Raw genomic sequence first — 57,671 nt, forward strand, 5'->3', positions numbered from 1 at the left:
AACCAACCAATTCCTTGCCCCGCACCCTATCGGTTGCGGGGTTTTTTTTGCCTGCGGCTGAACAACCGCTTGCCTGGGATTCGGCTGGCGCCGCCCGTGGCGGCAAGGGGCGGGGCGCACTTGGGCGGGAGCGCGCGAACCGGCTTGTCGCCAGGTCGCGCTGTATCGCAGCGTGTTATTGGATTGGGTATTTCTTGAAGGCCGGGTGTTTCTCGGCAAGCGCGGCATGGCGTTGCAGATGGGGAAAGGCCTCGGCCTTGACCACCGAAGCGAGGGTGAATTGAGTGAAGGACCAGGCGACTGCCACGCTGAGCGAGGCTTGCGTCAATGACTCGCCAGGGCGGTTGGCCAATAGTTTTTCCAGGATCGAATAGGCGGCCAGCAGTTGCCCGGTGACCCGGTCGAGCCACGGCTCGTGAAGTTTCTCCGGTGGCCGCAGATTGTGCTCGTAGACGATTTGTACGGTTTTTTCACAGGCCGCCAACGCCAACCCGATCAGTTGCAAATCAGCCGCGCGCGCTGCGGTTTGCTGCGGCAACAGCTTATGCTCGACAGGCGCCAGTGCTTCGAAATAGTCAAGGATCAGGCTGGAGTCCATCAGTTGCGTCGAGTCGTCCAGCACCAGCGTCGGCGCTTTGACGACCGGGTTTATTTTGGCGAACTCATCGAAGGTGCTGAAGACCGAGAGCGACTGATGCTCAAAATTGACCCCGTACAGTTCCAGGGAAATAGCCACGCGGCGCACGTAGGGCGAATCCAGCATGCCGAGCAATTTCATGAAGCCTCCATTTACGTCAGTGTGATGTTCAAGGTGCGGTGTGGGTGCGCAATGGCTTTCAGTGATATGAATGTTAATTTGTGGTTACTTTATATTGGGAAAGCACCTTAAAATATCGACAATTTTTACCACAGATGGTTAGTTATTCTTACATGAGTCCCTTGCCTCCCTTGACCTGTCTGCGCAGCTTCGAGGCCACCGCCAGGCTGGGTAGTGTCACCCTGGCGGCCCAGGAGCTGCATGTTACTCACTCGGCCATCAGCCAGCAGATCAAAGTACTGGAAGAGATTGTCGGTCTGACTCTTTTCGTCAGGGAGGGGCGTGGGCTGCGGGTGAACGAGGACGGTCGGCTGTATGCCCTGCAGATTCGCCAGGCTCTGGGCGACATCGTCGAAGCCACACGGTTGATCCAGGCGCAACCCAAGATGGGCGAGTTGGTCGTGGCGGTGCTGCCCTCGTTCGGCCGTTCCTGGCTGTTACCGCGGCTACCGGGTTTTCAGCAGCTTTACCCCCACGTCAGCATTCGCTTGCAAGCAGGCCTGAGCATTTCCAATCTGCATCAGGAGTCCGTCGATATCGGTATCCGCATGGGCAAGGGGGACTGGGAAGGGGTAGAGCAGAAGCTGTTGTTTCACGACGAAGTGGTGGTGGTCGCCGCTCCCCATTTCAATGACGGGCAGTTGCCGAAAACCCCTCGGCAGATTGTCGAGAGCGCCATTATCTACAACACTGAATCCTGGTTACCCTGGTGCCAGGCCGCGGGCGTTGAGATGAACATCGAGCGCAAGGGCTTGTGCAGCAATGACTCGAACCTGGTGCTGGAGGCGGTTCGGCTGGGGCAGGGTATCGCCCTGGAGCGGCGCAGCTTGGTGCATGACGCCATCGTACGCGGTGAATTGGTACAGCTGTGCGAGATCAGTGCGCCCTATGCCTACCCCTACTGGTTGGTATGGCCGCCCCGGGAAAGCTCGGAAAACAAGCAGCGCGAGTTCTCGCATTGGCTGTTCAAAGAGGTGGAAACCTACCTGGCGCAACTGTCGGCCACGCGCTCCAGGCGCATGGGCGATGTCTGTTAGCTCAACGGCCGCCCCTTTTAGCCACGCACCTCTGGCTCTTTGGCCGCAGCGGGGGGCGATGCCATCGAGCTACGCCGTGCATCGGCGAGACTGCCTGGGGCACGGATAGCGCTCAGAGCCTGAAACGCACTACCAGGTTCTGCAAGCCGACGGCCAGTTGTGACAACTCCTGGCTGGTGGCGCTGGTCCGGGTCGATGCATCGGCGCTTTCCAGCGACAGGTCGCGGATGTTCAACAAGTTGCGATCGACTTCACGGGCTACCTGGGCCTGTTCTTCCGAGGCGCTGGCGATCACCAGGTTGCGTTCGAGGATCTGTTCCATGGCGCGAGTGATTTCCGCCAGCGCCAGGCCCGCCTGTTCGGCAATCGACAAGGTCTGCGCCACTCGCTGACTGTTGCCGTGCATCGAGCGCACCACGTTGTCGGTGTCACCCTGAACCCGGCCGATCATCTGCTCGATTTCCTGGGTCGACTGCTGGGTGCGATGGGCCAGGGCCCGTACTTCATCGGCGACCACGGCAAAACCACGTCCGGCTTCCCCGGCCCGCGCGGCTTCGATGGCCGCGTTGAGCGCCAGCAAGTTGGTCTGTTCGGCGATGGCGCGGATCACGTCCAGTACCTTGCCGATTTCTCGCGACTGCTCGGCCAGGGTCTGTACCTGTTGCAGTGCGGTGCCGACATCGGCGCTCATCGCCTGGATCGAGTCCAGGGTCTCGATCACCCGCGCCTGTCCCAGCGTGGCCTCGTGGGTCGATTGGCGCGTGGTGTCGGAGGTCGAGACCGCATTGCGCGCTACTTCTTCAACGGCCACGGTCATTTCGTTGACCGCCGTGGAAGCCTGCTCGATTTCATTGTGTTGCTGCTGCAGGCGACGGGAGTCCTGGGCGGTGCTCTGGCTCATCTGTTGTGCGGCGGCGGCCAGTGGGGTCGAAGTGCCACTGATCGATTGCAGGGTGTCGCGCAGGCTGCCTTGCATGCTGGCCAGCGCCTTGAGCAGACGTGCGGTTTCGTCGCCGCCCTGACTCTGGATCGGCGAACTCAGGTCCCCAACGGCCACCTGTTCGGCCACTCGCACCGCCTGGCGGATCGGTATGACAATGCTGCGGATCAGCAACCAGGCCAGGCACAAGGTCAGCAGCGCGACGGCGATCAGGGCACCGATCACAGTGATTTTCACTTGGCGATACAGCGAGTCGGCATGGCTCGCCGACGCGTTGACTTCATTGGCGGTCAGGTTCATCAATTCGCTGAACTGGTCACCGGTCTGGGTCGAGTAGTCCTGGATACTGCCATTGAGCAAGGCACTCATTTCCGCGCTGCGGTCCTGCCGGGACAGGAGCTCGTACTGGTCCAGCGCTTGCCGGTAACGCTTCACGGTATCGACGAACTTGTCGTATTGCGCGCGGTTGTACTCGCCGAACAGCGGCGCGAACTTCTCCAGCGTCTGATCCAGCCAGCCTTCCACCTGGTGCAGACGAGCGATGGTGGCGTCGAGCACCTTGGGTTCGCGATTAAGCGCCATGCGCAGGCTGAGCACGCGAATGCTCAGGATGTAGTCGCGGATTTCCCCCAGATAGCGGGTGCTGGGCAGGGACACGTTTTCGGTGTGCTGGCCGGTGGCGCGCACTTCGGCGACCTTTTCGAGGGCGAACAGCCCCTGCAGCAGGACCAGCAGGGCGATGGCGCCGAAACTGATCATGGCGCGTTTGGCGATGCTCAGGTGAGCCCGTGGCATGATGATGTACCCGTTTCTTGAGATTTTTCAGGGGGTGTTCTGGGGCTTGGGTGATTGAGAACGGTGGCTTGGATGCCCGCTTGATGCGGTGTTGATGGTGCGCAGGGGATGAAATATCGTCAATTCGCTAACAGTCATTGTGTTCGATGATCGAACAAAAACTAACTGGTTCGTACACTTTGAGTTGCTGTCTGGACTGGCCAGTCAATCATCCCCCCGCTTTCCGAGGCGCGGGGTTCACCTTCGTTGCTCGGCCGCCAGCAGCAATGACTGCGGCACGGGACTTTGCGGATGCTGCGGCTCTTGCAGGGTGCCCAGCCGAAAGCCGGCCATGTCCAGTGCATTGAGCCAACTGGACAAGGTCCGGAAGTACCATGGCATGGGTTGCCATTGCCCCTTGAACCCATCGAAGGTTTCGTTCCGCCAACCATCCTGGTAGTCGCCCGTGGCTGCGGTCCACGGGTGCAGGGTCTGGATCAGCAGGGCGCCGCCGGGGGCGAGCAGGGCGTTCATGGCGGCGAGCAGAGGGATGATGTCCTGGTGCAGCAGGGCGAAGTTGGCGCAGATCAGGTCATAGTCGCGGCCGATGTCCACCTTCGTCTCGACCAACGCTTCATAGCTGGCCAGATGCACTGGCGACGAACCCGCCGCCCGCGCCGCCTCGACCAGCGTCGCATCGCCATCCACCCCGACCGCGTTGATGCCCCGTTTCTCCAGCGCTCGCAACAGCCAGCCCTCGCCGCAGCCAAGGTCCAGCACACGCTCGGGCTGGCGGCCCAGCACCGCCAGCAGGATCGCCTGGTCGGTGACCTGGCGGCGGCTTTCGATGGCGCCGCCGCGGACGGCGTCGATCCAGGAGTGGGCATTGTGGTGCCAGCTTTGCAAGAGGGGGGATTCGGGGGCGGGCATTTCGATGTCCGGAAGGAGTGGTTGGATGGAAGGATAGTGCAATTGGAGCGGAGGTGAATTTACCGCTGAGTGGTAGGCGGCGTCTTTTCGCTGGGGATTCCTCTCAAGTTGATCCTGCCGACCGCGATCTTGCAGGCACTCCGGCGCTGGAGCACAACCATACAAGGCAGCTTGTTCGCGGACAGGCATAGTCGTTCGCTAGACTTTTCGCTCTCGCTATCCGGGCCCGGGCTTCAAACCGCTCCCCGACTCAAGGACCGTCATGAAACAGACCCCCGATAGTCCCCATGCCGCAGCCTCCCTTTCGCCTTGGAGCCCGCTGAAGCACGGCCTGTTTCGCGGACTCTGGCTGGCCAGCATCGCCTCGAACATCGGCACCTGGATGCATGAGGTCGGCGCCGGCTGGTTGATGACCTCGTTATCGGCCAGCCCGATGACGGTGGCGCTGGTCCAGGTCGTCGCCGCGGCACCGATGTTTTTCCTCGCGCTGCCGGCGGGGGCGCTGGCCGACATTGTCGACAAGCGCCGCTACCTGTTGCTGGTGCAGGGTTGGATGGCCAGCGTGGCGATGCTGCTGGCGTTCCTGACCCTCAGCGGCTTGATGACGGTGCCGTTGTTGCTACTGCTGACCCTGGCCATGGGCATCGGCACGGCCTTGATGATGCCGGCCTGGTCGGCGCTGACCCCGGAACTGGTACCCGCCAGCGAATTGCCGGCGGCCATCGCCTTGAGCAGCGTTGGCACCAATGTCGCGCGCGCCGTGGGCCCGGCGATCGCCGGCGTCCTGGTGAGCCTGGCCGGGCCTTGGGCGACCTTTGCGGTGAACGCGCTGTCGTTCTTTGCGGTCATCGCCGTGCTTGGCTGCTGGCGACGGGAGCCGATGGTTGCGGTCTTGCCGGCGGAGCGGCTGTTCAGCGCGATGCGCGTGGGTTGGCGCTACGCTCGCAGTTCCAACCCGTTGCAACGGGTCTTGATTCGCACCCTGGCGTTTTTCTTCGGTGCCAGCGCTGGTATGTCCTTGTTGCCTTTGATTGTGCGCGGCGAGTTGCAGGGCAGCGCGACGCAGTTCGGCGTGTTGCTCGGCAGTGTCGGTCTCGGCGCGGTGTTGGGGGCGATGCAGTTGCCACGCTTGCGCCAACACATACCGACGGATCGCCTGGTGGCGCTGGCCAGTGTGACCTATGCCCTGGTGCTGTTCGCGCTGGCCTGGTTGCGCGACTTTTATCTGTTGATACCGGTGATGCTGATCAGCGGCGGTGCCTGGATCGCCGTGCTGTCGAGTTTCCAGGTGTCGGCCCAGACCTCGGTACCGGCGTGGGTGCGGGCGCGAGCGCTGGCGGTGTATATCCTGATGTTCTTCGGCAGCATGGCCCTGGGCGGGTTGCTCTGGGGCTGGGTGGCCAGCTTGCTGTCGATGAGCGTCGCGCTGAGCGTGGCGGCGGTGGTGTTGCTGGTCGGGGTCGGGCTGACCTGGCGTGTTGGTTTGCCCCAGCGCAAGGCGGAAGACCTGGCGCCGTCGTTGCATTGGCCACAACCGCTGCTCAATGCGGGCACCGACCTGGAACGCGGGCCGGTGATGATCAGCCTGGAATACGACATCGCCGCGGAACACGTCCAAGCGTTCCAGCAGGCGATGAACCTGGTACGCCGCATGCGCCAGCGCAACGGTTCGTTTTCCTGGTGCCTGCTGCAGGACAGTGAAAACCCGCGCCTGTGGTGCGAAGTGTTCTTCGACGAGTCCTGGGTCGGCCACTTGCGTCACCATGAGCGGGTAACCCGCGCCGAGCTGAAGATCGAGGCGGCCGCCCGACGCTTTCAAAGCGAAGGGGTGGCGATACGGATTCGTCATTTCCTCAAAGGGCAGGCCTGAGGGCGGCCTGCCGCACAGCGGCTCACGGCAGAGCGGTTTCCGGCGACTCCGCAGGCCGGGGCGGGGTGCCGCGTCGCGTGACATGGCCGATGCTCATGATCAGCAGCGGCGTGAACAGCGCGATATAGGCATTGTCGATACCCCACGGATTGCCGGCCAGGAACCAGCCGACCGTCGCCAGCAGAGAGGCGATAATGCTCAGGAACGCGGCTTTCGGGGTGCCGAATTTCGGCGCGTAGAACACCATCAGCACCAGTACCGCCAGGGACGCGCGCAGGGCTTTGCCGAGGAAGGCGATCATCAGCACCTTGTCCGAGGTCAGGGCCAGCGCGATCGGCAACAGGCCGACGACGACGGTTGCCAGCCGGACAAAACGCAGGGATTTGACGTCGCTTTTTTCCGGGTTGAACCAGGGTTCGTAGAAGTCGCGCAGCAGCAAGGTCGCCGAGCCCATGCTCACCGCCGAGATGGTGCCGAACAGCGAGCCGGCCAGGCCCGCGACCACCAGGCCGGCGGTCAGTTGATCCATGCTTGCGATCAGGCGGGGGAAGGCTTGCAGCGAGTCAACCTGGGGGAACAACGCGGCGCTGCACATGCCGATCAAGGCCGCGCCGATACCGAAAGGGATCATCAGGCCGGCGCAATAGAAACAGGCCCGTTGTGCCTTGCCCGCGTCACTGACCGTGTTCACCGCTTGAATCACATATTGGGTGGAGAAGATCGAGCCGATGCCGGCAATCATCCAGGCGATGATCTGGCCCCAGCCGATGGCGGTCCAGTCGAACATGCTGGGCGGCAGTTGAGTGCGCAGGGCGCTGATGCCGCCGACCTGTTTCAAGCCGAACCACAGCGCCAGCCCGACGCCGAGGTATTTGAGGCTGGCGTGGACAAAGTTGGTATAGATGACCGAGCGCATGCCGCCGATGCTGACGTACAGCACTGAAACCACACCGACAATAATGATCGCCAGGGTGCGATCGACTTGCAGCACACTGGCCAGCACCGCGCCGCCGCTGGCATAGATGGACACCGCGACGATTTCCAGGGCGAAGATGGTGATGATTGAGGTGGCGAAACGGGTGTTCTGCCCGTAGTTGCGCGACAGCACGCCGGAGATGGTGTTGTCGCCCAGGTCCTTGTATTTGCGCGCCAGCAGCCAGGCGAAGAGCACGAAGCCCAGGGCCAGGGCGAAGAGGTTCCAGGCGGCGGAGATCCCGGTTTTGAAGCCGGTTTGCGCGGTACCGATACTGACGGCGGTGCCGATGAATTCCGAGAGCATCAGAAAACCGATCAGGAATGCCGGAAAGTGCCCGCCGCCGGTGGTGTAGTTATTGGCGCTACGAGAATGTCGGCGTACACCGAAACTGATCAGCGCGAGGCTGAGCATGTAGAACGCGGTGATGGAAAGGACGATCCAGGAGGAGTTGGGCTGCATGTTCATGACCCGATCAACGTGAGGAAGGTTGAGGGGAATACGGCAGGAACGCTTTCGCGGGCTGGGTTCATGGTGATGCTCTTTAAGTATTGTTGTTGTGGCTTTTAGCTTCCTACCTTTGGTTTTAGGTGTCTAATATTGAGTAAGTATTGCTGGATACCTTGAAGGTATCGGTGTGTGCAAAAAGGACGTTGAGTTATTGGGGATGAAACATTCCGATGACCCTTGTAGGATCGGTCCTTCAATCCCCGACGAGTCAGAAAAATGGATGTTCACTCGGTTCTTGCCTTCACCGTGGTTGCGGGTATTGCCATCGCCAGTCCGGGTCCCGCGACGTTAATGGCATTGAACAACAGCATCACCTACGGCCCGCGTTCCACCCTGTGGTCGTCACTCGGTAACGCCAGCGGCCTGTTCTGTCTGTCGGCGGCGGCCATGCTGGGCCTTGGGGCGCTGCTGGCCAGTTCCGAATGGATGTTCAACGTGGTGAAGATTGCCGGTGCCGGTTATCTGTTCTATCTGGGCGCCAAGCAGTTGTTGAAAAAGGCCCCGGTACTGGCAGGTGAAGCTCAAGGTCACCCGACCCGCAACAGGCCGTCGCGCGGCAAACTGTACAAGTCGGCGTTCCTGACTGCGGCCACCAACCCCAAGGCAACGATATTTTTCACCGCGCTGTTCCCGCAGTTCATCGATCAAAGCGCCGCACTGCTGCCGCAATTTCTGATCCTCACGGCGATCTTCATGGCCTTGTCGCTGACGTCCTTGAGTTTGTATGCCGCACTGGCCTCTCGCGCCAAAGGCCTTCTGATCCGTCCCGTATTTTCCAAATGGTTGAATCGGGTGGTGGGGTCGACCTTTATTGGCTTTGGTGCAGCGGTACTGAGCATGCGTCGGCAGAGTGTTTAGGGGAGGGGAAAGCGGTCGAGCGTGAGTGGTGGAAATCGGCCAGTTGCTGCCGGTCAGCATGGGCGGAAAGCGGCCAGAATCAGATATTTGGGCTAGGGCAAAAACTGCTTTAACGTCGAAGTACTCCAGAAACTGAGCCCCGGTGGATGGCTTTCAGCCATCATGAGGTGCTAGATTCCGCATAGCCTCTACACCGTCATCATATTTGAGGGATCATACGATGGATAAGACAAAAATAGCGGAGTTTTCTTACGATCTTCATAGTGCACTCGGAGAGTACGAAACACCGGAATTTGACTATTTAAAAAAACTAGGAATGGCGGCAACTCTTGCGGTACATATACGAGGCTTAGGTACCATTTCTTACGATGTTCTTCGTCAAGTATCCTATCATTATTTTAAGATACCATCATATGCTTTAGATCAGGTTCTAAAAATTCTTGATGATTTAGAGTTTGTTGAGCTCTCTGGAACTCGATCTAAAATTTCAGCAGTTACCCCAAAGATCCCTCATTTTAAAAGCATCTACGATACGATCGGAGGATACACTGAGAGTGAGGATCTTAGCGAAGCTGAAAGCGTCATGCTCGCAATATTAAGTGAAGTTTATAACAAGCCTGAGAATAAACAAAAGCTAATAAATAGTCTTGGAGCCGATATCGGAATTTTTGAGACGTGCATGAGATACAGTGAAGAAGGTGGTTTGCTACGCACCCACAAAGCAAGAGGCAAAGATATAATATTGAGTCCGTACTACTTTGCTGATAACTTAGATGGATTGGCCGACTTAACGGCAAAGTCTGGATCGAAGAGCATCAGCGGAGTTTTACAGAAGCTAAAAGCTAACCAAGGCTGGCCACTATCGATGGTTTTGAATAACAAAGAAATAGGAGGGACAGCATTAGATGCTGTAGAGCTTTCTTTGGTTCAAGCAATGGCATCTGAAGGAATACTGAAGCCCCCATCTATACGCTTCGGAAATGGTTCGTTGGAACAGTTCGTATTTACACCCAACCCTGGTGCGATGAGACTAAATTCCGCGAAAAGAGAAATTTATGAGAGGGCAATGGCTTTAGTCTCATGCGTTCGGAAAGGCCAGCTGATGCCAGCTGAATATAGAATTCGATCTCCACTTGCTATATTGAGGAGTCTCCGTGATAAGGGCTTTTTAAATAGTAACTCAGAAGCTAGCGATCAGTATAAAAACCTGGTGTTTATGAAGGTGGCATTTTTGAGGCCGGTTACCAGTTCCCGATGTGAGCTGGTACTTATTAAGTCTGAAGAAAATTCCGATGCTCTCGAAATTGCGATAAAACTTCTTTCTACAGGAGAACTCGCGAATCTTGAGGTCAATGCTGAGGCGCGGATATCATTTTCGCGGGACGAGTCCTATATTCAATCGATCATTTCATCTTCTGATATGAGAAAACGAAAGCAAGTACAGATCGCAGTTGAAGCCCAGCATGAAATGGACCAATTGCTTTTGAACTTAGACATATAAGGGATGATAAATGGCCGTGCTAGATAAAGATACCTCTCAAAAAGAAAAGGCAATACGCTATTGTATCTCGAATGGGGTGTTGCCATATCTTGAGGTTATTGTAAATAACGTACGTGAAATAACTGATGTTCGGACGGTTATTACGGATCTTGATGTTTTAGGTTTGGAAATATCGCGTCGGGGAAGCATAAGGCGAACCCTATTTGACTGCAAAACTGTCGGTAAAATGAGCGCGATAAATAGGGCGTTCTGGGCATCAGGTGTAATGGCCTATACAGGGTGTGAAGAGTCATATGTGATTTTAACCAAAAAAGCGTCGGAAGCACATCGAGTAAGTGCTAAGACACTGAATGTACATTTGTTTCAAGAGTATGATTTCGACTCGTACGCTGAATCTGCCAGTATTAATTATCTTGACAAAAAGTATTACTCTGCTGAAATATCTGTTTGGCACGATTACTATAAAATTTATGAGCGGAGTGAAGCGCTACGTCCATTAGGGGAGTACGTCAACACACGAATCCCATTGGAGAATGATTTTGCGAAAGCGTTAAGAGAGTTGCTCGGAGTCATTCGCCTTAATAAAGGGGAGTTAAATCCTGAGAAAAAAGAGCATATGGCTGTGTATTGTTCTTTGGTTTTAAGTTTTTTATTGGTTATGGCCCCAATTTCTTCGCAAATTGCAGATATCTTTGATCCAGTGATGGGTCAAGTTGAATATGAAAAAATATTGCGCTACTACGTTTGGGGAGGCCGCGATAGTTATATTCAACGACGAGACTTAAAGAACTCTGTGCAAGAAGCCTCCGGAGCTAAAAAAAGTGAGCTTGAGTTGCCTGGATGGGATCGATTTGTAGAGTTGTCGCGAGGGTTGCTTGAGGCACCTGCGGAAATCGGTAGGACATTGATTCCTTGTAGAGATCTCTCGCTACGATATTTATCTGTTGTTGATGCGCATAAAGATTTTCAGCTCGCGTCAAGTCTAAGATCTTCGAACAGAATCACTCAGTTTATTATTGCCGCCTCCAACTATCTTTATGCAGCAGCAGGATTGCCCAAAGATTTCCACAACTACATTAAGGAAGAACTAGCGAAGTTGAGTGAAATAAAATCTCCATGACGTCTAGGTTGTAAATTGATCGAGTTGTATTACTCCGTTGGAGCGCTTTTTATGCGTTAGGCGCTGGCTCCTCTTCGGGCGAGTGCTTGAATCGCCCCTAGATCCATAGATTTTTGAATGGTTGCTTTTGGCCGATTGCGACTGTCAGGAATCGACCGATTCTGTTGAAAAAGTCGGTTTCGGTTTTCACGACGGAAACGTACGCGTCTGAGATTAAAATCCGTGTTTTGAGCAGAGGGTGCAGGACTCAGATTTCACGTAGCAGCGTGTAAAAATGACGTTTTCACCGCTCAATGCATGGACCGTCAGCCCGGGTGGACTTTTTCAACAGAATCGACCCAGAGCAGCCCTTCGTGAAGGGCTGATATCGGCCATGACTTACCCATCCAGCGCCGAAGCATCCCCCTTGCCCACCGGCAGCAATCCAACCTCTCGGAACGCATATTTCGGGCGATATGTATTCGGTCCATTTTCCAAAAGGTTTGCCTTGATCGAGGCGGCATCCACACCGATTTCGTGTAACAACACAGCGTGATAAAGATGCGCGAGAGCTTCGGATTTCTTCGCGAGGTCGATCGTGAATTCCCGGTAATCGCTCCCCTCCCGCTGACCGCCGAAATGCGACATGTCGTTCCGACGGTCGGCGCAAGATTTGCAAAAGGCTTCCATCCGCTTGTGCTCGAGGCCGAGTGGCAATGCGGAAAGGACGTCCATCAATCGTTCTTTCAACGACGGTTCGCCCGCGTGTTTCAGTTGACCTTCGAGCCATCGCTTGTCATCGCGGCTACTGATTTGATCCAGTATCCGCTGGATCTTGGCATCGAGCTTGGTTTCCTTTGCCTTGTCTTTGTTCTTCCGGCGGTGCAATGACTCAAGCCCCCAGATCAGGTTCACAAATCGGTGCTCGACATACATCTTCATACCGCGCCGGATGCCCAGATAGAGATAGAACCCCGGCCCGAACTCCTCCCGCTTACGGCGCAGCGCCGTCACGATCGAACCGAAGTTGCTCTTCACCTGAATGTAATTGACCCAGCATTCGTCCCACGTCGGAGCCTTGGTTGATCGCTCGAACCCTTCGTAATAATAATGGTAGGCCATCTTCCCGATGATCAACCGCGGCCATTCCAACGAAAATGTCGTTCCGGTTAGCAGGATAAATAGCTCCTGCAACCGCGCATATTCCTCTTGCATTTCGAGCAGCGTGCGCGCCCGCTTCGGCTTGACCCGAAGGTTCACGCTTTCCACGAGATTGAGTTTGTCCATGCGACGCACGGACTTTCCAGTCCACGGACCAGTGATGTCGTAACGCATCGTCAAAGTGCCGTCGTCCAACTCATGGATATCGGCCTTGGGCACCCGATGTTTGGCCGAGATACTTTGCCGGGTTCGTTTGACCTCGATATCTCCCAGCCGCAACCACTCTTCCAGGCCAGTCAGCTCGACGTCAAGAGCGCTAAATTGGAGCGGGCGTGTGGCTGGTGGAAACGATCTATCCGTCACAAGGCAATGCGAGGCGGCGAACCCCTCGTGTGAAATGCCGTTGGACCTAAACTGCCCGCCACGTCGTCGCAGACCTAGCAACAAAACGTTTCGGCCACTAGCCTTGAGCTTTCCTTGGATGGCTTTCTCCAACGGGAATTGCTGTCCCGGCGCCCCGATGCTCGCCATCGGACCGCCTTCGCTGCTTGCGAAATAGCCATCCAGTTCAAGATGTGCCGCACCGTTCTCTTCAATGGTCAGAGTGCCAACAACGCAACTGTCCGGGGCAAATTGATTCGCCGGCAGAGGATCATCGTGCCACCAGAAGAATCCCCGCTCTTCGAGTATTTTTTTTGTCATGCGTATCCCCTAATGATGCCCAGAAAACGGGCAGGTATTTATTGCGAGCTTACGACGAGTTCTCTTCTTCCTTCATTGTTTCAGAAGTTACGAACGTCTGCTTCGCATCACGGTGAATGGCTCTTCTGGGTTTTGGAAGTGACCGAAAGCGAGGGCAATCTTGCCCTGCCGGTTCAGCGCAAGGCTGAGTTGGCAAGGCCTGCTTTTGGCCGATAGCAGCCAGCCCTGCAAGGCTGCTATCGACAGACCGGGTCGTTGTGTCTGGTGAGTGGACGGGGGAGAGCTCTGCCGTTTCCGGCGGGCAATTCGCTAATCATCCCAGCCCGGGCCCCTGTAGGGCATTTTGTCTTGTTCGGGAAAACCCGTCTGGTACTCCCCCCAATCAATACGCGAAATAGCCTTCCAAAAAAACTCATATTTCCCACGCGTTTCAGGCATGTGAGAATATTGCGTGCGCCAAACGTCGGGGCTACTGTTCAAGTGTCGCTGCAAATCCAGCGACACGGGTGTGGAAACTCGTAAAGGAATCGGCGCACATTGCCGCATAAGCGGCTTTTTTGTCTTCGCTTTATGGCGGGCTGTGCGTGGGACACCTATGGTGTGCCGGGTTCCTATTCTCCGGTTTTCCACCCCGCGCACAGTTCGCCACCCTTCGCGTGGAAACGAAATGGCGAACTCCTAAATTTGAATAGGGAGGTCACCATGACCAAGAAAATTACCCCCGATCCGCCGACCGTTCACAAAGCCCTCAGCACCGCCGATAGAGCGACGTACCTGCGCAGACTCTCTGATACGCCATCCAACGAGTCCGAGCCAGCCCCGACCAGCACGCCACGTTTGCTCGACACCCTCACATTCACTAGCTCGAAACCAGTCACCCCCGAAGCCCTCTACAAACCCACGCTATTCGCCATCCAACCCGGGGTAACCGCCCAGGACGCCCTGGTCTACGTTTCCAATCTGCTCGAAACCGCGGAACTCAATGGCGACGAAATCAGCCTGCACACCAACCCCGTCGAACGAGCATTGTTCTGGGGCATGCTGCATTCGGTGGAAGTGGCACGTGCGGTGGTGGATGCCTTGTTGGCGGGCGAATCCCCGTCTAATCAACTATCGTCAGCGTTGGGCAGCCCGCCGAATGGTTGAGGTCGCCAGCCAATAAAGCGCCCCCCCGTTTCCAAGGCGTTGAGCATGGGGGGACGTAGCCGTCACGCCAACCTGCCGGTCAGCTCGGCGTCAGACCTCAGAAACGAACCATAGGCCGCCTACATGTCAACCGAACACCATCACGCAACCTCTGTGTCGCTTCCTCCGGAGTCGGCGATTGCTACAGCCTACGCCTCGATGAGTCTCGCCGACGCTTACTCGATCGAGCTTCCCAGCGGAGCGTCAACCAATCCTGAATTGCTGGCGAGGTTCATCTTCGCTCACCAATCGCCTTGGGTCGGCAGGCTCATGACGGTTCGAGACGCGCTCGTAGCCGGTTTCGGCCTCAAGACAACCAAGCATCTCGCCTCACTGGATGCGCGGAGCGGAGCGGGCCGACTCGGCATCTTCAAGCTCTACAGCACAAGTCCAACTGAAGTTGTTCTTGGAGAAGACGACAAGCACCTGGACTTCAGGCTCTCTGTTCTGTGTTCCGGTCAGTCGTCGTCGGGCGCTAAACGTCACTTGACCCTGTCGACCGTAGTTCACTGCCACAATCGCCTGGGTCGTCTCTATATTTCTCTCATTGCCCCGTTTCATCGCTTGGTTGTTCAGTCCAATCTTCGCAGTGCGGCACGAGTCGGCTGGCCGTCGGCGACGGAGGCGTAAGCCAAAGTCCAGATCATCATGCGCGGCCAACTGAGGTGGGGAGACCGGCTAATGGGTGTCCCACTTTTCCTGATTGATGCTTGCAGAGGGCTTGAGCGACCGGGTGTCGGTCGGTGGCGGGTTGACCGTGGCCGGGAATACCCCCACAGGTATTAATCTGTGCCCGAAACAGAAAACCCTGACCCAGTTCGCCCGGGCGCGGCATTGAGAAACGCCGAGCCCCCCTCGGGTTAGCTTGCGTCGTGCCGGCGAATCCCGTTTGTCACGGGGACATCCGGGGGCTGGCTGGATATCCGTGGATATGTTTTTCAGGAGGTGCAGGTGTCATTCGCGCTGGCCTTCAACCATAGACGCAGCTCCGTCTTGAGGAGCTCGCCGTAGCTGTTCCTGAGCAGTAGGTTGCGCAGGTCCGTCGGGTAGATGGGCGCGTCCCCATAGATGATGGTCTTGACTCCCTTGCCGTCGTGGCCTTGGCGGCGGGCCTGCTCGACCATGCCCGTGAACATGGCGGGGGCCACGAACAAGGTGATATTGCCAAACCCGCTCGCCAGCCCGAGCAGTTCATCGACCTTGAAGTCGCGCGATGGCGGCACGACATGGCGAGCCGCCCGGCGTACATGGATCAGGCTGTAGAGGCCGGCGCAGTGAGACATCGGCGCGGCATACACCACGGCTTCATCGGCGTCGAGCGGATCGACCTCGGGCGAACAGCCCTGTGACATGGCTGTCAGGTTGCCGTGGCTGAGCATCACCGCCTTGAAGCGTTCGCTGGGGCCCGAGGTGTAGAACAGCCAGGCCAGGTCGTCGGTCTGACGCGGACAAGGCATGTCCGGCGGCGATGTGCTCGAGGCGAGTGTTCCCATGTCCTCTCGATCCAGCTCTCGACACGCCTGGGACAGGGCCCCGGGCGCGAACACCTGGCCACCATCGGTGAAAATCAGCCGGGCCTGGGCGTTGCGCACGATCCAGCCGGCCTCGACGGGGTGCAGCTTGCAGTTGATCGGTACCGCCACGGCACCGACCCACCAGATGGCATAGAGCAGCTCGAGGTATTCGCAACAGTTCTTCATGAACAGCGCGACCCGGTCGCCGGGGGCAATGTCGTGCTCGTCGAGCAGATACGCGGCGCGGTGCCGGACCAGGGCGACAAAGGCGGCGTAGTTGGCCACTTGTCGCTGCCCCTCGAACAAGGCCGGACGCTTGGGGTGGTGAAGGCCGGCTGCGTCCAGCCAGTTGGCGATGTTCATGCTCGACTCCTGCGTGCCTGAAGGACGGGGGGAGATTAATCCGCCCGAGGATTTCCTGGTAAGTCGTCGACGCCAACGATTCAACCGCAAACAATCTGTTTCAGCGCCGCCCTTCGACCGCCATGCGCACCGCCAGGCCGGTGAGAACCGTCCCCATCAGCCAGCGTTGCACGACTTGCCACATGGGCCTGTTGGCGAGAAAGGCGGCGATGGAGCCGGCCATGATGGCAATCAACGCGTTGACGCTCACGCTGATGACGATCTGCGTAAAGCCAAGCACGAGAGATTGCGTCAGCACGCTGCCGTGGTCGGCGGGGTTGATGAATTGGGGCAGCAGCGATAAATACATGACCGCGACTTTCGGGTTCAGCAGGTTGGTGACAAACCCCATCATGAACAGCTTGCGTGGGCTGTCCTTGGGCAGGTCGCGCACCTGGAACGGCGAACGGCCGCCGGGCTTGACCGCCTGCCAGGCCAGGTAGAGCAGGTAGAGCCCTCCGCCGAATCGCAGGGTGTCATACGCATAGGGAACCGCCAGGACCAGGGCCGTGATGCCAAACGCCGCGCAGAACATATAGACGACGAAACCCAACGCCACGCCGCCCAGGGACACCAGTCCGGCCATGCGTCCCTGGCAGATCGACCGCGAGATGAGATAGAGCATATTCGGGCCTGGAGTCAGCACCATGCCGAGTGAGATCAGGCCATAGGCAAAAAGGTTGGACAGCTCGGGCATGGCGTAGCTCCTGAAAAAAGAGAGAGCGAACTGGAGGTCCCGCTAAAATAAAGCGGGTTTCGTCTTCTCTGATGGTGTACTCCTGGATGGAGCGCACGATAGTAGGGCGGTCACAGGGCGGGCGTTAGATACAGATTGATCAACAAAACGTCATACAGCGGTCGTGGCACTGGGCATTCGCTCCCGGCGCCGCCGTGGATGCGAGCGGATTCAAGATGAAGCTTCTCAAGCAAGGTTTCAGCAGCTTTCTGCGCCGCCGTCGCGCCCTACGGCATTTCCGCCGACGGCCGCTGCTCGGCACCCTGGCCGGTGGTCATGCGCCGGCTGCTTCCGGGCAGCTTGCCGTTGACCTGCTGCACGCCGCCGCGGAGCCGCAAGCCGATGCGCTGCGCCGGCTGGGTTCCGGCGCCAGCGGCCTGACGGCGCGCGAAGCCGCCCAACGCCTGCTGCTCGACGGCCCCAACGAGGTGGACCACGATAAGCCGTTGCCGGGCTGGCTGCGGCTGTGGCGTTGTTACCTGAACCCGTTCAACCTGCTGCTGACGGCGCTGGCCGGCCTGTCCTGGCTGAGCGCGGATGCCAGGGCCACGCTGGTCATTGGCCTGATGGTGATCCTGAGCACGCTGCTGCGCTTCGTCCAGGAAGGCCGTTCGCATAAGGCCGCCGAGGGCCTGCGTTCGCTGGTGGGCAATACCGCCAGCGTGATTCGCCACGAGGTGGCCAAATCAGACACCCCGTTACGACAGAATATCCCCGTGCGCGAGCTGGTGACGGGCGATCTGGTGGTGTTGTCCGCGGGCGACATGGTCCCGGCCGATTGCCGCGTGCTGACGGCGCGCGATCTGTTCGTGGCGCAGTCGGCGATGACCGGCGAATCCGCGCCGGTAGAGAAGTTCGTCACGCCGCCGGGCGTTGCGGCCGGGCCGCTGGAGGCGCTCAACCTGCTGTTCATGGGCACCAGTATCGTCTCCGGCTCCGCTACGGCGCTGGTGCTGGCGACCGGCTCGCGCACCTACTTTGGCACGCTGGCGGCCAGCGCCCTGACGGTCGACCCGATGCCCAATGCCTTCCAGGCCGGAGTCAACAGCGTGAGTTGGCTGCTCATCCGCTTCGCCGCGGTCATGGTGCCCATTGTCTTTGTCCTCAACGGCTGGACCAAGGGGGACTGGCTGCAGGCGTTCCTGTTCTCCGTGTCGATCGCGGTGGGCCTCACCCCTGAAATGCTGCCGATGATAGTGACCTCCACGCTGGCCAAGGGCGCGGTGCTGCTGTCGCGCAGGAAGGTCGTGGTCAAACGCCTGGATGCAATCCAGAACCTCGGCGCGATGGACGTGTTGTGCACCGACAAGACCGGGACGCTGACGCAAGACAAGATCGCCGTCGCGCGCAACACCGACGCCTACGGCCAGGCTTCGGTTGACGTCCTGAATTTCGCCTTCCTCAACAGCTACTACCAGACCGGCCTGAAGAACCTGCTTGACCATGCGGTGCTCGACCACGTCGAACTGGCCCAGGAGCTCAAGCTCGAGGAGGCCTACCGCAAGATCGACGAGATTCCCTTCGACTTCGTGCGCCGACGCATGTCGGTCGTCGTGGCGGAGCGCGACGAGCGGGGCGAGCACCACGAGTTGATCTGCAAGGGCGCGCTGGAGGAAGTGCTGTCGATCTGCACCCATGTCCGTGTCGCCCCCGCGCTGGCCGGCTCGGCGCCCGGGGATGCCCTGCTGGATGCGGCGGCGCTCGCGCGCGTACAAGCCTACGCCCGGGAGCTGGGGGCCGAGGGCCTGCGGGTGGTCGCCGTGGCCATGAAGGAGCTGCCGCCGGAACAGACGATCTACACCGTGGCCGATGAGGCCCGCCTGGTGCTGGTGGGCCTCATCGCTTTCCTCGACCCGCCCAAGGAGTCCGCCGCACCAGCGCTCAAGGCTCTCGCCGCGCACGGTATCCGGGTCAAGGTGCTGAGCGGCGACAACGCGGCCGTGACCGCGCACGTGTGCGCCCAGGTCGGGTTGCCGACCACACCGATATTGCTCGGCCCGCAAGTGGAGGCCATGAATGATGCCGCCTTGCAGGCCGCCGTCGAGCAGTACGACGTGTTCACCAAGCTCGCGCCGCTGCACAAGGAGCGCATCATCCGGGCCCTGCGCGCGCGGGGCCATGTGGTCGGCTTCATCGGCGATGGCATCAACGACGCGCCGGCCCTGCGTGCCGCCGACATCGGCATCTCGGTGGACACGGCGGTGGACATCGCCAAGGAGGCGGCCGACATCATTCTTCTGGAAAAGAGTCTACTGGTGCTGGATGAAGGGGTGATCGAGGGCCGCACCACCTTCTGCAACATGCTCAAGTACATCCGCATGACCGCCAGCTCGAACTTCGGCAACGTGCTGTCGGTACTGGTGGCCAGCGCCGTGCTGCCGTTCCTGCCGATGCTGCCGCTGCAGTTGCTGCTGCAAAACCTGCTGTATGACGTGTCGCAGACCGGCATCCCGTTCGACCGGGTGGACGCCGAACTGGTGGCCAGGCCGCTGCAGTGGAATCCGGCCGACATCGGGCGCTTCATGCTGTTCTTCGGGCCGTTGTCGTCGCTGTTCGACATCATCACTTTCAGCGTGATGTGGTGGGTGTTCGCCGCCGACAGCGTCGCGCGGCAGGGGCTGTTTCAGTCGGGTTGGTTCGTCGTCGGGCTGTTGACCCAGACACTGATCGTGCACCTCATCCGTACACCCCGACTGCCCTTCGTGCAGAGTTGGGCAGCCACGCCACTGTTGGTGATGACCGCGGCGATCATGCTGCTGGGGCTGTGGCTGCCGATGGGGCCGCTGGCGCCGTACTTCAAGCTGCAGGCGCTGCCATTGGCCTATTTCGGCTGGTTGGCCGCTATCCTGCTGGGCTACTTCGGCCTCACGACGCTGATGAAGCGTTACTACATTCGTCGCTTCGGCTGGCAGTGAGCGGCTCGATCGAGGCGGTTTCGGGGGGGCAGGAGGCGGCTCGGATCACCCGATTAACCCCTGGTATTGCCCTCGGCTTGTCGCGCCGCTTTTTCATTTCTGTGATTCTTCATGTCCCGCCAGGCGCCCCAGGCGATGACAACGATCCCAAAGATGGCCATTAGAATGAGTTGACCGGTAGGCATAGCCTGCTCCTTGCAAAAAACGCTCATTGAACGCGTTACCGGCACTCCTGCCAAATTGATGGGGTTACAGAATGTTTCGACGGGGGCCTGTCTGGGCGATGGCGCTCGCCGCCTGCGCCAAGCGCCGCGTGGCTTGGCGGAGTTCATCTCGATCCAGCGAGGCAAAGCCCAAACGCAGCGCATTCTCCGCTTGATCCATGGGCGAGAACTGGCGGCTGTCACGCACCACCAGGTTGAACTCCAGAGCCTTCGCTACCAGTTGCCCGACGTCTATCTCATCGGCAAAACGCACCCATAGCGCCAGGCCGCCTTCGGGCTCGCGCACCGAAATCCGCTCGCCAAAGGCCTCCACCAGGCAACCGAGCAGGGTTTCCCGACGCCGCCGATACTCCTTGGAAACCCGACGCAGGTGCTTCTTCAGTTCACCGTCATTGATCAGATCCGCGAGCATCTGCTGCGCCACCGCGTCACCCTGACCCAGGGTCAGCGCGGCGTTTCGGTTGAGTACCTCGATCACATTGCCGGGCGCGACCACATAGCTGCAGCGGAACGTCGAGCCCAGCGACTTGGACAGCGAGCCGATATAAATCACATGTCGTTGTGTGGGGTCGCTGGCGAGGGGCAGATACGGCCGGCCGTCAAAGTGATACTCGTAGTCGTAGTCTTCCTCGATCACGCAGAAGTCATGAAGCTTGGCCAAGGCCAGCAATTGTTGCCGACGCCCGACGTGCAGGCTGACGGTGGTGGGAAACTGGTGATGGGGCGTGAGATAGATCATCCGTACCTTGTGCACCCGGCACAGTTGGTCGATCTGATCGATTCGGCAGCCTTCGCTGTCCAGGTCCACGGTCACCAGTTGCGCGCCCAGCCTGCGGAATATCTCCCACGCCGGCGGATAACTCAGGCGTTCCACCAGCACCACGTCACCGGGTTCCAGCAGTGCGCTGGCGCTCAGGTACAGCGACATCTGCACGCCCTGGGTCAGGCAGATATGCTCGGCTTCGACAGCCAGGCCGCGATTGTTGCGCAGCATTTCGGCGAGCGCCCGCCGCAGCGCATGGCTGGTGCCGTCGCTGCCGTGGCGCACGGTATTGGACGCGAAACTCTTGCGCAGCGCGTTGCGATAGTAGCGATGCAACACGGCTTGCGGCAGCAGGCGATGGTCGCAGGCGCCGTTATCGAAGAACAGTGCCTCGGGCCGGTGTTGCAGTTCGGCCATCTGGCGGCTCTGGGCGAAGTAGGGGACGGCCGGTTGCGCCAGCAGTTCCAGGGCGAAGGACGCAGGGGCGTTGCGGGCCGTGGCGGTGGCCGCCAGTTGTGCGTTGACGAAGGTACCCCGGCGCGGTTCGCTGACCAGCCAGCCCTTGGTCATGGCCTCCTCGTAGGCCAGGATCACGGTCTTGCGGTTGACGTCGAGCAAGCGCGCCATTTCCCGCGTCCCGGGCAGCAGCGTTCCGGGCGTGAGGCGCCCGTCGACAATGGCGCTCACCAGGCCTTCGACGATCTTGCGATAAGACGCTTGAGTCTCGCCTCCATCCAGTTTGAGCAGGGGTCGCCATTTGCGCATCTGGACCATCTGAAGTTTCCAAAACTGGAGGTTCTAATGGTCCTAGTCTAGCGCAACAATGGGATCTCATTCACCCCGAGGTTTCTATGAACAAATGCCATGTCATTGAGTTGTCGCCCTCGGGCAAAACCTTCGCGGCGGGGGACGAATTGCTGCTCGACGCGATGCTCGCCAGCGGTCTGTCGGTGCCGTTCTCCTGCCGCCGAGGGGCGTGTGGCTCGTGCAAGGTCAAGGTCGTGGCGGGGCACTACCGTGACAAGCTGGTGGCTGCGGATGACCCGGCGCCGTGTTACCCGCTTGCCGCCGATGAAATGCTGTTGTGCCAGAGCCATGCCTGCGCCGATATGCGCCTGGAAATCCCCGGCTGGTCGCTGGACACGCCGGCGCTGGAAATCACCGCCCGGGTCTTGAGCAAGCGCGCGCTGAGCGTCGATATCACCGAGCTGGTGCTGATGCCGGAGACGCCGGAGCCCGTCGAGGTGCGGGCCGGCCAGTATTTCAAGTTTCGCCTCGACGATGGCGATAGCCGCTGTTTCTCGGTGGCCAATCTCCCTGCACGGGAGAGCGGCCAACTGGTCTTTCATATTCGCCGGGTTCGTGGCGGGCTTTTTTCCGAGCAGAGGCTCGCGACGCTGGAGGTCGGCCACGCGCTGACGCTGGAAGGTCCATTGGGTGCCTGCACCTGGCAGCACGATGAGGCTCGTCCCGTGGTGTTGTTCGCCACCGGGACCGGTTACGCCGGGGTCAAGCCGCTGCTGCTGACCGCGCTGGCCCGGAACGCCGAGGTGACGCTGTACTGGGGCGGCTCGCGGCCAGGGGATTTCTACGACCGTGACTTTCTGGACCGCGCCAGCGCCGAGCACCGCGGTTTTTCCTGGCACCCGGTGCTGTCTCCAGCGGCCCGGGTGCAGCAGGTTGCCTTTGACCAGGCGCGGCGCTGGATGCAGGCCCAGGTCTATGCCTGCGGCAACAACTCGATGATCGGCGCTGTTCGCGCACAATGCCTGGCGGCGGGCGTGCCAGCTCATCACTTTGTCGCCGAAGCCTTCGTCCCCAGCGGCAGGTCGATGTCCGCGTCTGCGCCCAAGCCGCTCGATCCGGTCTGGGAAAAAGTCGGCCCACGTTATTCCCTGGAGGGCATGTTGGCCGCCCGCGAACAATCGGTGCGTGCCCTGGCGGCGATCGCCAGTCAACTGCGGGTCGGCATGACCACCGCCGAAGCCCTCGATATGGCCAACCAGCAGTTGCAGGCCATGGGGGCATCTCACACTTGGCATCCGACCTATATCCGTTTTGGCGACGACACCGTGCGCACGCCTCGCCAGGGCATCGATCCGCTGCGCAAACTACGCGCGACCGATATCGCCGTGGTCGATCTCGGTCCGGTGTGGGACGGTTATGAAGGCGATTATGGCGACACCTTCGTGTTCGGTGAGCACCCGCTGCACCTGGCGTGCGTCAAGGCGTTGCATGAAGTGTTCGACGAAACCCGCGAGGCCTGGCGCCGCGGGCTGAGCGGTCGTGGCCTCTATGACTTCGCCGAACGCAGCGCCGCCTCGAAAGGCTGGAGGCTGGAACGCAACCTGGCCGGGCATCGCATCGCCGATTTCCCCCATGTCTTGTTCGGGCGGGAGAAGCTGGCTGAGCTGGAGATTGTCCCGAGCGAGATGGTCTGGGTCCTGGAAATCCAGTTATGCCATCCCACCGAAGCGGTCGGGGCGTTTTTCGAGGATATCCTGATCGGCGCGGCGGCCTCGGTCGGTTGATCGGTCTGTTGGCCGGACCATTCCTGCGGTTTGTCTTGGGGCGTCCTGTTCATGATTGCAGTCGTCGGGTCAAAAGGTCTGTCCCATGGAGAACTGGAACACTTGTGTTTCGGCGTTCTTGGGCGTTTGAACCGGGAATGCCAGGTTGAAACTCAAGGGCCCCATCCCGCTGTACCACGTGACGCCGACCCCCAGTGAGCTGGCCAACTGGCCGAGATCCACGCCGCCGCAGCCCTGGGTGGTGCTCAGGTAGCATTTGTCCGAGTAGGCGCTGCCGACGTCCCAGAACACGGAGGTGCGCAGGGATTTGTTGTCTTTGACGAAGGGCATCGGGAACAGGTATTCCACGCCTCCGGTGATCAGGATGTTGCCACCCAGGGCATCAGTGGTCCGGTCGGAGTAGTACTGTTGGCCGGCACTGGCATAGTTGCCGGTGGCCGGGGTGCTGCGTGGGCCGAGGGTCCCGCTTTTGAAACCGCGCACCGAACCTTCACCGCCGGCCGTGTAGTTTTCATAGAAGGGCAGGCTGTCGGTCGAGCCGTAGCCGTTGCCATAACCGAGCTTGGTATGGAAACGCAGGGAGGTGCTGTTGCTGACCGGCAGGAAGGTTTGCCCGGTGTAGTCGATTTTGTAGAAGCTCAGGTCGCTGCCGGGCACTGTCACCATCAGGTTCAGGTTCTGCGAGTATCCGCGGGTTGCCAGCACGCCTTTGTTCAGCGTCGATTCCGACCAACCGAGATTGGCTTTGAAGTTGGTGAAATCCTTGCCTTCGCGTTGGAGAAAGTCGTAGATCTCATCGGCGCTGTAGACGCCCGGGTCGATCGTGTCGTGCTGCGCTGTCAGGCCAAAACTGAATCGTGAGGTTTCATTGATCGGGTAGCCGAGCGTGGCACCGGCGCCATAACTGTTAATGGAGTAGTAGGACACGCCGTCGCTGTAGTACTTGTTGTAATCGGTCGAACTGTAGAACGCGTTGTAGCCCAGGCTCACGCCGTCCGCGGTGAAGTAGGGATCGGTGAAACCTATGTTGTACTTGTTCTGATATTCCGAACGGGTCAAGCCCAGGCTGGCGGAATTACCCGTGCCCAGGAAGTTGTTCTGGGTGATCGAGCCGCCGAGGATCAGGCCGGAACTCTGGGAAAAACCGATGCTGGCGGTGATCGACCCCGAGGCCTGCTCTTCCACCGCGTAGTTCACGTCCACCTGGTCGTCGACACCTGGGACGGCCGGGGTCTCAACGTTCACTTCCTTGTAGTAGCCCAGGCGCTCGAGACGGGTCTTGGACTGGTCGATCAGGTAGGTGGAAGCCCAGCCGCCCTCCATCTGGCGCATTTCACGACGCAGCACTTCGTCGGCGGACTTGGTGTTGCCACGGAAGTTGATACGGTTGACGTAGGCGCGCTTGCCCGGGTCGACCATGAAGGTGATATCGACGGTGTGATCGTCATCGTGCGGCGTCGGTACGCCGTTGACGTTGGCGAAGGTGTAGCCATCGTTACCCAGGCGGCGGGTGATCAGTTCCGAGGTGGTGGTCATCAGCTTGCGCGAGAACACCTGGCCCTTCTCCACCAGCAGCAGGGACTTGACCTGGTCCTCGGGGATTTTCAGTTCACCGCTGAGCTTCACGTCACGGACCTTGTATTTCTGGCCTTCGTTGATGTTGACGGTGATATAGACGCTTTTCTTGTCCGGGGTGATCGACACCTGGGTCGAGGCGATATCCATGTTGATATAGCCACGGTCCAGGTAGTAGGAACGCAGGCGTTCCAGGTCACCGGAGAGCTTTTCGCGGGCGTACTTGTCATCGTTCTTGAAAAACGACAACCAGTTGCTGGTCTTGAGTTCGAACAGGCCGATCAGGTCTTCGTCCTTGAACACCGAGTTGCCCACCACGTTGATGTGCTGGATCGCGGCGACGCTGCCTTCGTCGATCTTGATCTTCAAGCCAACACGGTTACGTGGCTGGGGAATGACTTCGGTCGCGATCTCGGCCGAATAGCGGCCTTGCGCCACATACTGACGCAGAAGCTCGTTACGCATGCCTTCAAGGGTCGCCCGCTGGAAAATTTCACCCTCGGCCAGGCCGGACTGTTTCAAGCCCTTGATCAGGTCGTCGGTGGCGATCGCCTTGTTGCCTTCGAACTCGATGCTGGAAACCGATGGGCGCTCAACCACATTGATGATCAAAATATCGCCGTCGCGGCTCAACTGGATGTCCTGGAAGAATCCGGTCTTGAACAGTGCGCGGGTGGACTCCACCAGCCTTCGATCATCGGCTTCGTCACCCACGTTCAACGGTAATGCACCGAATACGCTGCCCGCGGAGATCCGCTGCAGGCCGTTGATACGAATATCCGAGATTTTGAAGCCTTCAGCGTGTGCAAGTGTGGCATTGAGCAGCAGCGCAACCGAGCAGAGCAGGCGCGAAAAATTCATCAAGATCTTTTCCAGAACACATCGACAAGCAAAGCAGGCACGCTTGGGTAACTCGTCGCAAACGGGTCACCACGGCGGCCAGACGGGTGGAGGCCAAGCATAAGAGCGCGGGGCGTTTGGTGCGGTTAACCCAGTGTCAAGTTAGGTAAAGGTTGGCCTGGCGCGATGACGCTGCGAGGCGCAAGGGCGATAATGCGTGGATACCCACTGATGAGCTCACCATGATCCGCGTATTGCTAGTCGACGATGACCAGGAACTGACAGGAATGCTGAGCCAATACCTGGAGCGTGAAGGCTTTGAGGCGACTGCCGTGCACACCGGCGAGGAGGGTGAAATTCAAGCGCTTTCGGGGCACTACAGCATTGTGGTCCTGGATGTGATGCTGCCCCGACTGTCAGGAATAGAGGTGCTCAGGCGTATTCGGGTCAGTAGTCAGGTCCCGGTGGTGTTGCTCACCGCCCGTGGCGACAACATTGACAGGATCACCGGCTTGGAACTCGGGGCCGATGATTATGTGCCCAAGCCCAGTTCGCCGGGTGAGCTGGTGGCACGTTTGCGCGCGATCATGCGCAGGGTGCAGCCGGCGGAGCAGCCGACCACGGAAGTCATAAAGACCGGCCCCCTGGTGTTGTGGCCCGGCAAACGCCAAGCCATGTGGAAGGGTGGCGAGCTGGGGGTGACCAGTACCGAATTCAGCCTGCTCGAAGAGCTGGCCCGCTGTGCCGGGCAAGTGGTGAGTAAAAAGGATTTGTCGCTCAATGCCTTGGGGTGTCCGTTGGCCCGCTATGACCGGCGCATCGACGTGCATATCAGCAGCATTCGGCAGAAGTTGGGTCCGCGCCCCGACAGCAAGGCCTGGATTCAGAGCGTGCGTGGTCTCGGCTATCTGTTGATCGCCGAATGATGAAACTCAGTCGTCTGTTCTGGAAGCTGTTCCTGGCGTTCTGGCTGGCCACCAGTCTGACTTTCATTGTTGGGTTGGGCATTTTGTGGCTGAGCAGCTTCGGGCCCGGAGATCCTCATCTGGAGGCGATCCTGGCCAGCGAAGAACAGCTGCTGCGAGAGTTTGGTGTCGATTCGGGACGGCAGCTCCTGACGGTGTGGCAGCACCCCGATAATCAAACCATTGGCGTCTATGACAGTGCCGGCCAACTGCTGGCGGGGTCGCCGGTTGCGCAACCGGCCTATGAGCGATCGCTGACCAGCAAGGAGGGGATCACGCTGTCGCTCAGATCCTCGCATGCCCCTGGCATGGGAGGGGGGCGCGGGCCTGGGCGTTCTATTCCGCTGATCATCGGCACGGTGATGAGTGCGCTGTTCAGCGGCTACATGGCTTACTACCTGGCGTGGCCGTTGGCCTATCTGCGGCGGGCAATGAGCGACGTGGCGCAGGGGCGCTTCGAGACCCGGGTCAAGCCGATGATGGGGCGTCGCCGCGATGAAATCGTCGATCTGGCCGAGGACTGTGATCGTATGGCCAAGCAGTTGAAACTGCTGGTGGAAGCCCAACAGCATTTATTGCACGACATCTCTCACGAATTGCGCTCACCGTTGACGCGCATGCAAGCGGCCATCGGGCTGTTGCAGCAGGATCCGGCACGCGAGGAAATGGTCGGGCGCATCGAGCGCGAATCGCTGCGCATGGATACCCTGATCGAGGCGCTATTGACCCTGGCGCGGGTGCAAGGCCGGCCCGAGAGTATCGACCGCGAGCCTCTGGATATCATCGAGTTGCTGGCGGTGATTGTCGAGGACGCGCAATTCGAGGCGGGCATGAAAGGTTGCCAGGTCAGTCTGCAGGCTTGTCCTGCCTTTGTCAGTTGTGTCAGCGGCGAGCTGCTGTATCGGTGTTTCGAGAACGTCATTCGAAACGCGGTGCGCCATACGCGGCCGATGACGACTGTACGGGTAGTGGCCGAGGTCAATCTCGCGACAAACGGCTTGACAGTGCGGATCACCGATCAGGGGCCGGGTGTTGAAAATCAGCGGCTGCAGAGCATTTTCCATCCGTTCGAGCGCGGAGTGAGCGAAGCCGGTGTCGGTTTCGGGCTGGGCCTGACGATTGCCTTGAGGGCTGTGGAAATGCATGGCGGCACCATCGTGGCGTGCAACGAGGCGCCCGTCGGTTTGACGATGGAGATCAAACTGCCTCGCGCGTGATCTTTACACGATATTACATTGGCTTGACGGCCCTGTACGCCTCACATCATTAGACTTTTCATTCAGGCTTGCTCAGCGTGGGCTGATGTTTTAGTGATGTCATTGAGTGGAGGTGGCGATGTTTCAGGTGCATAAAAAAGGATTCGTCCCCGGCAAGAAAATGGTCGACGGGCTGATCCCCTATGATTTTTTTTGCGAGGACAATCCGGCCATCAATCTGTTCGTGTTTACCGGCTCCGCCGCACTCGGCGAAGTGGTCGAGGAGCAGACGCTGTGGGGCTTTACCCGGTTGGAGCGTTTTGAAGCGATGACCGGCGCGCTGATGGCTAACAAGAAGCACAAGAGTGGTTGGTTTCAGAGTGTCAGTGTGCTCACCGGACCGAATCAGAACGGTACTCAAAGCGTGAAATTTCAGCGGGTGCTGAAAATTATCAAGCATGCCAATGTAACGGGCCGTGCTGCCAGCAAGTTTGAGTACGAGATTCATACCGATGAAGGCGACACCTACTTCACCCGGCAGACCGTCCCTTCAAACACTGCACAAACCGTTATCTACGCCGCGGATCAATAGCGTGTGTGCGGTATCACGAAACAGCCGAGGCGACATGCCGAACACTGATTTGAAATGCCGGCTGAAGTGCGAACTGCTGCCATAACCCCAGGCATAGGCGATCTCGGTCAGCGAGCGATGGGCATGTTCGCGGTTGCGCAGGTCTTCGGCGCAACGCGATAAACGCCGTTGCCAGATGTATTCGCTGATGCTGCAGCCCAGTTCATCCTGAAAGGCCCGATGCAAGCTGCGCACCGAGCACTGCTCGGCTTGGGCGATGCGTTCGATGCTCAGGTCGCGGTCGGCCAGGTGACGCTCGATATAGGCCTTGAGGCGGTTCTGCTTGAAGAAGCGGAAATCGTGTTCGAGTTGCTTTTCTTCCTGCTTGTTCTTCAGAACGTTATCCAGAAGCCCGACGATGCTGTCGCCGATCAGCCCGGCCGAGGTGTTGTTGAGCAATGGATATTGGTTATAAGCATCACTGACCAGATGCATCAGCATCCGGCCCAAGCCGTTGCGGCCGTTAAGATGAACGTCGCCCGCTCGAGCCAGCAGTTCGCTCGTCCCCTGGAACAGCAGGATGAAGTGCTCGCAGCCGTGAGTGCTGGTGACGTTGAAAGGTTGGCCACTGTCGACCAAGAGCATTTCGTCAGGCGCCAATGCGCTGCTCTGTCCACTTTGCTCGAAATGACTGACGCCAGCGATCTGCAGGATCAACATGCGTGGGGTGTCGAGGGCGTCGACCGCTTTGCTCAGATGGCGCGAGTATCGATGGGCGCTGGCGGTCATCCGACAGAAACGCAGCTGACCCAGGTCACCATACTCCAAGCGCCCCTGGAAGTTGCTGTCATGCAATGGGTCGATGAAGGTCGATTCCAGGCGCTTGATGTAGTCCGGTGTACGACCCAGGTGATCACTCATGAACTCTTTCCACTTCATCAGTCGGTCGGAACGCACGACCTGATCGGTGGACACACAGGCTAAATGATTCATTTATCGCCTCTTTTCTTATTGTTTTCTTGCTGATTGGGCAAAGGGGCCGACACTTGCCCAATCCTGTTTGAGTCAATGCTGGCCAATCATCAGAAGGGGTAGTGATGGCCCCCGGGTTGCCAGGTGACCCAATGGGCCCGGGTGAACTCATCCAGGGCGTAATGACCATTGAAGCGCCCCAGGCCCGAGTTCTTCTCGCCACCGAAGGGCGCATTGGGCTGATCGTCGACGGTGATGTCGTTGATGTGAGTCATCCCGGCGACAATGCCACGGGCAAAATTCAAGCCGCGCGCCATGTCCCGGGTGAACACCGCGCTGGACAGGCCATACTCGCTGGCGTTGGCCAGTTCCAGGGCATGGGCTTGGTTTTCGGCGATCAGCAGCGGCAGCAAGGGCCCGAAGGTTTCATCGCGCGCCAGTTCCTGATCGGCCCCCACCTCACCGTAGACATGGGCCGGCAGGACCAGGCCGGAGGGCCGGCCGCCACAGAGCTGCTTGAGGCCGGCGTTTTCGGCAGCATCGATTTTACGCAGCAGGCCATCGAGTTGGCTCTGATTGACCACGGGGCCAATCACGGTGTCCGCATTGGCCGGGTCGCCGGTCTTGAGCTTGCGCACGCGTTCCACGACCAGTGCGGCGAAGTCCGCATAAAGCGCGCGGTCGACGATGACCCGATTGACGCTCATGCAGATCTGGCCCTGGTGCAGGAAGCGCCCAACCACCGCGGCATGCGCCGCTACCTCGATATCGGCATCCTCCAGTACCACCAGCGGAGCGTTGCCGCCCAGCTCCAGTGCGACGCGCTTGATGTGCTTGCCGCCGGTGGCGATCCGGCCGACATTGCGCCCCACATCCGTTGATCCGGTGAAGGAAATCAGGCTCGGTATCGGGTGTTCGACAAAGGCATCGCCAATCTCCGAACCCGCGCCGACCACGACATTGAGCGAACCCTGCGGGAAGCCTGCTTCCTCGAACAGGTGGGCGATCAACAGGCCACCGGTCACCGCCGTATCGCTGGCGGGCTTGAGTACGACCGTATTACCCAGCGCGAGTGCCGGTACCACCGAACGCATGCTCAGATACAGGGGGAAGTTCCACGGACTGATAACACCGACCACGCCCAAGGGTTCGCGAAAGACAAAACTCTGTTCGCCGGGCTTGTAGCTGCTCAGGATCCGTCCTTCGACCTGCATCGGCAACGTTGCGCACTCACGCACCAGGTTCAGGGTGAATTGCCATTCCATGCCGGCCTTGATGCGTGTGCTACCGGACTCGCGAATCAGCCAGTCGATGATTTCGTCACTGCGGTTCTCGATGACCTGCGCCAGTTTTTCCAGTTGTGCGCCGCGCTGTGTCGGATGCAGTTGTGCCCACGCGATTTGCGCACGCTGCGCGGCTTGATAGGCATCGTCCAGGTCGGCAATGGAGGCCAGCGGCATTTCCAGCAGTTGTTCGCCATTGAAGGGGTTACGGTCATCCAGTCGCCGCGCGGAGCGTCCGGCACGCCAGGTGCCGTTGATGTATTGGTCGCCGCTGAGGGTGTAGGGGGCGAAATGTCGAGTGGTCATGGTCTTACCTCCGGCGGTTGCTGGCCGCGTCGATTAAGGAAGTTGATTCTGCAAAAGCCGCTGTTCAAGTCCTGATCCAGGCACGTCCCCAGGAGTTGAGGGTGTATTCCTCCTGTGGCCAGTTACCGGGTTCGCGGCTGGCATCGGTGACTTCGAGTTCGGCCGAGAACTCCAGGCGGTTGCGATCGGCATCGACCACCATGAAGAACAGGTTGTTGCCCGGCCCATGCCGGCCGGGGCCGAAGAAAATGCTGATACGTTCCTTGGCGAAGCGATCGCCCCAGTCGCGAATATCGTTCCATTCGCTGGTTTCGTAACAGTGGTGATCCCACTCGTTTTTCGAACCGCGGAAGAACGCCAGCGAGTGGTGCTCATCGTCCGAGCGCAGGAAACAGGTGGTGAGCTGGCCGCTCTGCTCATCGACCACGTTGTCCGATACGGTAAAACCCAGCGTATTGACGTAGAAATCGATCATGGCTTCCAGTTCGGTGGTCTGGAATACCACGTGTTGCAGGCGGCCAGGCATGCCTGGTCGATCGGCATCGGGATCGATGGCCGATACGCCAAATATCGTTTGCCGACCCTGGGGATCACGAATCAGCACGGCACCCGGCTCAAGCAAGGGCGAGTCGATGTCTTCGAGCGCACAGTCGTGCTCGATCAGGCGCGCCCGCAGTGTTGCCAGCCGGGCCTGATCACCCAGATCGTAAGCAGCGGCGAGCAGGCCGCTGTGGTCGGCGGGCGACACCAGCATGGCGCGTTTCGGGCCTCTGAGTAGCCAGCTGCCATCGGCCAGTGGCTGGCCATCCATATCCAGCATGCGCCGATAGAAATCGACTTGCCGTTGCGCTTCCTTGCTCGCCAGGTGCAGGTAGCACAAGCGCGCGGGTGTGGAAGTCTGGAGTGTTTGCATAAACACCTCGGTGATCTCAGGGGGTCAATGAAAGACTGGCGTGATGCTCGGTTGCGTGGTTTCTTGCCGAGACGATGCCCAATAGCGCTTGCAGTGATTCGGCCGCTGATGTCTCGCCGGCCTTGTCGAAGATGGCGGCGACATAACGGTCCGGGCGCAGCAGCAGGAACTTGCTGGAATCACCCAGCATGCCTTTGAGCAGGCCAGCACGGTCCTGGAGCACCGTGCAGCCAGGAATCGAAGGCATGCTCTTGACGTGCTCGGGAAGGATCAGGATGCGTTTGGCGTCAAGGTGGCTCCACAAGCCATGCTGGAGTTCATCGAGACGTTGGCGGGTCGGGTCGCCGTACTGAATCAAGGCGAAGCCGGCACCGATGGCTTCGTCGAGCAGGTGTTCGTGGCCATGGCTATCGGTGAGCATCGGTTGAGGAAACATCTGCCCGCAGGACAGTTTTCCGGCTTCACCTTCGGTCAGTACCAGCCCTTTGGTGAATCGAGGTTTGGGCTTGAAGCGCATTTGCAGGAAATAGTCCCGCAACGGTGGCAACAGGCCGACCAGGGCGAATGCCGTGCTTATCAAGCGGGCGCGCAGGACGGTCGCCGGAGCCATGACCATACCGAGATTCAAGGCCAGCTTGATCAAGGCCCAGGCATGATCGCGGCGCTCGCTTTCGTAGGAGCGTAGAGCGCTTTCGGCCATTTTCCCTTTCAGCACGCCGATCAGCTTCCAGCCCAGATTATGGGCATCGCGAACACCGCTGTTCATGCCCTGTCCGGCATAGGGCGGGGTCAGGTGGGCGGCATCACCGGCGAGAAATACGCGGTCTACCCGCCAGCGCTCGGCGACCCGGGCGTGGAAGGTGTAAACAGTCTTGCGCACGATGGAAACCGGGGCATTGCCCCTGAATGGCCGAAGCAACTCCCGCAGCCGGGTTTCGCTGAGCACTTGCTCATCGGTTTCGTCCGGTTTGAGCAGGAACTCGAAGCGGCGAGTGTGGTGCGGGCCGGGGACTTCGACGACGGGACGGCGCGCATCGCAGTACACGCGTGTTTGCCAGAACGGGTCGTCATCCCGATCGGTATCGACCACCAGCCAGCGCGACGAGAAGCTTGAGCCAACCATCTCGATCCCGAGTTGCTTGCGCACCGTGCTACGCCCGCCGTCGCAGGCGACCAGGTAGGCGGCATTGACTTCCAGTATCTGGCCCTCGGCATCGCGAATCAGCGCGCGCACACCCTGGTGATCCTGGCTGAACTCCAGCAGCACATGGTTGAAGCGTGCCGTCAGGCTGGCAAAGCGCTCGAGTCCGGCCTTCAGGGTGCCTTCCAACAGCGGTTGGCGAAATGCGTTGCGCTTTGGGAACCCGTACAACTTGCCGGTGGGCTCGACTTTGCCGAAGCAGCGGCCACCGGGCCGAGTGAAATAATGCACGCCGTAGCCGGGAACCACATCCCGGAGCACGGCCTGATGCAGACCGATGGCCTGCATGGTGCGCAGGGATTCATCATCGATCGAAACCGCACGAGGTTCGGTCACGGTGCCAGGCTTGCGATCGATGATCAGGGTGTCCACGCCCGCCTGGCCAAGCAGGTTGGCCAGGGTCAGCCCCGTGGGGCCGGCGCCGATGATCAGGACGTCTGTGTTGATGCTGTTGAGGGTTGTCATTGTTGTTATTCCCTTGCGGATGGCTCAGTCCAATGGTTTGGGACGGTTGGCGAGCGCTACCATGCGTTGCGACAGCTTCTGCGCCAGGGCAAGGAGTTGTTGTCCCTGTTCTTCTATCCGGGCGCTGTCACGATCTTGAATGGGGCGAACGCAGCTGATACTGCCGACGACCTTGCCATCGCCATCGAATATGGGCGCCGCCAGGCCGTAGACGCCCGGGTCGACCTCGCCGGCGCTGGTGACATAGCCCTGGCGACGCAGTTGCTGCAGCGAACGGCGGAACTGTTCCCAGGTCAGGCCGAGTTTGCTGGCGCGCACCTCATCGGGGTTTTCAAGAAATAGCTGGCTGTGCTGGCGCGAGCTCAGGTTGGCGAGGATGACCTTGGAGGTCGCGCCCAGGAACAGCGGCCTCGGCGAACCCCGCGAATAGCTGACCTCGCTGGTTAATTCGCCGCATTGATGAACGCAGACCACCTGATCCTTGAATAGCCGGCAGATCAGCCAGACCTGTTGCTCGTTCCAGCATGGGAAGCTCGACTCCAGTTCGCGTGCGGCCCGCACCAGAGGGTCGCTTACCCGCAACTGGCGGTCCCAGGTAATGATCCGCGCGCCCAGCGCGTAACGTCCGGCCTCGACCTGGAACAACAAGTTCGCCTCGGCCAGTTCCCGCACATAGCGGTAGATGGTCGAACGGGTAAAGCCCAATGCGCTGCCCATGTCGTCGACAGCCCAGATCGGGCTCTGTTCAGTGAACAGATCGAGTACCCGCAGCATGCGCTCCAGGCTCGAACCCTTGGTGTCGGTATCCTGCTCGGGCAGGGGGGCTGATTCAGGATGACTGTTCATGACTTACTGCTCGTCGACGATGCTGTTGCGCAGGATGCCGATTCGAGAAATTTCGACCTCGACTTCATCGCCTGGCTTCATCCAGACCGGCGGCTCTCGGAAGGCGCCAACGCCACCGGTGGTACCGCTGACAATGACGTCGCCGGGCGCCAGCTCAGTGAAGGTGGAGCAGTATTCGATCAGCCGGCGGACATCGAAAATCATGTCGCTGGTGCTGGTGTGCTGCATCACTTCGCCATTTAGCCGGGTGGTCAGTTCCAGGTCCTGCGGATCGCCGATCTCGTCGCGGGTCACCAGCCAAGGGCCAAAGCCGCCGGTGTTCGGGAAGTTCTTGCCCGGTATGAACTGGAGGGTGTGTTTCTGCCAGTCGCGGACGCTGCCGTCGTTGTAGCAGGCGTAGCCGGCTACATGGTCGAGCGCGTCGGCTTGGCTGACGTGACGCGCGGTTTTGCCGATCACCACCGCCAGCTCACCTTCGAAATCCAGCTTGTGCGAGACCGTGGGCCGCACGATGGGTTGCAGGTGGGCCGTCTGGCTGTCGGCGAAGCGAGTGAAGATCATCGGGTAGATCGGCATTTCGCGACCGGTTTCGCGCACATGGGTGGCGTAGTTGATGCCGATGCACAGCACTTTGCCCGGGTTCGGAATCACCGGCAGCAAGGTCACTTCAGCCAGCGGCAGGCGTGGCAGGTTCGCCAGAACGGCGCTGCTCAGATCGGCCAGGCGATTATTGGCGATGGCTTGTTTGAGATCGCTGCCGAAGGTCTGCTTGAGCGATTCCAGGTCGATCACCTGCTCGCCATCGACGACACCGTAGGTGCTACGGCCTTGAACAATAAAGCTCGCGAGTTTCATTGAGTGCTCCTTGATAGAGGATCAGTGCAGGTGCGGGGCAAAGAGGCTCGGCACTGCTCATGCGACTATGGCGGCGGTCAAGCCGCGGCGGTTGGGGTTCAATCTATGCTCATGGGTAAATCCTGTAAAGTGGGATTTATTAATAAATCTCGCATTATGAAAATAATGCGTTTTCGTGTGCCGCGGACAGCACTCTGCCGACCCTCGGGAACAGGCAATACGAGACTGGGACAGTGGAATGGCCATCCGGTCGGCGTCCGGATGGCCCTGATCGCGTGGCAGATCAGCAGGTTGGATGGCGCATTCTGGCCCGCTCGATCAGCAACTTCGGCGAGCGCTCAGGGCTTCATGCTTTGCTGGGTGCCCAGCAACCGTGCAGCGACATGCGCATCCGGAAGGGCACTTTGATTCGTGCAATGGGGCCACTTTCCATATTGCGCGAATCCAGAACCACAAGTTCACTGCGGCCTTGCGCGATGAGATTGAGCAGGGACACGACGTAGCCATCCGCTTCCTCCGCATCGGGTGAGCGCGGAATGAAAATGGGCTCCTGGAAGCATCCGCTGTCACCGGGAAACCAGGCGTCGGTGGTGCCTGTTTGCAGATTCATATGCGCCAGCAGGTTGAAAAACTGAAACGGCATCGGTCCATTCGCGGGGTTGTAGGGGCGCTCTGGATCAAAGGCGAGCAGGAAGCCGTGTGCGTACTTGCGGCCCAGGTAGCGGTCATCGCACCGCGGAAATTCGCAGCGGTAGTCCGTCAGCGGCCGCGGTTGGATTTCGTCCTGCGAACCGTTCATATCGAAGGTCCAGCGCATCAGGTTCGATGCCAGGGTTTCAGGTGCTGGAACATGACCGTCCGCCTGGGGAAAGAAATAGAAGATGTTCCCGCCGGTGACCGGCATGTCCACGTAGACCTTGTCGTCCTCATCGAACGCATTGAGCGTATGGCCCTGGAAGCCGTTCTTGGGACCCTTGAACCAACGAACGTCTTGCGCGTTTCCACCTCGTGGTACGACGGCGAAAAGCTGAGGCAGGTCGGGTTGCCATTGAAAATGCGGCCCACCGTTTTTCATCCGCTCAACATCAACCGTCAATGGAATCAGCGGGAACACCACGTAGCGCTCAGTGACCGCGAAATCATGAACCATGGCCGCATAAGGCGCCTGGAACCAGATCTCATGCAGCAGTTTTCCGTCCGGGGAGAATTCGAAATAGGCCAGGTCAGGCGTACCGTCGCCTTTGGCTTCATAGCTGAACGCCAGAAGGTTGCCGCTGACCGGGTCGAGCTTGGGGTGGGCGGTGAAGGTCGCCGATTTTATCTGCTCGTCAAAATTCCATTCGCCGAGGGTCTCCAGCGTTTCGAGGTCCATGGCCCAGGGCATGGCATCTTCCTTGAGCGCCAGCAGCACGCCGTTGTGCGGTACCACGGTGGTGTTGGCGGTGGTGTTGTTTTTCGCCGCGAGCGGATCATTGGTGTAGGCGTTCCGATAGACGCCGTTGAGCGAGCGACCTTCGCGACGCTGGGCCATCAACCGATCGGTCTTCACGTAGCGACGGCGCATCGAAACCTTGCCATGGGCAAAGTGGAAGGCACTGACCATTCCGTCGCCATTGAAAAAGATATCGCCGCCCAGCATCGGTGGGTACTGCGGGTCTGGCGCGACCTGATAGAAAGTCCCACGGATCGAGGCGGGAAGGCTGCCTTCGATCTCGAGGTCGAAGACCTCGGCCTCTACGCGGCTGGGGGTATACAGCGCGCCGGAAAATTCGGCGGTTTCAGGGAATGTATGGCTCATCAGGCAATCTCGTTATTGTACAAGGTGGAAGTTCAGGCCGATTGAGGGGACATTGCCGGGTTGGAATGCTTTACGCCTCGACGAAAGCGTGCGACGACCAGGCCGGAGATTAGCAAGGCGACCAGATAGGCGCAGGCCGCCAGCCAGCCGACCGCGCGGAAGTGTCCTTCGCCGACCACCAGTGCGGCACCAAACGGGCCGAGCCCCTGGCCGACAAAGATGGCCGCGTTGCCCAACCCGGCCAGGCGACCGGAAGGGTCCAGTTCGGCCGCCATCGACAGCAGGTAGGGCAGGCTGAAGAACCACACCATATGGATCAGACAGGCCGTGGCGGCAAAAGCCACGGGGCTGTCGCCATAGACCATGACCAAAGTCGCCAGCAAGGCGCTGCCGAAACTCAGGAGTTGCGGAAACAGCAACCCCAGGCGGCGCCCGATCAGCCCGGCAAGCCCGGCTCCAAGGGCGCCGGCAAGGATGCTGCCGCCGAGAATCCCGCCAATCTGCTGTGGTTCCAGGCCAATGCTTTTGCCGATGCGCTCCTGGTACACCCAGAGCGCGGAATGTCCGAAAAACAGCAATGCGAAAAGCATGACCAATAGAAGGGAGGTGAGTCCGAATGGAAGGACCGGGCCGGCCGCCAAGCGATGGGCTTCCGGGTAGCGCTTGGGGACTCTCCAGCAACCCAGTCCCGCGAGGGCGCTGGCGCCGGCCAATAGATAAAACGCGCCATTCACGCCGTATGCTTTCAGGATCATGGGCATGGACGTCACGAGCAACATGCCCCAGAGCAGGTTGCCGATGTTGATGATGGCGAAAGTCATATCCTTGGCGTTGCGCAGCGCCGCCGTGGCATAGACCACAGCCATGACCGCGCCGCCGCTGGCGCCGCAGATCACCCTGCAAAGGAGTAATGCCGTCTCGCTGTGGAGTTGAGTGCTGGCCAGGTTACCCAATACCAGTACCAGCAGCGCGAGCCTGGCCAGCAGGCGCCGATTGACGCTTGCCATCAACAGGGCGCATGCGCCGCAAGCGATGGCCATGGCGATCAGCTCCGCCGCGAAAATGCTACCGATGGCATTCAGCGGTAAACCGAGTTGGTCGATAAAGGCCCCGCCGAGGATAGGCTGGATCTGTAGCGTTCCCAGGGAAATGACCATCATCAGGCAGATAGCGCCCAATGATTTTTTGCTGTCGATGGAGTCGAGCGCATTCATGAAGCATCACCTCGGATAAAGGGCCCGCCCATGCATGAGCGGGCGCACATCGGTCAGAATGTGTGGGCGTATCGAACCTGGACGGCGTAATCCTGTCGCGCGCGGTTCTCGACGCCGGTCTCTTTGTAGGTATTGAGCCAAAAGCCCTGGCCTTCGCTGATTTTCCAGAACATGCCTGGGCCGATGCCCAAGACCTTTTCCCGGGAGTTGCTCAGCCGACTTCCGTTGACCTCGTCATCGGATATTTGCTTGAAGTAATACCCGTTGATGCCGACTGAAACTTTTGGGAACACTTCATAGGAGGCACTGAAGTTGGCCCATGCCGATTGTCCGGCCCGGGTGTCGCGCACGGGTTGTCCTTCGAAGGATTGCGCCGAGCTGCTGGCCGGATCGCTGTTCTTGAAGTTGTACAGGTAGTACAGCCGCCAGCTCACCTCCCAGCGAGGAATTGGCATCCAGGTCGCCGCCCAGTAGGGGTTCAGGGAGACGAAGTGGGAGCCTGGATTCAGGTCTTTATGCTTGTCGTACTTGCCGGTTGGAAGGATGGTATCGAAGGCCAGGCGCTGCACGAAAACAGGTCTGCCCTCGGCATTTACGATCGGATCGAACTGGATCTGTGGCCCTACCGTGATATCACCCAGGCCGGTGCCGTTATCCTGGAGCTTGGCGCCGTTGTCGCCGAAGTTGCCATCCAGGGAGACGATTGGCACCAACAGGTTCCAGCCCAGGTGTGCGCCGCCGCCGATGGAGTCAGGCGAGTAATAGCTCAACTGATTGATCAGCGTGATGACGTTGATCTTCGGATTATCGAAGGCGCTATTATTTTTGCCGGTGCTATCGCGCATGCTGCTGGCGGTGCTGAATTTCAGATAGGTCAGATGTGATAGGCCGGGCGGTCCGGCGAAACCGTCGTAAAAGCTGGTACTGCCCAGATTGATGCTGCTGGGTTCATTCACCGAGGGCGGTGGCGGGCCGCCTGCGGCTTGTGCGGCAAAGGACGCGAAGCTGAGTACCAGGCACGCTGGCAGGAATCTTGTCAGGCTCATTTGAGGGGCTCTATTTTTGGAATTGTGAGCGGGGGTAGCTTCCCCTGGCGATTCGACTTTAATTCCTGAGCGCGTGTGATGCTTGAGCGCAACGGCCAGAGTTGACTGAGCGCGACACGATGCGGGAGGCGTGACAGCCTTGCCTGATCCGAAGTGTGGTCGTGACAACTGGCCTGATGGTGTTGCCGATGATTTTTGACTTATATCAGGCTCCTCTTGATTAGACGGCAGGGGGCGGGCGCCCTGTCATAGCGGCGAGTTGCCGCCGTGCTATGGTCCAACGACCGCAAAGCGCACGCGCCTTGATTGGCCTGTTGGGCGTCCGGGTGAAAATGCTCAAGGGCGCTCGTGTGTGTACGACTTCGGCCTATCGAATCGCTGAGGAATAACTTATGCACTTTCTTGAAAACGCCCCGCGCTTTCTGTTTTTCACCGGTAAAGGCGGAGTCGGCAAAACATCGATTGCTTGCGCCACCGCGTTGCAGCTGGCCGCACGCGGCCAGCATGTACTGCTGGTGAGTACCGACCCGGCCTCCAACGTGGGCCAGGTATTTGGTATCAACATCGGTAACCAGATCACTCCCGTACCGGACGTTGCCCATTTGTCCGCGCTCGAAATCGATCCGCAAGCCGCCGCCCAGGCCTACCGCGACCGCATTGTCGGGCCTGCGCGAGGCGTGTTGGACGCCGATGTGGTCAAAGGCATGGAAGAACAGTTGTCCGGGGCCTGCACCACGGAAATTGCATCTTTTGACGAGTTCACCGGGCTACTGGTGGGCTCCCGGGAGACCGATGAGTTTGACCACATCATCTTTGATACCGCTCCGACCGGGCACACCATTCGCCTGCTCCAGCTTCCCGGGGCCTGGAGTGGTTTCCTCGAAGCGGGTCAAGGCGATGCTTCCTGCCTGGGGCCACTGGCGGGGCTCGACAAACAGCGCGATCAATATCGTAAAGCGGTTGAGGCGCTGGCCGATCCCGCGCGTACTCGACTGGTCTTGGTGGCCAGGGCCCAGGCGACCACGCTGCGCGAGGCCGAACGCACGCGTGAAGAGCTCGCGCGCATCGGTCTGGGCGAGCAATACCTGGTAGTCAACGGCGTATTGCCCGCTACCGAGGCCGAGACCGACCCCTTGGCCGCCGCCGTACATGCCCGGGAGCAGGCCGCACTGGCCCAGATGCCGGATCAGCTCAAGGCCCTGCCCATGGATCAACTGCCGCTGAAAGCCTTCGATCTGGTCGGCGTTGAGGTCCTGAAGCAACTGCTTGGCGAAGAGCCCCAGGCTATTGGAGGGCTGGAGTCTGCGACGGTCGAGCTGCACGCCCCCAGCTTGAGTGATCTGGTCGATGAGATCGCGGCTGACGAGCATGGGTTGGTGATGGTCATGGGCAAGGGCGGGGTCGGTAAAACAACCCTGGCCGCGGCGGTGGCCGTCGAGCTGGCGCACCGGGGATTGCCGGTCCACCTGACCACGTCCGACCCGGCGGCCCACCTGGCGCAGACCCTGGTTGGATCAATGCCCAACCTCACCCTCAGCCGCATTGATCCCCTCGTTGAAACCCAGCGCTATCGCGATCAGGTGATGGCCTCCAAGGGCGCGAGCCTGGATGAGCAGGGAAAAGCGCTGCTGGCCGAGGATCTACGCTCGCCCTGTACTGAAGAAATCGCGGTCTTTCAGGCGTTCTCCCGGATCATTCGGGAGGCGGGTAAAAAGTTCGTGGTCATGGATACGGCGCCCACCGGGCATACCCTTTTGCTCCTCGACGCCACGGGGGCCTACCATCGCGATATTGCCCGGCAATTGGCGGGCAGCAACCGGCATTTCAGTACGCCGATGATGCAACTTCAAGACCCGAAGCGAACCAAGGTCCTGCTGGTCACCCTGGCCGAGACGACCCCAGTGCTGGAAGCCGCCAATCTGCAAGCCGATCTGCGCCGTGCGGGCATTGAGCCCTGGGCCTGGGTGATCAACAACAGCATCGCCGCCGCCAGGACTCAATCACCCCTGCTGCGCAGGCGCGCGCGCAATGAGCTCAAGGAAATCGAGCAGGTGGCCCGCGAGCACGCCCAGCGCTATGCGGTGATTCCCTTGATGGCCGAGGAGCCTATCGGAGTGGAGCGGTTGCTCAGGCTCAGCGAGAGACAGAGCTGAGCCCGGCGCGTTGCCACCTTGACCTGGCTCAAGCGCCTCGCCGGCAATTGATGGCTGAATACGCACACAGTATTCAGTCATGTTTTCGGCATCCTCTAAGGGGAGCAATTGATGAGCGATCCAGGCTCCCAGGCAACACCCGCGGCATCGGTGCAATTTCCGCTAGGACTGATCACGGCATGCATTGCCCTGGTGGTGGTGTTGATCCTGCCGCTACCCGCCGATTTACCCATGGTCGGGCAACGGATGTTGGCCATTCTTGTCTTTGCGGTAACGGTCTGGGTGACCGAAGCGGTGTCTTACGAAGCCAGTGCGATCATGATCACGTCGCTGATGGCGATCCTGGTCGGCACCGCGCCGACGCTGCAGAACCCGGCGCTGACCTATGGCTCATCGGCCGGCATCAGCATGGCGCTCAGCGGTTTCTCCAATCCGGCCCTGGCGTTGGTGGTGGGGGCGCTGTTTATCGCCGCGGCGATGACGCATACCGGCTTGGACCGGCGTATCGCGCTGGTGACGCTGACGAAAGTCGGCGGCAGTACCCGGCGGGTCTTGCTGGGGGCCATGGTGGTCATCGTCTTGCTCAGCCTGGTGGTCCCCAGCGCAACGGCGCGCAGTGCTTGCGTGGTACCGATCATGATGGGGGTGATCGCGGCCTTCGGCGTTGCCAAACGCTCCAATATCGCCGCGGGGCTGATGATCATCGTGGCGCAGGGAACCAGTATCTGGAATGTCGGTATTCAAACGGCCGCCGCGCAGAATCTGTTGACCGTCGGTTTCATGGACAAGATGCTCGGCCAGCGCGTCTCATGGATCGACTGGTTGATCGCCGGCGCGCCCTGGGCTGTCGTCATGTCGGTGGTGTTGATCGTCGTCGTGCTGAAAATGTTGCCCCCCGAAACCGACCAGGTGCCCGGCGGCAAGGCCGCTATCCTGGCCAGCCTGGCTGAGCTTGGGCCCATGAGCGCTGCGCAGAAGCGCCTGGCGCTGGTCTCTGGCCTCCTGCTCCTGGCCTGGGCCACGGAAGGCAAGCTGCATGCGTTCGATACCACCTCGACGACCTATGCCGGGCTGGTCCTGTTGCTGCTGCCGCGTTTCGGGGTCATGACCTGGAAGGACGTTCAAGCGCGTATCCCGTGGGGTACCGTGATTGTCTTCGGCGTTGGTATCAGTCTGGGCACCGCGCTGTTGACCACCCAGGCCGGGCAGTGGCTGGGCGCCCAGGTCGTCGGGCACACCGGGTTGGACAAAATCGGCACGCTGGGGGTATTCGCTGTTCTCAGCGCCTTCCTGATCCTGATCCACCTGGGTTTTGCCAGTGCCACCGCGCTGACCTCGGCGTTGCTGCCGATCCTGATGGCTGTCTTGCAAAACCTGCCGGGAGATTTCAGTCGGCTGGGCATGACCATGCTCCTGGGATTCGTCGTCAGCTTCGGCTTCATACTGCCCATCAACGCGCCACAGAATATGGTGTGCCTGGGCACGGAGACCTTCAATCCGAAACAATTCGCACGGGTCGGCGTGGTGATTACGCTGATCGGTTATGTCTTGCTGTTGGTGTTTGCCAGTACCTACTGGGCGTGGCTGGGGTGGATGTGAGCGGCGTCGCGGATTCGGCCCAATCGGCAACGATTGGGCTTTCTCATACTCGCGGGAAGCTCCCTGCTTGACCCCAATACGGCCTAGTGTTCTTCCGGCCCTTCGTGAAGCAGATGGAAGATTTCCCGCTTCATCCGGATAAACGTCGGCTCCATGACCATGTCCAGGTTTCTCGGTCGGCCGATGGGCACGTCCAGCACCTGCTTGATCCGCCCCGGCCGGGCGCCCATGACGAAGATGCGGTCACCCAGCAGGATGGCTTCGTCGATATCGTGGGTGACGAACAGCACGGTCTTCTTGCTGTGTTCCCAGACCTTCAGCAGCAGTTGCTGCATCTGCAGGCGCGTCTGGCTGTCCAGCGCGCCGAAGGGCTCGTCCATCAGCAGGATCTGCGGGTCGTTGGCCAGCGCGCGAGCGATCGCGACCCGTTGCATCATTCCCCCCGACAGTTGTTTGGAGTAGTTATCGGCAAACTTCAGCAAGCCGACTTCATTGAGGTAGTAATCGACGGTCTCGCGGCGTTCGGCGGCGGCTATGCCACGGCGCTTGAGGCCGAACTCGATGTTCTTGCGCACCGTCAGCCAGGGAAACAGGGTGTAGCTCTGGAAGACCATGCCCCGGTCGGCCCCGGGGCCGTCGACCAACTGGCCGCCGACATAGATGTCGCCCGCGCTGGGTTCGGCCAGCCCGGCCGTCAGGTAGAGCAGGCTGGACTTGCCGCAGCCCGAAGGGCCGACCAGCACCGCGAACTGCTGGTCGGGGACCTCGAACGACACCTGTTCCAGGGCGGTGAAGGTCCCGCCCGAAGGCGTCTTGTAGCGTAGGCTGACGTTGTCCACGCGCAGGCGCGCGGCAGCGTCGGGGGCGATATTCGTCGGCATGACGAGCCGCGGGGATGTTGCCGTTACTGAGCCCATGCGGCCACCTTCAAGCGAAGCAGTCTGAACAGTTGATCGGTTACCAGCCCCAACAGGCCGATCACAGCGATCGCCAGGAAAATCACGTCGACCTGAAAGCCGCGCATGGCCTTGAGGCTGAGGTAGCCCAGGCCGCTGGAGGCAGCCACCAGTTCGGCCACCACCAGATAGGTCCAGGCCCAGCCCATGGTCACGCGCAAGGTGTCCAGCACCCCGGGCAGCGAGGCCGGGGCAATCACGTGCAGCACCGCATCCGCGCGGTTGGAGCCCAGGGTATAGGACGCATTGACCAGGTCCTTGGAGATGCCCTTGGACACGTCGGCAATCATCACCAGTTGCTGGAAAAACACCCCGAAGATAATGATCGATACCCGTTGTTCCAGGCCGATGCCGATCCACAGGATGAACAGCGGCACGAACGAGGTGACCGGCAGGTAGCGGATGAAGTTGACCAGCGGCTCCAGGAATGCCTGCACCACCCGGAAGCTGCCCATCAGCAAGCCGATGGGCACCGCCACCAGCGAAGAGATCACAAAACCGACCATGACCACTTCGACGCTGGCCCAGACATGCGGCCCCAGGGTCCCGTCCCGGCTCAGGCGCAGCGCCGCGTCCAGCACGGCGCCGGGGGTGGGCAGGAACATCGCCGGCACCACGCCGCCATAGGACAGCAACGCCCACAGCCCGATCAGCAGGACCCAGGCCAGTCCGCTGGCGCTCCAGATCACCTGGATCGGCAAACTGGTCTTGGGCGTGAGGCAGCGGTTCAGCCACGAATTACGCTTGGACATACCGCCTCCTATTTCGGGGTGATGAAGCGATTGTCGATCAGGTCGCCATAGCTGACGTTGTAAGGCTTGCCTTGCAACTCGCTGGCGGTTTCGTTGGCCAGCTTGAGCACGCCTTCGGCGGCGCCCTTGCTGCCGTTGCTGCCCAGCAACGCTTCGCTCATGGCCTGGTCATAGAAGCGCACGCCCTTGGCCGCCGAGGCCAGTTCCGCCGGGTCCGCCAGGTAGCCGCCGACGCCCTTGGCCATGATCGCGTAGGCTTCCTTCGGGTGCTCCCGGGTGTATTGCACGGCCTTGTACAAGCCGGCGACCAGGGCTTTGACATCCTCCGGTTGCTTGTCGACGACATCGCAGCTCAAGGCCACGACATCGACGATCACCCCCGGGGTGCTGCTGCTGTCGACCAGCACTTTGCCGGTCTGCTTTTCGCGCACGCTGGACAGGTGCGGTTCCCAGGTCACGGCGGCCGGTACGCGGCCGGCGATAAAGGCGGTGGCCGCGTCGTCGGCGGTCATGTTCTGGATGGTCAGGTCGCTCATCTTCATGCCGGCGTTCTTCAGCAGGTAGTTGAGCCAGAATTGCGAGACGGAGCCTTCGTTGACCGCCACGGCCTTGCCTTTGAGCTCCTGCAGGCTGTTGACGTCCTTGCCCACCAGCACACCATCGCCACCATGGCTTTCATCCAGCGCGGCGACAGCCTTGAAGCAGAACTGCGGGCGGTACTTGAGGATCTCATCCAGGGTCGATGCCGAGCCGGACAGCTTGCCCGAGGCCTGCGCCGCCATGTACATGGAGGCTTCCTCGATGGTCGGGAGTTCGACGCTCAGGCCCTTTTCCTTGAAGTAGCCAAGGTCCTGGGCCAGGTACAGGGTGCCGTAGCCGACCCAGGTGGTATGACCGATCGACAGGGTACCGGCCTGGGCGCCACCGGCAACACCGGCGGTGAGAGCGGTAAGGGCCAGCGGACGTATGCAGCGCGAGACGAAAGACTTGATCATTGTGCACTCCCGGAATGATGGTTTTTTAGTTCGTATATTTCGGGGCAGTGGGGCAAGACGCCAAAAACTGAACAACCTGGGTCTCTGACGGACCTTGTGCCTCTGTTGGGGCGAGGTTGATGTTGGCTGATGTGGAGAGCCAGGAAAATTAGTAAATATGTCGTCGCTAAAGAGGAAAAAACTGGCTTGGAGCGGTGTGGGATAAATCCGCCCGCGGGACTTTCCCGCTGGCGGTCAAGCCGAAAACGCCGCCACCTGGTTCGGGGTGGCAGCGTTTTTTGTGGGGAGCGCCAATCAACTGGTCAGGAGCTCGCCGGAACGAGCGCCAGTGGCGGCCAGGGGCGGGCGTAGCAGTATCAGGTCGGCGGCTTTCTCGCCAATCATGATGCACGGCGCGTTGGTGTTGCCGCTGATCAAGGTCGGCATGATCGAGGCGTCGACCACCCGCAGCCCCTGCAAGCCATGGACCTTCAAGTCCGGTCCGACCACGCTCATGGTATCGACGCCCATCTTGCAGGTGCCCACGGGGTGGAACACCGTCGCCGCGTAGTCACGCACGTAGGCCAGCAGTTGCTCGTCGCTCTGTACCGCCTTGCCGGGCAGTATCTCTTCGCCGCGAATACTGTCGAACTGCGGGGCGGCGAGGATGCGCCGGGCCAGCTTCAATCCCTCGATCAACACCTTGGCGTCGGCCGGGTCGGAGAGGAAGTTGAAGTCGATGATCAGTTTGCCGTCACGGTCCAGGTGCAGCGCGCCGATGCTTTTGGGGCGCAGCACGCAGGTGTGCAGCGCATAGCCGTGGCCCCATTCGAACAGCCGGCCGCGATGGCTGCGATAACCGGGCACGAAGTGCAACTGCACGTCCGGCAGCGCATCCGCCAGTGGCGTTCGGGCAAAGCCGCCGGCCTCGACATAGTTGGTGGTCAGCCAGCCTTTCCTGGCCAGCAGGTAGCGCAGCGGCGCGGCAAGCAGACTGGGCAGGGCGCCCAGGGAAAAGCCCAGCGTCAATGGACACTTGGAGCGCACGGTGATCAGCCCGTCGAGATGGTCCTGCAGGTTCTTGCCGACGCCGGGCAGGTCGTGCTCGACCGCGATCCCGGCGGCTTGCAGCTCCCGCGCCGGGCCGATGCCGGAGGCCAGCAGCAGCTGTGGGCTGCCCAGCGCGCCAGCGCAGAGGATGACTTCACGGCGGGCACGCAGGGTCTGCTGGCTGCCTTCCACCTCGACCCTGACGCCTGTGGCCGTATGCTGTTCGAGGACCAGCGAATGCACGGTGCAGTCGGTGATCACGGTCAGGTTCGGGCGTTCAAGCACCGGCGCGACAAAGGCCCGGTAGCTGGACAGGCGGCGGGCAGCCTTTTGTGTCAGGTTATAGATACCGCAGCCTTCGAGCCGTTCGCCGTTGAAATCGTCGTTGCGGCGCAGGCCCAGGCGTTCGGCGGCGTGCACGAACAGTTGCGACACCGGGTTGGGGTCGCGCGCGGCCTCGACGTTCAGTTCACCCGCCGTGCCATGCAGGCGCGGGTCCTGGCCGAGGCGGTTGTTCTCGGACTTCTTGAAGTACGGCAGTACGCTTTGCCAGTCCCAGCCAGGGCAGCCGGCTTGCGCCCAGCGATCATAGTCGCTGGCGTGGCCGCGAATATAGATCATGCTGTTCATCGAACTGGAACCGCCGAGGGCCTTGCCACGTGGGGTGTGCAGCGTGCGCCCGGCCAGGTTCTGTTGCGGCGCGCTGAGGAAGTTCCAGCTGTACTTTTTGCTCTTGTACAGCGTGATGGTGCCCGCCGGCGTCTGGATCCGCTGGCTGTTGTCGTGGCCGCCGGCTTCGATCAGGCACACGTTGATCGATGGATCGGCACTCAGGCGGTTCGCCAGTACGCAGCCCGATGAGCCGGCACCGACGATCACATAGTCGAAGTCGGTCTTCATATGCTTCTCCCTGCCAGGTTGGTGGATTGCGGCGGGTCGCGACGCCGGCCCGCGCGGTGATGGGCTATCCGAGGTTCAGCGCAGCTGAAACCAGGTGGTCTTCAGTTGGGTGTATTTGTCGAACGAATGCAGCGACAGGTCGCGGCCAAAGCCGGACTGCTTGCCGCCGCCAAAGGGCACGCTGACGTCCAGTGCATCCACGGTATTGACCGACACGGTGCCGGCATTCAAGCGCGCCGCCACCCGGTGGGCACGGTTGAGGTCGTCGCTCCAGACCGAGGCGGCCAGGGCATAGATATGCTCGTTGGCCATCTGTACGGCATGCTCTTCATCGTCGAAGGCGCTGATCGCCAGTACCGGGCCGAACACTTCCTCGCGGGACAGGCGCATATCGGCGCTGACCTGGGTGAACAGCGTGGGCTGGATGAAGTTGTTCGAGCCGTTGATCGTCACCCGCTCGCCACCGGCCACCCGGCGCGCGCCGCCGGCGTCGGCCTGACCGATGTACTCCATCACCCGTGCCGCGTGCCGGGCATCGACCATGGCGCCCATCCGGCTGGCCGGGTCGAGCGGGTCTCCAGGTTGCCAGTGACGGGCTTTTTCCCGCAGGCGTTCGACGAACTCATCGTGAATGCCGCGCTCGACCAGCAGCCGTGAGTTCGCCGAGCAGACTTCACCCTGGTTGAAGAAGATCCCGAAGGCGGCCTTTTCCGCCGCCAGGTCCAGGTCCTGGCAATCGGCGAACACCAGGTTCGGGCTTTTGCCGCCACATTCCAGCCAGACCTGCTTGAGGTTGGATTGCGCCGCGTACTGCATGAAGTACTTGCCGACCTGGGTTGAGCCGGTGAAGGCCAGTGCGTCGATATCCGGGTGCAGGCCCAGGGCGCGCCCGGCCTGTTCGCCGAGACCGGTGACCACATTGAACACGCCTGGCGGCACGCCCGCTTCCAGCGCCAGTTCGGCCAGGCGCAGGGCCGAGAACGGCGATTGCTCGGCGGGCTTGAGGATCACGCTGTTACCCGCGGCGAGGGCTGGCGCGAGTTTCCAGGCGGCCATGTCCAGCGGGAAATTCCACGGTACCACGGCGGCGATCACGCCCAGCGGCACCCGGGTGATGGTCGCCAGGGTACCCGGGCCGGTGGGGGCCACCTGGTCGTAGAGCTTGTCGAGGCTTTCGGCGTACCAGGCAAATACGTGGGCCGCGCCGGGGACATCGATGCTGTAGGCATCCATCACCGGTTTGCCCATGCTCAACGAGTCGAGCAACGCCAATTCCGCGCGATGGGCCAGAATCAGTTCGCTCAGCCGCAGCAATACCGCCTTGCGCTCCCTGGGCGGCATCCGCGCCCACGGCCCGCGTTCGAAGCTCTGGCGGGCTGCGCGCACCGCCACGTCGATATCGACCTCCGAGCAGGCGCTGACATGGGCGAGCAAGGCGTTGGTGGCCGGATTGATCACGGCGAACGTGGCGCCGTCGCGTGCCGTGTGGGCCGCCCCGTCAATCCAGGCGACATCGATCAGGCGTTGCTCGCGGGCCAGCTGTTGCCACGTGCTCAAGTCAGTCACCGCACCCTCCAAAATAGCCGATGATGGGCTATGTTCACGATCAGTCGGAGCGATAGTGGCGCAAGTGCGCGGTGCACGAAATTATTAAAAATGTCTTCGCTATCGATAAAAAAACTCGCCAGCCATGCACCGTGATGGCGCACGCCTGGACAGGTTTTTTAACGTCAGACCCCAGGAAATTACTGGTTTCTCGCGCCTCGCGAACATCGCAGAATCGGCGGGATGCCCAAGTCGTCGGGGCCGCGCGCGCGATAGGTTTTCTCGCGCTGGCGTATAAGCTTGCGACGATCCGGCCCGATTCTTGATGGGCGATGTCGATGCATTTGCTTTGCCACTTCCGAGGTAGCCATGGCCGCTTACAACTTGCGACAACTCAAGTATTTCGTCACCACGGTCGAGTGCGGCAGCGTCGCCGAAGCCTCACGCAAGCTCTATATCGCCCAGCCCTCGGTTTCGACCGCGATCAAGCATCTGGAAGAAAGCTTTGCCGTGCAGTTGTTCATTCGCCATCACGCCCAGGGCGTGTCATTGACCCCCAGTGGCGCGCGCTTCTACCGCAAGGCCCAGGAGTTGCTGCGGGTGGCCCACGAGTTCGAACAGAACGCCCTGGCGGACAACGATGTGGTCGCCGGGCAGATCGATATCGGCTGTTTCGAAACCGTCGCGCCGCTCTATCTGCCGCGCCTGATCGCCGGCTTTCGCGACCGCTGGCCGGGGGTGGAGATCCGGATTCGCGACGGCGAGCAGCAGGAGCTGGTGCAGGCGTTGACTTCGGGCAGCATCGATCTGGCGATTCTTTATGAACATGACCTGGACAGCACCATCGATACCGTGCCGCTGATGGCGCCGCAGCAACCCTATGCGCTGTTGCCCGAAGGGCACCGTTTCGCCCATCAGGCCAAGGTGTCGTTGCACGATCTGGTGCTCGAGCCGATGGTGCTGCTGGATGTGCAACCCAGCCGGACCTACTTTGTGAGCATCTTCGAGGAACTGGGCCTGACCCCGCATATCCTGTTCAGCTCGCCGTCCATTGAAATGGTCCGTGGCATGGTTGGGCGGGGGTTCGGCTTTTCGATCCTGGTGACCCGGCCGCATTCGGACTACACCTACGATGGGCAGAAGGTGGTGCGCGTGCCGTTGGCCGAACAGGTCACCGGCTCCGGGCTGTCCGCCGCCTGGTTGCGCCGCTCGCAGTTGACCAAACCGGCGCAGTTGTTTGTCGATCATTGCCGCGAGGTGCTGGCGCCCAAGCTGGGCGCCTGAAGGGTCAGGCCCGTAGCGCCTGGATCAGGCGTTCGAGCATCGCCTCGCAGCCCTGGAGCTGTTCGAGGCTGACAAACTCATCGGGCTTGTGGCCCTGGTCCATGCTGCCGGGACCGCAGACCACGGTGGGAATGCCGATGGCATCGAACAGCCCGCCTTCGGTACCGAAGGCCACCGTGCCGAACGCGCTTGATCCGCAGAACTCGGCGATCAAGCGTGCCGCCTGGCTCCGCGGGTCGGTGGCCAGCCCCGGATAGGCCGACAGTTCGGAAAAACGGATGCTGCTGCCTGCGTCGACGGCGCGCATGCGCGGCAGCACCTGCTGTTCGGCGTACTGCTCCAGTTGCTCGGCGACCTTGCGCGGATCCTGGTTGGGGAGGGCGCGCACTTCGAAATCGAAGCGGCAATCGGCGGGGACGATATTCAGCGCCTTGCCACCGCTGATCACACCCGTTTGCACCGTGGTGAAAGGCGGCTCGAAGCGCGGATCGTGAAACGCCCGGGCGCGCAGTTGCGCGCCGATGCGGCCCAGTTCGCCGATCAGCTCGGCGGCATATTCAATCGCGTTGACACCCTGCGGCGCGTAGGCCGAGTGACAGGCCGCGCCGTGGACCTCGCAACGCATGGCCAGCTTGCCCTTGTGTCCCAGCACCGGCTTGAGTTCGGTCGGTTCGCCGATGATGCACAACAATGGCTTGTGTGGCCGCTGCGCCAGTTCGGCGAGCAGCGAGCGGACGCCCAGGCAACCGACCTCTTCGTCATAGGACAGGGCAATGTGCACCGGCATGCGCAACGGCGCGGCCAGCAGTTGCGGCACGGCCGCCAGCACACAGGCGATATAGCCTTTCATGTCGGCGCTGCCACGGCCATAGAGCTTGCCGTCCTTTTCGCTCAGCTCGAACGGCGCGACCGTCCAGGGCTGGGTGTCCACCGGCACCACGTCGGTATGCCCGGACAGCACGATGCCCGGCCGGTCGGTCGGGCCGAGGGTGGCGAACAGATTGGCCTTGCTGCGTTCGTCGTTGAAGATCAGTTCGCAAGGCACCTGCAGGCGTGCCAGATAGTCACGCACGAACTCGATCAAGCGCAGGTTGGAGGCGCGGCTGGTGGTGTCGAAGGCGATCAACGCGGCCAGTAAGTCGCGGCTGCTGGTCATTCATTCATCCCCGGGGACGCCGTAGCTCGGGGCCTTGGTCGGGTCCAGGGCGCGGACGATGTAGTCCTGCATCTGCGGGCGGTAATCGCTCCACAGCCGTGCCAGTTGGCCGATCGGATCGGTGTCCGCCCAGTCGACCCGCAGGTCGATGATCGGCCAGATCAATTCACCGACCACGACCATCGCCGCCGAATGCACCGGACCGGCTTCGCCCCCGGCCGCTTGCGCGGCTTGCATGGCGGCGATCAGGCGGTCGGCAAGTTGCCCGCCGCTGGTTTCGAAGGTTCGCACCAGGGTCTCGATCACCGCCCGGTTCGCCAGCAGGTTGCCAGCGGCCACGCACTGCTCGCCGGACAGCGCCTGGTGGCAGCCGAGGGTTTCGCTGCCACTGAAGTGCGCGCTGTTGCCCAGATGATCGATGGCCGCCAGTTGCCGGAATTGACTGTAGCCGTTGCTGGTCAGTGCCTTGTCCAGGGCTTGCGCCGGCGACAGCCCGAGCTCCAGCTGATCGAGCACCTGCGGGCCGAGGGCGGGGAGGGTGATGTTCTGCGTGGCGACCGCGCCCACGCTGGGGCGCAGCCACGGGCAACGGGCCCCCACGGCAATGCTGGAGGAACTGATGGCAATGCCCAATTGACCTGTTTCGGCACAACGGCCGACGATTGAAAACGTCATGGTGTGTGGATCCTGTTTCCGTCCGGGCTGGCCATCCGCGCCCGGACAGCCGGGTTCAGGGCTGCCCGGGCGCGGATTGGGTAGGACTGCATTCTGTCCATCCGTTGCAGCAGGCGAAACGAGGATTTTTATCGCGCGGGGTTAAGTAAAAGCTTGTCAGCGGGCCGCCAGGATTTATAGGCGTCCATACTCGCGCGCGGTGCGATCGACCGCGATGCGGGTCTTGTCCACCAGCTCATCCAGCTCCGCTCGCGTGGCGATCAGCGCCGGCGCCATGATCATGCGGCCCAGGGTCGAGCGGATGATCAGGCCCTCTTCGAAACCGATGGTGCGGCAGCGCCAGGCGATCTCGTTCTCGTTGGCAAAGCGCTTGCGGCTGGCCTTGTCTTCGGCGAACTGCAGCGCGGCGACCAGGCCGAGACCCTGGATTTCCCCCACCAGCGGATGCTGGCCGAACACCTCCCGCAAGCAGTTTTGCAGATACGGCCCGGTGTCGGTGCGCACCTGTTGCACCACGCCTTCGTCGCGCAGGGCCTTCAGGTTGGCGATGGCCACGGCCGCCGCCACGGGGTGACCGGAGTAGGTCAGGCCATGGGCGAACACGCCGCCTTTTTCCACCAGCGCTTCGGCCATGCGGCGCGACAGGATCAGGCCACCCATGGGGATGTAGCCCGAGGTCAGGCCCTTGGCAATCGACAGCGTGTCGGGTTCGAAGCCGAACGCCTGGTGGGCGAACCATTCGCCGGTCCGGCCAAAGCCGCCGATGACTTCATCGGCGCACAGCAGCACATCGTATTGGCGGCAGATACGCTGGATTTCCGGCCAGTAGCTGGCGGGCGGGATGATCATGCCACCGGCGCCCTGGAACGGCTCGGCGACAAAGGCGGCAACCTTGTCGGCACCCAGTTCGAGGATTTTCTCTTCCAATTGACGGGCCGCGCGCAAACCGAACGCTTCCGGGCTCAGGTCACCTTCGTGGGCGTACCAGTACGGCTCGTCGATGTGCGCCACATCCGGGATGGTACCGCCCATTTCGTGCATGAATTTCATCCCGCCCAGGGCGGTCGCCGCCAGGGTCGAGCCGTGGTAGCCGTTCCAGCGGCCGATCAGGACTTTCTTCTGCGGCTGGCCCATGACCTGCCAGTACTTGCGCACCGTGCGGATCAGCACCTCATTGGCCTCGGAACCGGAGTTGGTATAGATGGCGTGGCTGTAGTGCGCCGGCAGCAAGCTGAACAGCAGTTCGGACAGTTCGATCACCGCCGGGTGGGTGGTGTGGAAGAACATATTGTAATAAGGCAGTTGCTCGAGCTGCGCCTGGGCGGCTGCCGCCAGGTCCTTGCGGCCATAACCGAGCTGGGTGCACCACAGGCCCGACATGCCGTCCAGGTAGCGCTTGCCGTCGTTGTCCCAGAGCGTCAGGCGCTCGCCGCCGACCATCACCCGCGGGCCTTCGGCATTGAGCGCTTTCTGGTCGACGAACGCATGGATGTGGTGGGCGGCGTCAGCCGCCTGGTAGTCGCGAGTGCTGCGGTTGGGCTCGAGTTCGACGGACATGACGGATCTCCAGGGGTGGGGTGACGGGATAATATTTGGCATCTAAAAATATTTTTGTAAAGAAAATATTTGTTGTCGAAAATAAATATCCGTAGGCTTGGACCTCTCGTCAAATCACAGCAAGGCCAACATGAGCGGACTCAGGGAGCGGCAAAAGGAACAGCGCCGGCAGGTGATCGCCGACGCCGCGCTGGAGCTGTTCAAGAGCCATGGTTTCGCCGCCACCAGCCTGGAGCAGATCGCCAACCGGGCCGGGGTCTCGGCGCCGACGGTGGTGAATTATTTCGGTGGCAAGCAGGAGATCCTGCTGGCGTTGCTCAGGGCGCCCGATGAGCAGGCCATGCGCGAGGCACGCGCGCATCTGGATGCCAACAGCGATCCGCTGGAGGCCTTGTGCGAGCTGGAAGGGTTGATGACCCACTATCAGTTGCAGGCGATGCCGGCCTCTCTCTGGCGAGAGCTGGCGCCGGCGCTGTTTACCGGCGAACTGTCGCAGGCCTTGCAGCCCTGGAATGATGCGGTGATTGACGCCGCCAAAGCGCTGCTCCTGCACTTTCGGCGCCTGGGCAAGGTGCGCGACAGCGTGGATATCGAGGTGGCCGCGACCTTGTTCAACCAGTATGCCAACCTGGCCTTTATCCGCCTGGCCACCGAGCCGACCCCCGACCGCGAGGCGCATGCCCGGCATATGCGCAGTGTCCTCGGGTTGATCTGTCACGGGCTACTGGCCGACCGGGAGACGGCGGCCCCGACCGAAGGTTTGTCCAAGGCCTAGTTTTTTCCTGCCTTGCGACGACAAAAATCATAATTTCGCTATTCCCGCTATCTGCACAGAATGCCTGAACACCCGTCTTCGAGAAGGACACAGGCATGACTGCTGGAATAACTGAAATCGATACGCTCGTTGTGGGCGCAGGCCAAGCCGGCGTGGCCATGAGCGAGCATTTGAGCAAACTCGGCGTGCCGCACCTGGTGCTCGAGCGCAATCGCATCGCCGAGGCCTGGCGCAGTGGACGCTGGGATTCGCTGGTGGCCAATGGGCCGGCCTGGCACGATCGTTTTCCCGGCCTGGAGTTCGATGACCTCGACCCTGATGATTTCGCGCCCAAGGAACGGGTGGCGGCCTATTTCGAAGCCTATGCCCGGAAGTTCAACGCACCTATCCGCACCGGCGTCGAAGTCCGGCAGATCACGCGCAATAGCGGCCAGCCGGGTTTCTGCGTGGACACCTCGGCGGGCCTGATCCAGGCCAATCGGGTTGTGGTTGCCACCGGTGCCTTCCAGCATCCGGTGATCCCGGCGATCGCCCCGAAGGACCCGGGCCTCAACCAGATTCACTCCGCGCACTACCGCAATCCCGAGCAATTGCCCGCGGGCGCGGTGCTGGTGGTGGGCGCCGGTTCTTCCGGGACGCAGATCGCCGATGAGCTGCAGCGCAGCGGGCGCACGGTGTACCTCTCGGTGGGTCAGCACGACCGTCCGCCGCGGGCCTATCGCCAGCGTGATTTCTGCTGGTGGCTGGGGGTACTCGGCGAATGGGACGCCGCCGCCATGAAGCCGGGCCGCGAGCACGTGACCATTGCCGTCAGTGGCGCCGATGGCGGACGCACGGTCGACTTCCGGGAGCTGGCCCAACGCGGCCTGCAGCTGGTGGGTCTGACTGAATCGTTCGATCACGGCGTGGTCAGCTTCCGGGCGGATCTGGCCGACAACCTGGCGCGTGGCGACGAAAATTACCTGGCGCTGCTCGAGGCCGCTGACGCCTATATCGAGCGCAATGGCCTCGACCTGCCGCCGGACCCGCAGGCGCGTCGCACCTTCCCGGACCCCGAATGCGTGACCCGGCCGATTCTCCAGCTCGACCTGGCCGCGGCGGGCATCACCACGATCATCTGGGCCACCGGCTTCGCCACCGATTACAGCTGGATGAAGGTCGACGCCTTCGACGCCAATGGCAAGCCACGGCACCAGCGCGGCATTTCCACCGAGTCGGGCATCTACTTTCTTGGCCTGCCATGGCAGTCACGTCGGGGCTCCTCGTTTATCTGGGGCGTTTGGCACGATGCCAAATACCTCGCCGACCAGATTGCCATTCAGCGCCAGTACCTCACCTATCGCGATGCCTCGCAACGCCAGGCGGACGCGGTCGGCCTCGGTCTGGCCGCGCCCAAGTCCGCCGTCGGCGCCTGATAGTCGAGAGCCACGCCCAGGTGCGTGGCGCCGTATTTCTTTTGAGGAGTTGTCAATGTCCAAGCCAACCCATACGCGCATTCGCATGTTCAACACCAAGGATACCTACCCGAACCAGGCGCTGGACAACGATCTGTGCCAGGCCGTGCGAGCGGGTAACACGGTCTATGTGCGCGGCCAGATCGGCACCGATTTCGACGGCAACCTGGTCGGCCTCGGCGACCCCGGGGCACAGGCCGAGCAGGCGATGAAAAACGTCAAGCAATTGCTGGAGGAGGCCGGCTCGGACCTCTCCCATATCGTCAAGACCACCACCTACATCATCGATCCGCGCTACCGCGAGCCGGTGTACCAGGAAGTCGGCAAGTGGCTCAAGGGGGTGTTCCCGATTTCCACCGGCCTGGTGATCTCCGGTCTTGGCCAGCCGCAATGGCTGATGGAAATCGATGTGATTGCGGTGATCCCCGACGATTGGCCGGCCACCCAGGGGTAAACCGGCATTGGCCAGGTCGAGCATGGCGCCGTGGGATGGTTTGTCGGCGCCGCCACCGAGCTCCATTCGAGAGTATTCAGGGGCAGGGCGCCCCGTTGTTACAGGGGGGCGCGCTGGTAGTGGCCGTCCACCAGGCGGTTGATACCCAGTGGGTTGGCATTTTGCAGCGCTTCGGGCAGTAGCGCATCCGGGCAGTTCTGGTAGCACACCGGGCGCAGGAAGCGCTCGATGGCCAGGCTGCCGACCGATGTACCGCGAGCATCGGAGGTGGCCGGGTAGGGGCCGCCGTGGACCATGGCATCGCCGACTTCGACCCCGGTCGGATAGCCGTTGAACAATACCCGGCCGACCTTTTGCTCCAGCAGCGGCAGCAGCTCGCCGTGGCTTTGCAGGTCGCCGGCTTCGGCAATCAGGGTGGCGGTGAGTTGACCGTGCAGACTTTCCAGCGCGCGTTGCAGCTCGGCTTTGTCGGCCACTTCGACGATAAGGGTGGTCGGGCCGAAGACTTCTTCCTGCAACAGCGGATCGCCATCGAGCAGCAGACGGACGTCGGCCTTGAACAGTTGTGGTTGCGCCTGGGCACCTTGCTGGGCCTTGCCGGCCAGATGGCTGATGGCGGGATGATCGAGCAAGGCCTGCACGCCGTTGCGGTAGCTGTGCAGGGTGCCGGCGTTGAGCATGGTTTGCGCCGGTTGTTCGTTGATCAAGGTACTGAGCAGTGCGGTGAATGCGAAAAACCTTGGCGAGCCGATGCCGATCACCAGCCCCGGGTTGGTGCAGAACTGACCGCAACCCTGCACCACCGAAGCCACCAGCTCACTGGCGATTTTCTCGCCGCGTACCTGCAGGGCTTCGGGCAGCACCAGCACCGGGTTGATGCTGCTCATCTCGGCGAACAC

General features: G+C 60.8%; 43 protein-coding genes and 2 pseudogenes (1 of these 45 only partly in view). 18 read left to right on the forward strand and 27 right to left on the reverse strand.

Annotated elements, in window-relative coordinates:
• Positions 1-175 precede the first annotated feature (175 nt).
• Positions 176-778, reverse strand: a complete 603-nt coding sequence (locus PFEN_RS11060; RefSeq protein WP_191486865.1) for a glutathione S-transferase — start codon at positions 776-778, stop codon at positions 176-178.
• A gap of 152 nt (positions 779-930) precedes the next feature.
• Between PFEN_RS11060 and PFEN_RS11065 the strand changes: the two genes are divergently transcribed.
• Complete coding sequence (locus tag PFEN_RS11065; RefSeq protein ID WP_191486866.1) at positions 931-1,854, forward strand: LysR substrate-binding domain-containing protein; 924 nt, start codon at positions 931-933, stop codon at positions 1,852-1,854.
• A 112-nt stretch (positions 1,855-1,966) separates the two neighbouring features.
• Here PFEN_RS11065 and PFEN_RS11070 read toward each other — a convergent pair whose 3' ends face one another.
• Together PFEN_RS11070 and PFEN_RS11075 are read right to left on the reverse strand one after the other, a co-directional pair.
• A complete protein-coding gene (locus PFEN_RS11070) occupies positions 1,967-3,589 on the reverse strand; it encodes a methyl-accepting chemotaxis protein (protein WP_191486867.1) in 1,623 nt (540 codons plus the stop codon).
• A gap of 237 nt (positions 3,590-3,826) precedes the next feature.
• On the reverse strand, positions 3,827-4,498 hold the full coding sequence (locus PFEN_RS11075) for a class I SAM-dependent methyltransferase (RefSeq protein ID WP_191486868.1): 672 nt from the start codon (positions 4,496-4,498) through the stop codon (positions 3,827-3,829).
• Positions 4,499-4,760: 262 nt separating this feature from the next.
• Here PFEN_RS11075 and PFEN_RS11080 point away from each other — a divergent pair, with 262 nt between their 5' ends.
• Positions 4,761-6,368 carry an MFS transporter gene (locus tag PFEN_RS11080; protein ID WP_191486869.1) on the forward strand — a complete coding sequence of 536 codons (1,608 nt, stop codon included), beginning with the start codon at positions 4,761-4,763 and terminating at the stop codon, positions 6,366-6,368.
• 22 nt (positions 6,369-6,390) lie between these two features.
• Here PFEN_RS11080 and PFEN_RS11085 read toward each other — a convergent pair whose 3' ends face one another.
• The gene (locus PFEN_RS11085) at positions 6,391-7,803 is read right to left on the reverse strand and encodes a sodium:solute symporter family protein (RefSeq protein ID WP_191487000.1); all 1,413 of its coding nucleotides are present in this window, start codon (positions 7,801-7,803) and stop codon (positions 6,391-6,393) included.
• A gap of 264 nt (positions 7,804-8,067) precedes the next feature.
• Here PFEN_RS11085 and PFEN_RS11090 point away from each other — a divergent pair, with 264 nt between their 5' ends.
• From PFEN_RS11090 to PFEN_RS11100, 3 genes are all read left to right on the forward strand, one after another.
• The gene (locus PFEN_RS11090) at positions 8,068-8,709 is read left to right on the forward strand and encodes a LysE family translocator (protein ID WP_191486870.1); all 642 of its coding nucleotides are present in this window, start codon (positions 8,068-8,070) and stop codon (positions 8,707-8,709) included.
• Positions 8,710-8,929: 220 nt separating this feature from the next.
• Positions 8,930-10,210, forward strand: a complete 1,281-nt coding sequence (locus PFEN_RS11095) for a hypothetical protein (RefSeq protein ID WP_191486871.1) — start codon at positions 8,930-8,932, stop codon at positions 10,208-10,210.
• 10 nt (positions 10,211-10,220) lie between these two features.
• A complete protein-coding gene (locus tag PFEN_RS11100; protein ID WP_191486872.1) occupies positions 10,221-11,330 on the forward strand; it encodes a hypothetical protein in 1,110 nt (369 codons plus the stop codon).
• A 378-nt stretch (positions 11,331-11,708) separates the two neighbouring features.
• On the opposite strand, the gene PFEN_RS11105 is transcribed toward PFEN_RS11100, so the two are convergent.
• The gene (locus PFEN_RS11105; protein ID WP_191486873.1) at positions 11,709-13,172 is read right to left on the reverse strand and encodes a HEPN domain-containing protein; all 1,464 of its coding nucleotides are present in this window, start codon (positions 13,170-13,172) and stop codon (positions 11,709-11,711) included.
• 702 nt (positions 13,173-13,874) lie between these two features.
• Here PFEN_RS11105 and PFEN_RS11110 point away from each other — a divergent pair.
• Together PFEN_RS11110 and PFEN_RS11115 are read left to right on the forward strand one after the other, a co-directional pair.
• A complete protein-coding gene (locus tag PFEN_RS11110; protein WP_191486874.1) occupies positions 13,875-14,318 on the forward strand; it encodes a hypothetical protein in 444 nt (147 codons plus the stop codon).
• 123 nt (positions 14,319-14,441) lie between these two features.
• The gene (locus PFEN_RS11115; protein ID WP_191486875.1) at positions 14,442-14,987 is read left to right on the forward strand and encodes a DUF2867 domain-containing protein; all 546 of its coding nucleotides are present in this window, start codon (positions 14,442-14,444) and stop codon (positions 14,985-14,987) included.
• A gap of 401 nt (positions 14,988-15,388) precedes the next feature.
• Here the strand turns inward: PFEN_RS11115 and PFEN_RS11120 are convergent.
• Together PFEN_RS11120 and PFEN_RS11125 are read right to left on the reverse strand one after the other, a co-directional pair.
• A pseudogene (locus PFEN_RS11120) lies at positions 15,389-16,234 on the reverse strand (AMP-binding protein); the annotation flags it as partial.
• 100 nt (positions 16,235-16,334) lie between these two features.
• The gene (locus PFEN_RS11125) at positions 16,335-16,970 is read right to left on the reverse strand and encodes a LysE family translocator (RefSeq protein ID WP_191486877.1); all 636 of its coding nucleotides are present in this window, start codon (positions 16,968-16,970) and stop codon (positions 16,335-16,337) included.
• Positions 16,971-17,185: 215 nt separating this feature from the next.
• Here PFEN_RS11125 and mgtA point away from each other — a divergent pair, with 215 nt between their 5' ends.
• Positions 17,186-19,924 (forward strand): magnesium-translocating P-type ATPase, encoded by a 2,739-nt coding sequence (gene mgtA / locus PFEN_RS11130; protein WP_191486878.1) that lies wholly within the window; start codon positions 17,186-17,188, stop codon positions 19,922-19,924.
• A gap of 249 nt (positions 19,925-20,173) precedes the next feature.
• On the opposite strand, the gene PFEN_RS11135 is transcribed toward mgtA, so the two are convergent.
• On the reverse strand, positions 20,174-21,685 hold the full coding sequence (locus PFEN_RS11135; RefSeq protein ID WP_191486879.1) for a PLP-dependent aminotransferase family protein: 1,512 nt from the start codon (positions 21,683-21,685) through the stop codon (positions 20,174-20,176).
• Between the two features lie 77 nt (positions 21,686-21,762).
• Between PFEN_RS11135 and PFEN_RS11140 the strand changes: the two genes are divergently transcribed.
• Positions 21,763-23,442 (forward strand): NAD(P)H dependent flavin oxidoreductase family protein, encoded by a 1,680-nt coding sequence (locus PFEN_RS11140; RefSeq protein ID WP_191486880.1) that lies wholly within the window; start codon positions 21,763-21,765, stop codon positions 23,440-23,442.
• A 69-nt stretch (positions 23,443-23,511) separates the two neighbouring features.
• Here the strand turns inward: PFEN_RS11140 and bamA are convergent.
• Positions 23,512-25,900, reverse strand: a pseudogene (gene bamA / locus PFEN_RS11145) (outer membrane protein assembly factor BamA).
• A gap of 199 nt (positions 25,901-26,099) precedes the next feature.
• Between bamA and PFEN_RS11150 the strand changes: the two are divergent.
• From PFEN_RS11150 to PFEN_RS11160, 3 genes are all read left to right on the forward strand, one after another.
• Entirely contained in the window at positions 26,100-26,783 is a 684-nt protein-coding gene (locus PFEN_RS11150) for a response regulator transcription factor (RefSeq protein ID WP_191486882.1), read from the forward strand.
• On the forward strand, positions 26,780-28,039 hold the full coding sequence (locus PFEN_RS11155; RefSeq protein WP_191486883.1) for an ATP-binding protein: 1,260 nt from the start codon (positions 26,780-26,782) through the stop codon (positions 28,037-28,039). Before PFEN_RS11150 ends, PFEN_RS11155 begins: the two co-directional genes overlap by 4 nt.
• A 118-nt stretch (positions 28,040-28,157) precedes the next feature.
• Positions 28,158-28,610, forward strand: a complete 453-nt coding sequence (locus PFEN_RS11160) for a hypothetical protein (RefSeq protein ID WP_191486884.1) — start codon at positions 28,158-28,160, stop codon at positions 28,608-28,610.
• On the opposite strand, the gene PFEN_RS11165 is transcribed toward PFEN_RS11160, so the two are convergent.
• From PFEN_RS11165 to PFEN_RS11205, 9 genes are all read right to left on the reverse strand, one after another.
• Positions 28,569-29,582, reverse strand: coding sequence for a helix-turn-helix domain-containing protein (locus PFEN_RS11165; protein ID WP_191486885.1), 1,014 nt, complete (start codon positions 29,580-29,582; stop codon positions 28,569-28,571). The two genes, PFEN_RS11160 and PFEN_RS11165, sit on opposite strands and share 42 nt — an antisense overlap.
• Before the next feature lie 89 nt (positions 29,583-29,671).
• The gene (locus PFEN_RS11170) at positions 29,672-31,150 is read right to left on the reverse strand and encodes an aldehyde dehydrogenase family protein (RefSeq protein ID WP_191486886.1); all 1,479 of its coding nucleotides are present in this window, start codon (positions 31,148-31,150) and stop codon (positions 29,672-29,674) included.
• Between the two features lie 64 nt (positions 31,151-31,214).
• Positions 31,215-32,063: a VOC family protein gene (locus PFEN_RS11175; protein WP_191486887.1), complete on the reverse strand. Its 849-nt coding sequence runs from the start codon at positions 32,061-32,063 to the stop codon at positions 31,215-31,217.
• Between the two features lie 16 nt (positions 32,064-32,079).
• Positions 32,080-33,729, reverse strand: coding sequence for a bifunctional 3-(3-hydroxy-phenyl)propionate/3-hydroxycinnamic acid hydroxylase (locus PFEN_RS11180; RefSeq protein ID WP_191486888.1), 1,650 nt, complete (start codon positions 33,727-33,729; stop codon positions 32,080-32,082).
• A 24-nt stretch (positions 33,730-33,753) separates the two neighbouring features.
• On the reverse strand, positions 33,754-34,575 hold the full coding sequence (locus tag PFEN_RS11185) for an IclR family transcriptional regulator (RefSeq protein ID WP_191486889.1): 822 nt from the start codon (positions 34,573-34,575) through the stop codon (positions 33,754-33,756).
• 3 nt (positions 34,576-34,578) lie between these two features.
• Positions 34,579-35,430 carry a fumarylacetoacetate hydrolase family protein gene (locus PFEN_RS11190; protein ID WP_191486890.1) on the reverse strand — a complete coding sequence of 284 codons (852 nt, stop codon included), beginning with the start codon at positions 35,428-35,430 and terminating at the stop codon, positions 34,579-34,581.
• A 346-nt stretch (positions 35,431-35,776) separates the two neighbouring features.
• A complete protein-coding gene (locus PFEN_RS11195; protein WP_191486891.1) occupies positions 35,777-37,228 on the reverse strand; it encodes a carotenoid oxygenase family protein in 1,452 nt (483 codons plus the stop codon).
• Between the two features lie 32 nt (positions 37,229-37,260).
• Complete coding sequence (locus PFEN_RS11200) at positions 37,261-38,442, reverse strand: MFS transporter (RefSeq protein WP_191486892.1); 1,182 nt, start codon at positions 38,440-38,442, stop codon at positions 37,261-37,263.
• A gap of 53 nt (positions 38,443-38,495) precedes the next feature.
• Positions 38,496-39,488, reverse strand: coding sequence for a transporter (locus PFEN_RS11205; protein WP_191486893.1), 993 nt, complete (start codon positions 39,486-39,488; stop codon positions 38,496-38,498).
• 392 nt (positions 39,489-39,880) lie between these two features.
• On the opposite strand from PFEN_RS11205, the gene arsA reads away from it, so the two are divergent.
• Positions 39,881-41,641 (forward strand): arsenical pump-driving ATPase, encoded by a 1,761-nt coding sequence (gene arsA / locus PFEN_RS11210; RefSeq protein WP_191486894.1) that lies wholly within the window; start codon positions 39,881-39,883, stop codon positions 41,639-41,641.
• 111 nt (positions 41,642-41,752) lie between these two features.
• Entirely contained in the window at positions 41,753-43,240 is a 1,488-nt protein-coding gene (locus PFEN_RS11215; RefSeq protein WP_191486895.1) for a DASS family sodium-coupled anion symporter, read from the forward strand.
• An 83-nt stretch (positions 43,241-43,323) separates the two neighbouring features.
• Here PFEN_RS11215 and PFEN_RS11220 read toward each other — a convergent pair whose 3' ends face one another.
• The 5 genes from PFEN_RS11220 to PFEN_RS11240 all read right to left on the reverse strand — a co-directional run bounded on the left by PFEN_RS11220 (position 43,324) and on the right by PFEN_RS11240 (position 49,438).
• Positions 43,324-44,157, reverse strand: a complete 834-nt coding sequence (locus PFEN_RS11220; protein ID WP_191486896.1) for an ABC transporter ATP-binding protein — start codon at positions 44,155-44,157, stop codon at positions 43,324-43,326.
• The gene (locus PFEN_RS11225) at positions 44,145-44,948 is read right to left on the reverse strand and encodes an ABC transporter permease (RefSeq protein ID WP_191486897.1); all 804 of its coding nucleotides are present in this window, start codon (positions 44,946-44,948) and stop codon (positions 44,145-44,147) included. Before PFEN_RS11225 ends, PFEN_RS11220 begins: the two co-directional genes overlap by 13 nt.
• An 8-nt stretch (positions 44,949-44,956) precedes the next feature.
• The gene (locus PFEN_RS11230) at positions 44,957-45,943 is read right to left on the reverse strand and encodes an ABC transporter substrate-binding protein (RefSeq protein WP_191486898.1); all 987 of its coding nucleotides are present in this window, start codon (positions 45,941-45,943) and stop codon (positions 44,957-44,959) included.
• Between the two features lie 294 nt (positions 45,944-46,237).
• Positions 46,238-47,872 (reverse strand): GMC family oxidoreductase, encoded by a 1,635-nt coding sequence (locus tag PFEN_RS11235; protein WP_191486899.1) that lies wholly within the window; start codon positions 47,870-47,872, stop codon positions 46,238-46,240.
• 75 nt (positions 47,873-47,947) lie between these two features.
• The gene (locus PFEN_RS11240) at positions 47,948-49,438 is read right to left on the reverse strand and encodes an aldehyde dehydrogenase (protein ID WP_191486900.1); all 1,491 of its coding nucleotides are present in this window, start codon (positions 49,436-49,438) and stop codon (positions 47,948-47,950) included.
• A 348-nt stretch (positions 49,439-49,786) separates the two neighbouring features.
• Between PFEN_RS11240 and PFEN_RS11245 the strand changes: the two genes are divergently transcribed.
• On the forward strand, positions 49,787-50,701 hold the full coding sequence (locus PFEN_RS11245; RefSeq protein WP_191486901.1) for a LysR substrate-binding domain-containing protein: 915 nt from the start codon (positions 49,787-49,789) through the stop codon (positions 50,699-50,701).
• 4 nt (positions 50,702-50,705) lie between these two features.
• On the opposite strand, the gene argE is transcribed toward PFEN_RS11245, so the two are convergent.
• From argE to PFEN_RS11260, 3 genes are all read right to left on the reverse strand, one after another.
• Positions 50,706-51,857 (reverse strand): acetylornithine deacetylase, encoded by a 1,152-nt coding sequence (gene argE / locus PFEN_RS11250; RefSeq protein WP_191486902.1) that lies wholly within the window; start codon positions 51,855-51,857, stop codon positions 50,706-50,708.
• Positions 51,858-52,532: a DUF1028 domain-containing protein gene (locus tag PFEN_RS11255; RefSeq protein WP_191486903.1), complete on the reverse strand. Its 675-nt coding sequence runs from the start codon at positions 52,530-52,532 to the stop codon at positions 51,858-51,860.
• A gap of 174 nt (positions 52,533-52,706) precedes the next feature.
• Positions 52,707-54,089, reverse strand: coding sequence for an aspartate aminotransferase family protein (locus PFEN_RS11260; RefSeq protein ID WP_191486904.1), 1,383 nt, complete (start codon positions 54,087-54,089; stop codon positions 52,707-52,709).
• Between the two features lie 130 nt (positions 54,090-54,219).
• On the opposite strand from PFEN_RS11260, the gene PFEN_RS11265 reads away from it, so the two are divergent.
• The 3 genes from PFEN_RS11265 to PFEN_RS11275 all read left to right on the forward strand — a co-directional run bounded on the left by PFEN_RS11265 (position 54,220) and on the right by PFEN_RS11275 (position 56,772).
• Positions 54,220-54,864 (forward strand): TetR/AcrR family transcriptional regulator, encoded by a 645-nt coding sequence (locus PFEN_RS11265; protein WP_191486905.1) that lies wholly within the window; start codon positions 54,220-54,222, stop codon positions 54,862-54,864.
• A gap of 95 nt (positions 54,865-54,959) precedes the next feature.
• Positions 54,960-56,279 carry a flavin-containing monooxygenase gene (locus tag PFEN_RS11270; RefSeq protein ID WP_191486906.1) on the forward strand — a complete coding sequence of 440 codons (1,320 nt, stop codon included), beginning with the start codon at positions 54,960-54,962 and terminating at the stop codon, positions 56,277-56,279.
• 55 nt (positions 56,280-56,334) lie between these two features.
• On the forward strand, positions 56,335-56,772 hold the full coding sequence (locus PFEN_RS11275; RefSeq protein ID WP_191486907.1) for a RidA family protein: 438 nt from the start codon (positions 56,335-56,337) through the stop codon (positions 56,770-56,772).
• Positions 56,773-56,870: 98 nt separating this feature from the next.
• Here PFEN_RS11275 and PFEN_RS11280 read toward each other — a convergent pair whose 3' ends face one another.
• Positions 56,871-57,671: the 3' portion of an aldehyde dehydrogenase (NADP(+)) gene (locus PFEN_RS11280; protein ID WP_191486908.1), read on the reverse strand. It continues 780 nt past the right edge of the window; 801 of the gene's 1,581 nt are visible here — the last part of the coding sequence; the start codon falls outside the window, past its right edge; its stop codon occupies positions 56,871-56,873.

Source organism: Pseudomonas sp. FEN (genome assembly GCF_904067045.1).
In the GTDB taxonomy this organism is placed as follows: Bacteria; Pseudomonadota; Gammaproteobacteria; order Pseudomonadales; family Pseudomonadaceae; genus Aquipseudomonas.

What these genes read in the sequence shown, in the direction of transcription:
- PFEN_RS11065 (WP_191486866.1), top strand. Translation starts at nt 931, where the DNA reads ATGAGTCCCTTGCCTCCCTTGACCTGTCTGCGCAGCTTCGAGGCCACC.
- PFEN_RS11170 (WP_191486886.1), bottom strand. Translation starts at nt 31,150, where the DNA reads ATGACCACTCGACATTTCGCCCCCTACACCCTCAGCGGCGACCAATAC.
- argE (WP_191486902.1), bottom strand. Translation starts at nt 51,857, where the DNA reads ATGACCAGCAGCCGCGACTTACTGGCCGCGTTGATCGCCTTCGACACC.
- PFEN_RS11175 (WP_191486887.1), bottom strand. Translation starts at nt 32,063, where the DNA reads ATGCAAACACTCCAGACTTCCACACCCGCGCGCTTGTGCTACCTGCAC.
- PFEN_RS11235 (WP_191486899.1), bottom strand. Translation starts at nt 47,872, where the DNA reads ATGAAGACCGACTTCGACTATGTGATCGTCGGTGCCGGCTCATCGGGC.
- PFEN_RS11075 (WP_191486868.1), bottom strand. Translation starts at nt 4,498, where the DNA reads ATGCCCGCCCCCGAATCCCCCCTCTTGCAAAGCTGGCACCACAATGCC.
- PFEN_RS11195 (WP_191486891.1), bottom strand. Translation starts at nt 37,228, where the DNA reads ATGAGCCATACATTCCCTGAAACCGCCGAATTTTCCGGCGCGCTGTAT.
- PFEN_RS11110 (WP_191486874.1), top strand. Translation starts at nt 13,875, where the DNA reads ATGACCAAGAAAATTACCCCCGATCCGCCGACCGTTCACAAAGCCCTC.
- PFEN_RS11115 (WP_191486875.1), top strand. Translation starts at nt 14,442, where the DNA reads ATGTCAACCGAACACCATCACGCAACCTCTGTGTCGCTTCCTCCGGAG.
- PFEN_RS11270 (WP_191486906.1), top strand. Translation starts at nt 54,960, where the DNA reads ATGACTGCTGGAATAACTGAAATCGATACGCTCGTTGTGGGCGCAGGC.
- PFEN_RS11205 (WP_191486893.1), bottom strand. Translation starts at nt 39,488, where the DNA reads ATGAGCCTGACAAGATTCCTGCCAGCGTGCCTGGTACTCAGCTTCGCG.
- PFEN_RS11160 (WP_191486884.1), top strand. Translation starts at nt 28,158, where the DNA reads ATGTTTCAGGTGCATAAAAAAGGATTCGTCCCCGGCAAGAAAATGGTC.
- PFEN_RS11060 (WP_191486865.1), bottom strand. Translation starts at nt 778, where the DNA reads ATGAAATTGCTCGGCATGCTGGATTCGCCCTACGTGCGCCGCGTGGCT.
- PFEN_RS11100 (WP_191486872.1), top strand. Translation starts at nt 10,221, where the DNA reads ATGGCCGTGCTAGATAAAGATACCTCTCAAAAAGAAAAGGCAATACGC.
- PFEN_RS11095 (WP_191486871.1), top strand. Translation starts at nt 8,930, where the DNA reads ATGGATAAGACAAAAATAGCGGAGTTTTCTTACGATCTTCATAGTGCA.
- PFEN_RS11275 (WP_191486907.1), top strand. Translation starts at nt 56,335, where the DNA reads ATGTCCAAGCCAACCCATACGCGCATTCGCATGTTCAACACCAAGGAT.
- PFEN_RS11265 (WP_191486905.1), top strand. Translation starts at nt 54,220, where the DNA reads ATGAGCGGACTCAGGGAGCGGCAAAAGGAACAGCGCCGGCAGGTGATC.
- PFEN_RS11225 (WP_191486897.1), bottom strand. Translation starts at nt 44,948, where the DNA reads ATGTCCAAGCGTAATTCGTGGCTGAACCGCTGCCTCACGCCCAAGACC.
- PFEN_RS11190 (WP_191486890.1), bottom strand. Translation starts at nt 35,430, where the DNA reads ATGAAACTCGCGAGCTTTATTGTTCAAGGCCGTAGCACCTACGGTGTC.
- PFEN_RS11230 (WP_191486898.1), bottom strand. Translation starts at nt 45,943, where the DNA reads ATGATCAAGTCTTTCGTCTCGCGCTGCATACGTCCGCTGGCCCTTACC.
- PFEN_RS11185 (WP_191486889.1), bottom strand. Translation starts at nt 34,575, where the DNA reads ATGAACAGTCATCCTGAATCAGCCCCCCTGCCCGAGCAGGATACCGAC.
- PFEN_RS11155 (WP_191486883.1), top strand. Translation starts at nt 26,780, where the DNA reads ATGATGAAACTCAGTCGTCTGTTCTGGAAGCTGTTCCTGGCGTTCTGG.
- PFEN_RS11220 (WP_191486896.1), bottom strand. Translation starts at nt 44,157, where the DNA reads ATGGGCTCAGTAACGGCAACATCCCCGCGGCTCGTCATGCCGACGAAT.
- PFEN_RS11215 (WP_191486895.1), top strand. Translation starts at nt 41,753, where the DNA reads ATGAGCGATCCAGGCTCCCAGGCAACACCCGCGGCATCGGTGCAATTT.
- PFEN_RS11150 (WP_191486882.1), top strand. Translation starts at nt 26,100, where the DNA reads ATGATCCGCGTATTGCTAGTCGACGATGACCAGGAACTGACAGGAATG.
- PFEN_RS11070 (WP_191486867.1), bottom strand. Translation starts at nt 3,589, where the DNA reads ATGCCACGGGCTCACCTGAGCATCGCCAAACGCGCCATGATCAGTTTC.
- PFEN_RS11085 (WP_191487000.1), bottom strand. Translation starts at nt 7,803, where the DNA reads ATGCAGCCCAACTCCTCCTGGATCGTCCTTTCCATCACCGCGTTCTAC.
- PFEN_RS11260 (WP_191486904.1), bottom strand. Translation starts at nt 54,089, where the DNA reads ATGTCCGTCGAACTCGAGCCCAACCGCAGCACTCGCGACTACCAGGCG.
- PFEN_RS11245 (WP_191486901.1), top strand. Translation starts at nt 49,787, where the DNA reads ATGGCCGCTTACAACTTGCGACAACTCAAGTATTTCGTCACCACGGTC.
- PFEN_RS11125 (WP_191486877.1), bottom strand. Translation starts at nt 16,970, where the DNA reads ATGCCCGAGCTGTCCAACCTTTTTGCCTATGGCCTGATCTCACTCGGC.
- PFEN_RS11135 (WP_191486879.1), bottom strand. Translation starts at nt 21,685, where the DNA reads ATGGTCCAGATGCGCAAATGGCGACCCCTGCTCAAACTGGATGGAGGC.
- PFEN_RS11255 (WP_191486903.1), bottom strand. Translation starts at nt 52,532, where the DNA reads ATGACGTTTTCAATCGTCGGCCGTTGTGCCGAAACAGGTCAATTGGGC.
- PFEN_RS11200 (WP_191486892.1), bottom strand. Translation starts at nt 38,442, where the DNA reads ATGAATGCGCTCGACTCCATCGACAGCAAAAAATCATTGGGCGCTATC.
- PFEN_RS11165 (WP_191486885.1), bottom strand. Translation starts at nt 29,582, where the DNA reads ATGAATCATTTAGCCTGTGTGTCCACCGATCAGGTCGTGCGTTCCGAC.
- PFEN_RS11180 (WP_191486888.1), bottom strand. Translation starts at nt 33,729, where the DNA reads ATGACAACCCTCAACAGCATCAACACAGACGTCCTGATCATCGGCGCC.
- PFEN_RS11140 (WP_191486880.1), top strand. Translation starts at nt 21,763, where the DNA reads ATGAACAAATGCCATGTCATTGAGTTGTCGCCCTCGGGCAAAACCTTC.
- arsA (WP_191486894.1), top strand. Translation starts at nt 39,881, where the DNA reads ATGCACTTTCTTGAAAACGCCCCGCGCTTTCTGTTTTTCACCGGTAAA.
- PFEN_RS11080 (WP_191486869.1), top strand. Translation starts at nt 4,761, where the DNA reads ATGAAACAGACCCCCGATAGTCCCCATGCCGCAGCCTCCCTTTCGCCT.
- mgtA (WP_191486878.1), top strand. Translation starts at nt 17,186, where the DNA reads ATGAAGCTTCTCAAGCAAGGTTTCAGCAGCTTTCTGCGCCGCCGTCGC.
- PFEN_RS11090 (WP_191486870.1), top strand. Translation starts at nt 8,068, where the DNA reads ATGGATGTTCACTCGGTTCTTGCCTTCACCGTGGTTGCGGGTATTGCC.
- PFEN_RS11105 (WP_191486873.1), bottom strand. Translation starts at nt 13,172, where the DNA reads ATGACAAAAAAAATACTCGAAGAGCGGGGATTCTTCTGGTGGCACGAT.